This is a genomic window from Martelella sp. AMO21009 (assembly GCF_053484295.1).
The window spans coordinates 1-55,384 of record NZ_JBAKFR010000025.1 but is presented as its reverse complement, the minus strand read 5'-3'; the positions used below and the strand labels follow the sequence as shown (position 1 = coordinate 55,384).

Genomic DNA, 55,384 nt, shown 5'->3' with positions numbered 1-55,384 from the left:
CCCCCCCCCCCCCCCCCCCCCCCCCCCCCCCCCCCCCCCCCCCCCCCCCCCCCCGAAGCGGCCCGAGAATACTGGCGGCATCGGTCGAAGGCGCTTCAAGGTGGGTCGCCAGTCGAAACGGTGTGCCCTGTGTCAGCAGGAAACAATCTCCGGCGGAAATGCGCAGCGGTGCGGCCCGACCGTCCATCGACAGCCAGCAATCGCCCCTCATCACGGCATTGAACTTGATGCCCTCATAGTGACCGAACGCCAGGGACCAGGCGCCCCCTGCCTCCAGTCCGACGGCGCGCACATGTTTCGGTTTCAGGGTCGATACGATTTGAGACAGAGTATCCATGGCATTTTTTGAACGACTGCGATGAAAATCCGAATTTTGTAGCATGTATCGTTCGAGTTGCGGAGCCTAAATTCCCGACCACGAAAAACGTCAGCAAACACAAGGAATTCGATAATGATCGTCATAACCGCTCCGACCGGCAATATCGGCCGTCAGGTTCTCGAACGCATCGTGGCTGAATCAAAACCGGTTCGGGTGATCGCGCGCAATCCCGATCAGATTCCAGCAATGCTGCGCAACAAGGTTGAGGTTGTTCTCGGCTCTCATGGTGATTCAGAAACGGTCACGCGCGCTTTCGAAGGTGCCGAGACCGTCTTCTGGCTGCCGCCCGGCGACATGACAGCGGAAAGCGCGATGGCGGCCTATGTCGACTTCTCCCGCGCGGGCTGTGAGGCGATGGCGGCGCATGGCGTAAAGCGCGTGGTGGGCATATCGGCGCTGGGACGCGGATGGCCGCGGGCCGCGGGCCATGTCACCGCCACGCTGGCCCTGGACGACAGGATTGCCGAGACTGGCGTGCACTATCGTGCACTTGCCTGCGGGTCGCTCATGGAAAATCTGCTGCGGCAGATCGACGGCATCGCCGCCAACGGCGTATTTTACTGGCCATCGCCGGCCGACCTCCCCGTGACGGCCGTCGCCACACGTGATGTCGCTGCCGTTGCCTCAAACCTCCTGCTCGACGCCACCTGGACCGGTGTGGATGCAATTCCGATGATGGGGCCCGAGGATATCTCCTTCGGCGAGATGGCGGCCGCTATGAGCGAGACCTTGGCGCGTCCCATACGGTTTCAGGAGATGTCGATGCAAGAGATGCATGACATGACGCTCGCTCATGGCGCCTCAAACGGTATGGCACAGGCAATGATCGAGATGCTGACAGCGAAGAATGAAGGAATGGATCGACTGGTCGGGAGACCGGAACCGAATCCGGCGCCGACCGATTTCCGCACGTGGTGCCTCGAAGTTCTCGCCCCTGTCGTCAGAGCGAGACAATAAGGCCCGGCATGGAGGAGTGACCATGGGCAGGCATCATGGAAAGCAAGTTGTAATCACCTAAGGTGGCAAGGGCGGTGGCTTTTTTGGCGTTCGATGCGACCTATGCCACCGGGGCCGAGTTACCCTTCGAGGGCGGAGCCACGCCGTGAGCCGGGTTTGTTGTCAAAGCTTCATCTTTCATTCATCGGAATGTCGTCCGGGACAGATAATTGCAGAGTGTCATCACACTGCAATTATGATTGCAAAGGACAATTTCCATGAAGACCCTTTCCGCATATCTCCTCGCCGGCGCCGTCGCCCTGATGGCGCCTGCCGCCTTCGCTGACACCACCGTCGAATTCTGGCACAGCTTCGCCGACGATCGCGAAAACGGCAAAGCCCTTGCCGAGATCATCGACAATTTCGAAGCCGCGAACCCCGACGTCCATATCGATGCCCAGTTCATCGGCAATTACAACGACATCGTCGCCAAGCTCCAGGCGGCCATTCCGGCCCGCCGCGCGCCTGACGCGGTGATCATGGAGGTCACCCGCTACGGCCTGTTCGCCGACCGTGGCGTGCTTGAAGATCTTTCCGAACAGCTCGCCAACGATCCGCTTTCCGGCGATCTCTTCGACTTCGCCCGCGAAGTCGGCGTCTATCAGGACAAGAACTACATCATCCCGTTCAACTCCTCGACGCCGGTTCTCTACGTCAACAAGGACGTTTTCGAGAAGGCCGGCTACGCCGAGCTGCCGCCGCTCGTCACCTATGACGACATCAAGTCCGCCGCTTCGAAGATCACCGATAGTCTGGGCGGTGAAGATGTCATGGGCATGACGTCTCCGGGCCAGTTCGCCCGCTGGGGCCTGATCATGTCGAACGACAGCGACCTTATCGATTCCAGGTCCGGCGACATTCTCATCGACAGCCCGAACACGGTAGAAGCCTACGAATGGATGGCCTCGCTGGTGAAGGACGGTGTCGCCTCGCCCAATGGCGTGACCGAGGAATCGACCGACAAGCAGATCTTCCTCTCCGGCCATGCCGGCATGATGATGAACTCGACCGGCGACTACGGCGACGTCAACAAGGCGCTTGGCGACAGTGTCGTCGTGCTGCCCATGCCCTGCAACAAGGTCTGCTCGGTTCCGATCGGCGGCGCCGGCATCGGCATCCTGCCCTCCGCCGATGAGGATGTGAAGGACGCGGCCTACAAGTTCATCTCGTTCGCGGCCAACCCGGAATCGAACGCGATCTGGTTTGCCGCGACCGGCTACATGCCGATCAACAAGAAGACCGCTGACCAGCCGCGTGCGGCCGAAGCGATCGCCAACGAAGAGGGCATCACGGTCGCCATCGACCAGCTCGACTTCGCCCGCGCCCGCCGGTCGTCACCTGGATGCGCGCCAACGAATACGATGTCTGGCAGGCCATGGCGCTCGGCACCAAGGACGTGCAGCCGGCGCTCGATGACTTTGCCGCCCGCACCCGCGAAGAGGCCGACCGCCTCGCCAGGTAAGCGCTGAAATCAGGACAGAAGCAAAGGCCCGCGCGCCCGCTCCGGCGCGCGGGCCAAGCCGCCAACAGCCTGCCGGCAAACCCGGCAGCACAGGAAGCCGCCCATGCTGCGCAAGCTGACGCCCTATCTCTTCGTTCTGCCGCTGATGCTGTTCATCGCGGTGTTCACCTATATCCCGATCGTCACCAGCGTCGATCTCAGTTTCCGCCAGTGGGACTTCATGTCGGCCGACAAGCCCTTCGTCGGCTTCGACAACTACCGGGTCCTGTTCCGCTCGGATGCGTTCTGGAACTCGCTGTGGGTAACGACCGTCTTCGCCGTCATCTCCGTGCCGATCCGGCTCGGCCTGGCGCTCTGGTTTGCGAGCGCGCTCACCCGCGAGACCTTTTCCCGACGCATTCTGCGCGGCGCCCTGTTCCTGCCGTCCGTGACCTCGACGGTCTCCATCGCCGTGGTGTTTTCCTGGGTGTTCGCCACCGATTTCGGGATGATGAACGGCCTTCTCGGCATGGTCGGCATCGACAAGGTGCGGTGGATGCAGAACCCGGACCTGGCGCTCGGCGTGCTGATCTTCATCAACACCTGGAAGCAGCTCGGCTATGACGTGGTCATCTATATTGCCGGCCTGCAGGCGGTCCCGCAGGAGCTCTACGATGCCGCCGCCGTCGACGGCGGAAAGAGGCGCCACGTGTTCCGCCGGGTTACCTTCCCGCTCGTCATGCCGACCACCTATTTCCTGCTGGTGATTTCGGTGATCGAGGCGTTCCAGGTGTTCACGCTGGTCGACGTCATGACCAAGGGCGGCCCCGCCGGCGCCACCGATCTTCTCGTCAACCGTCTCTACCAGATCGGCTTCACCCTCTTCGATATCGGCCAGGGCTCGGCGCTTGCCGTGCTGCTGTTCATCCTTCTGGTGGGGCTTGCCGTGTTCAAGTCGCGCGTCCTCGGACGGAGGGTTCACTATGAAGCCTGACAATCCCATCCTCTCCGGCCTCGCACTTATCGCCGGCCTGCTGTTCCTGTCGCCGGTGCTCTATTCGATCTGGATGTCGTTCCAGACCTCGACGGCCTACTATACCGGCACGGTGCATTTCACCCTCATCAACTACGAGGTCGCTGTCGGCCAGTACAATTTCGCTCGCTATCTGTTCAACAGCATCATCGTTTCCGGCGCGGTCACCGTCATCGGCACGGCCTTCGCCACGATGGCGGCCTTCGCCTTTGCCCGCTTCACCTTCCCCGGCAACAACCTTCTGTTTGCCGCAACGGTGGCGACGCTGATGATCCCGAGCCATATCAGCCTGATCCCGAACTACCTGACGCTTGCCGATGCCGGCCTGCTGGACACCTATGCCGGACTGATCCTGCCGGCGATCTCGAACGGCTTCGCCGCCTTCTTCCTCCGGCAATATATCCGCGGCATTCCGCGCGCGCTCGATGAGGCCGCCTATATGGATGGCGCGACGCCCATGAAGGTGCTGTGGCGCGTGATCGTGCCGATCGCCAAGCCCGCCATCCTTTCGATGGGCCTCTACATCTTCATCGGCGAGTGGAACAACTACATCTGGCCGCTGGTCGCCACCAGCCGCGAGAACCTCTACACCCTGCAGGTCGGCCTCGCCCATCTCTACCGCCTCAACCCCGGCGAAGGGCTGATCGACTGGCCGCTGGTGATGGCCGCCTCCACCATCTCGCTCCTGCCGGTGATCCTCGGCTTCGTGCTCGTCGAACGCCACCTGATCCGCGGCATCACCATGGGCGCCGTGAAATAATCATGACCATGACTGGAAAGAATACAGTGACACGCATTGCATCCCATCGCGGCGGTACGCTCGAATTCGGCGACAGCACCTGGGCGGGTTTCACCGCCACCGCCGCCATGGCCGTCGACGAGGTCGAGTTCGACCTGCACCCGACCGCCGACGGCCGCATCATCGTCCATCACGACGCGACCCTCGATCGCACCACCGATACCTGCGGCGTGATTGCGGCGATGACGGCCGCCGAGGTGCGCGCCGCGATCGTCGACCACGCCGGCACCGGCTTCCGCCATCCGCTCTACGTCGAGGAGCTCTGCGCCATCTTCGCCGAAAGCCCTGTCGCCTTCCGCTGCGAGATCAAGCCCGGCCATGACGGACGCCCCTATCCCGGTTTCGTGCCAAAGGCCGTTGCCGCGCTCGATGCCGGCGGAAAGCTTGCCACCGCGACCTTCTCCTCCTTCCTGCTCGACACGCTGACAGACCTTGCCGCAGTCACAGAACGGCCGGCGCTGTGGCTGGTCTCGCCCCCTCTCCTCACCCAGCTTGGCCCGCGCGGCGTGATCGAAATCGCCCGCCTGCGCGGCATCGCCGAAATCGGCGTCAACATCGATACCGCCAGCGCCGCACTGCAGGCGATGGTGGAAGAGGCCGGCCTCGGCTTCGGCTGCTGGGCCGCACACACCCGTCCGCAGATCGAAAAAGCCTTCGATCTCGGCGTCAAGGTGTTCACCACCGACCGTCCGACCCTTGCCCTTTCCATCCGTAATGCCCGCCAGGAGACGAGACCATGAGCCGCATTACACTGAAGAACATCCGCAAATCCTATGACCCGGGCCCGACCGTGCTGCACGGCGTATCGATGGATATCGCCCCCGGCGAATTCATCGTCATCGTCGGCCCCTCCGGCTGCGGCAAGTCGACATTACTGCGCCTGATCGCGGGGCTCGAAACCTGCCGCGAGGGCGACATCATCCTTGGCGGCAAACGTTCCAACGACATCGCCCCGCAGGATCGCGACATCGCGATGATCTTCCAGAACTATGCGCTCTATCCGCACATGACGGTTCGCGAGAACATCGCCTTCGGGCTGGAACTGCGCGGCATGGCGAAGAAGGCGCGCAATGCCAGGGCCGAGGACGTTGCCCGCACGCTGCAGCTCGAGCCCTATCTCGACCGCAAGCCCGCGGCCCTTTCCGGCGGCCAGCGCCAGCGCGTCGCCATGGGCCGGGCAATCGCCCGCGAGACCTCGACCTTCCTGATGGACGAGCCGCTCTCGAACCTCGACAACGCGCTGCGCGTCGTCATGCGCCGCGAGATCAAGGAACTGCACAAGGCGCTGAAGGCCACGATCATCTACGTCACCCACGACCAGACCGAGGCGCTGTCGCTTGCCGACCGGATCGCCGTGATGAAAGACGGCCACCTGCAGCAGTTCGACACGCCCGAGGCGATCTACGACCGGCCGGCGAACCGCTTCGTCGCCTCCTTCATCGGCGCACCGGAAATGAACTTCCTCGAAGCCGCCGAGCTGAAGAGCGCCGGCATTCCGTCGGACCTGACCATCGGCCTGCGTTCGGACGCGTTGACGCTGGTCGGCGCGAAACCCGCGGGCACCGCCCTTCCCGCCAGCGTCACCCTGAGCGAAATGACGGGCTCGGACGTCGTGCTCCATTGCGAGACGCCGGCCGGCCGGGTTACGCTGACCGCCCACCGCAGCGCGCTTCCCGCCGATCTCGATGATTGCTGGATCGCCTGCGACATGAGGGCCGCGCATTTCTTCGACAGCGAGACCGGCGCGCGCCGTGAATTCGCCGTTCAGGAAGGCTGACACCGGGCAGGACATGGACAGAGCAGACGATATTCCCCAACACCTGAGCGAACTCGTGGCGCTCAATGCCGGGCGGCTGACGGCGGCTGATACACGCCTCCTCGACGTGCTGATGCAGAACCCGATGCGGGCCGCGCTTGAAAACGGCCGCGAGATTTCAAACCGTGCCGGGCTTCACCCCTCCTCCGCCGTCCGTCTGGCGCGTCGGCTCGGCTTTGACGGCTATCCCGAGTTCCGCACCTTCCTGCAGAACAGCCTGGTCGACGAGGGCGAGGATTTCGACAATGGCGCCGCCCGCGTGGCAGCCCGGCTGCTGCGCGCCGATGAGGGTGCGCTCGTCTCCTCCGTCATCGACAGCGAGATTGCCGCCCTCGAGACCGCCCGCAAGGCGGTCAATGACGGCCAAATCCGGCGGTTTTCCGAGACCGTTCGCGATTGCCGGCGGATCTTCGTGGTCGGCCTCGGCCACTTCGGCGCGCTCGCCCATCTGGTGAACCTCCGCCTCAACCGCTCCGGCTACAACGCCACCGACCTGACGGCGACGCCGAACCTGATGCGCGAAACGCTGATGACCATGGCGGAGGACGACGTGCTCTGGCTCTTCGCCTTCCGCAGCCCGCCACCGCTGATGCACGATATTCGCGCCGTGGCCGCCGACCGCGGCGCAACGACGCTCGCCATTACCGATGTCGCCGGCGGCCGGTTCAACCCGCCGCCGGATCATCACATCACGGTCTCGCGCGGCGCGCTTGGCCAGTCGCAATCGCTCGTCGTGCCGATGACCATCGCCAACACCGTGATCCTCGACCTTGCCGCGATCGACAATGGCCAGTCGATCAAGGCCATCGAACAGTTCGACCGCTTCCGCGAGGAAGGCCCGCCATTCAGCTGGGGCTGAGGATTGCTTTCGACCTCCGATCTGGCGAAGGGCTATCGCATAAAGGACGGGCGTCCTATCCGGCAACCAGCACGGCGTTGAGGTCGACGAGATAACGCTCGGAAAGCGGCAGGCTGGCGGCGCCGAGGGAACGTCCGTTCGGCCCGATCGTGCCTTCGGCAATTTCGGGTTTCTCGATGCCGGGGGCGTCGGTGCGATCGAGGATCGCCGCCGTTCTCGCGACGATTTCGGCCCGAACATTGCCCGGCAGCCAGCCATCGATCAGAACGGTCCCGACATCGACGACGCAGCAGGAGGCGATAATGGCAACGGCCAGGCTCCTGCAGGTCTCGTCCAGCCAGGGCTCCAGCAGGCTGTCTTCGACCACCCAGTCATCCGGCGCCCCCCAAAGGCATTCACTGGATTGTCCGGCCAAGGTCATCGCCCGCTCCAGCAGGCAGAGCGAAGCCGTGTCCGCCAGTTGACGATACGAGCCATCCGCCTGCGCGATCGGCAGAGAGCCTAAGGCTGCCGCATTGCCGGAACGACCGGTGTATAGCCGGTTGTCGAGCACCAGGCCGCCGCCGATGAAATAGCCGATAAAGAAATGCAGGAAATCCGGCGGACGTTCACCCTTGCCGAAGGCGAGTTCCGCGCCACAGGCGGCGGAGGCGTCATTTTGCAGATAGACCGGCAGCCCGATACTGGCCTCCAGTTCCGCGCGGATGTCGCGGGTGCGCCACGCATCCATCTGTCCGGTCGCAACGCCCGCGATGCGCGCCCAGTCCCAGATGCGGAAGGGTATGGCGATGCCCATGCCGGCCAGTCGCGCCTGCGGAACGGCGGTCCGCATCCGGGCAACCGCGGGCAGGACAAATGCCATCATCTCATCGAGACGCGGATAGGCGTAGACGAGATGGGCGCTGTCCAGAACCTCGCCGATAAAATTCAGGAGAACGATATCGGCCGAGCGGCGGCCGATCTTGAGGCCGAAGAAGAACGCGCCATCGGGAGCCAGCCCCATCGGTACGGATGGTTGACCGATCCGGCCGCGCACCGGCTCGCCGCGTTTCAAAAGGCCCTCCTGCTCCAGGGAGCGCACGATCACGGCGCTTGTCTGGATCGAAAGCCCGGTTCTGCGCGCGATCTCCGCCTTGGCCAGTGGTCCGTTGCGACGGATCGTGGACAGCACCAGCCGCTCATTATGGGCGCGCACACCTGATTGGTTCGATCCTCTTGATGTCGTGAAATCTTTATGTCCCTGGCCGTCTCCGGAAAAATGCGTCGTCACGTTTCAAGCTCCATCCTCAGATCTAGGTGCAGCATATTCCGCCGATTGTAAATTGGCCACAATAAATAAATCGGAGTGATTTAATATCTTGACAAAGGGCATCTCCATCGTGCTTCCTATGGCCATCGCGGCGCTTGCCGCAGCACACGCAGGCTTGGGAGAGCCTGCCGGTCAAAGGAGGAGAATTTCATGCCATTCAACAAACAGAGTGCGAAGGCCCTTTATTGCGCGACGGCGCTGGGCGTGGCGGTTCTGGCCGGAAACGCGCAGGCCGCAGACACCTCGGCCTGCCTGATCACCAAGACCGATACCAATCCCTTCTTCGTGAAGATGAAGGAAGGCGCCGTTGCCAAGGCTAAGGAACTCGGCATCGAACTGAAGACCTTCGCGGGCAAGATTGACGGCGACCATGAAACCCAGGTTCAGGCCGTCGAAACCTGCATCGCCGATGGCGCCAAGGGCATCCTGATCACGCCCTCCGACAGTTCGGCAATCGTTCCCGTTGTCGAAGAGGCCCGCAATGCCGGCATTCTCGTCATCGCGCTCGATACTTCGCTGGAACCGATCGATGCTGCCGACGCGACCTTCGCCACCGACAATTTCAAGGCCGGTGAACTGATCGGCGCCTGGGCTGCCGCAAGGCTCGGCGACGAGGCCGCCAATGCCCGGATCGCCATGCTCGATCTCGGCGTCAGCCAGCCCTCCGTCGATGTCATGCGCGACCAGGGCTTCCTGCAGGGGTTCGGCATCGATCTTGGCGACCCCAACCGCTGGGGAGACGAGACCGATCCGCGTATTGTCGGCAACGATGTCACGGCCGGCAATGAAGAGGGCGGACAGCGGGCCATGGAAAACCTGCTCGCCAAGGACCCGATGATCAACGTCGTCTACACGATCAACGAGCCGGCTGCCGCCGGGGCCTATCAGGCGCTGAAATCCATCGGCCGGGAAAACGACGTCATGATCGTCTCTGTCGATGGCGGCTGCCCCGGTGTCCAGAATGTCGCCGATGGCGTCATCGGCGCCACGTCGCAGCAATATCCGCTGCTGATGGCCTCGAAAGGTATCGAGGCAATCGCCCAGTTCGCTGCCGACGGAACCAAGCCGATGCTGACCGAGGGCAAGAACTTCTACGATACCGGCGTCGCCCTGGTGACCGATCATCCGGTTGACGGCGTGGAGTCGATCTCCGCCGAAGAGGGCATGAAGCTCTGCTGGGGCTGATCCCTATTCTTCTACCCCCTGGGAGAGGCCGCAAACCGGCCTCCCCGTTTTTCGAAAGCCAGGCTGGCGGCCGGAGCGTCCGGTTCGCGTGCCTGGAGACATTCGGGAGTGAGAAACATGCAGGAACCGACGGCACGGCGGGATGATTACGAGTCCGCGCTGGCGCAAAGCCCCACCAATGTCGCTGAATTCGAGCAGGAGCCGGAGTGGCTGATCGACAGGCTCCAGCATGCCCTGCATAAGACACCGGCGCTGGTGCCACTGATCGTGCTCTTGCTGTCGATCGCGGTCTTCGGCGCATTGCTGGGCTCGAAATTCTTCTCGCCTTTCGCGCTGACACTGATCCTGCAGCAGGTCCAGATCATCGGCATTGTCGCGGCGGCGCAAAGTCTCGTCATCCTGACGGCGGGGATCGATCTTTCCGTCGGCGCGATCATGGTTCTGAGTTCCGTTATCATGGGACAATTCACATTTCGCTACGGCCTTCCCCCCACTCTGGCCATTGTCTGCGGGCTTGCCTGCGGGGCTGCGGTCGGGTTCATCAACGGGTTCCTGGTCGCCCGCGTCAAGCTGCCGCCCTTCATCGTCACGCTCGGCATGTGGCAGATCGCGCTGGCGACCAACTTTCTCTATTCGGCCAACGAGACGATCCGCGCCCAGGACATCGAGGCTACGGCACCGCTGCTGCAATTCTTCGGCAACAAGATTTCGCTGGGCGGGGCGGTCTTCACCTATGGCGTAATCTTCATGATCGTGCTGGTGATGGTGCTGGCCTATGCCCTGCGCCAGACGGCCTGGGGCCGCCATGTCTATGCCGTCGGCGACGATCCCGAGGCCGCCGAGCTCGCCGGTGTGAACGTCAGGCGCACGCTGATTTCGGTCTATGTTCTGTCCGGCCTGATCTGCGCCTTCGCAGGCTGGGCCCTGATCGGGCGGATCGGCTCGGTTTCGCCGACTTCGGGGCAGCTGAGCAATATCGAATCCATCACCGCCGTGGTGATCGGCGGCATTTCACTCTTCGGCGGGCGCGGCTCGGTTCTCGGCACGCTGTTCGGTGCGCTGATCGTCGGCGTCTTCACGCTGGGCCTCAGACTCATGGGCGCGGATGCCCAATGGACCTATCTCCTGATCGGCCTGCTGATCATCGCCGCCGTGGCCCTCGACCAATGGATCAGAAAGGTATCAATATGACCGAACCGCTTCTGAAGGCACGCAACCTCGTCAAGCGCTACGGCAAGGTGACGGCGCTCGATCATTGCGATTTCGATCTCATGCCGGGGGAAATCCTGGCGGTGATCGGCGACAACGGTGCAGGCAAGTCGACGTTGATCAAGGCGATTTCCGGCGCAGTGCTGCCGGATTCCGGCGAGATCCACATGGATGGGCGACGCCTCAAATTCACCTCGCCGAACGATGCCCGCGAAGCCGGTATCGAGACGGTCTACCAGACGCTTGCCATGTCGCCGGCGCTGTCGATTGCCGACAATATGTTCATGGGGCGCGAATTGCGAAAATCCGGCTTCATGGGCAAGGTGTTTCGCCAGCTCGACCGCCCGGAGATGGAGCGGGTCGCCCGCGAAAAGCTGAACGATCTCGGCCTGATGACCATTCAAAACATCAATCAGGCGGTGGAAACGCTTTCGGGTGGACAGCGACAGGGCGTGGCGGTGGCGCGGGCTGCGGCCTTCGGCTCCAAGGTCATCATTCTTGACGAACCGACGGCCGCGCTCGGCGTCAAGGAATCCCGCCGGGTGCTGGAGCTGATCCTCGACGTCAGATCGCGCGGTATTCCGATCATCCTGATCTCGCACAACATGCCGCATGTCTTCGAGGTGGCCGACCGCATCCATGTCCATCGCCTCGGTCGGCGGCTGTGCGTCATCGATCCGAAGGAACACACCATGTCGGACGCCGTCGCCTTCATGACCGGCGCCAAGGAGCCGCCGGAAGTTGCGCCCGCTTCCTGAGCCGCGGGGCATCCGGTGTTGCCCGGCTGTGCGTGGAAGCGAAAAGAGCTTTTTCTGTTGATCGTTTTGGGTCGGATTTACTCTCGGTGATCACAATGAAGTTCTGTCGGCTGCGACAGAATGACATCGGAGCGCCCATCAAAACAGGACTTGTTCTCCCTCATCGGGAGGGACCGCTTCGCCTGACCGCGCGCCCACGTCAGATCTCCGGCAAGCTATTCGTTCTGAATCCTGCAACGGCTCAACACCTGAAAGGTGAAATGGTTGTCACGCAAGAGGCCGACAGCGATACAGAAAGCCGGCACCGGCAGAAGCCAGTGAGCGACCCGAGGCATAGGTGACGTTTTGTACCGGAGACATGGGCAAACTTTTCGCTTTGCGGGAGGTGTCGATGCCGTGGAAAGTCTTGAAGGGATTGGAACCGCAGCCCCCTTGATCGGGCTGATCCTCGTCATCGCCACGGTCGGCGCCTCGGTTGCCTGTCTTGCCAATTGCCTCGACCTCAACCGAAGCTCGTCTCAGAATATTCTCGATCAACTTTGCAAAACCTTGCGCAGGCCCGCAAAGCGATCGATCAGAACCATGGCGATAGCCGAAAGCACGATCAGGGAACTGGCCAGAGCCGCGGCGACGGCATCATATTGAAACTTGATATAAGAGTAGAGCTCGACCGGAAGCGGCGTCCAGCTCGGCGGCGCGAGGAAGACCGAGATCGGAAAATCGTTCCATGACAGGATGAAGCACAACGCGAAACTGGAGATCAGGCCGGTGCGGATCACCGGAAGCGTGATCGACACAAGCGTACGCATCCGTCCGGCCCCGACATTGCGGGCGGCCTCTTCATAGGACGGATCGAGATTGTGCAGACTGGCGCTCTGGATGCGCAAGGCGTAAGGCATGACATGGATGAGATGGCCGATCAGAAGGGGCAGAAATCCGGAGCCATAACCGATCACACGCACGAAATAGATGTAAAGCGCAAGGCTGAAGATCGTCGTCGGGATCAGCATGGGCGACATCAAAAACAGGTTGATCATCGCCCTGCCCCTGAAATTGCGGCGCACCAGCGCCATTGCTGCCGGCAGGACCAGGGCATTGGCGAGAAACGCAGCAAAAACGCCCAGAATGAGGCTGACGCCCATGCCGCGCAGAAACGTCTGCGAGGTCCACGCAGCGCGGAACCATGCGAAGGTAATGCCGGATGGCGGCAGGATGAATTCGCGCGGATTGAACGAGACGACCAGGGTTATGCCGATCGGAAAGATCAGGAATGCCATGACCAGCAGGGTGAAAAAGCGCAGCGCCACAGTGCCGAAATCAAGCCGGTTCAATGTTTAGCCTCCAGCTTGTGCAGGATCAGCTTGCCGAATAGGGCGCCCATGCCGACAAGGATGAGCGCGTTGACGAAGATCATGATAACCGAAAGCGCCGAGGCAAATGGTAGATCATTGTTCAAAAGCGCCTCGCGATAGATGACCAGGCCGATCATCTGCGTCTTGCTGTCCCCGATCATGAGCGGCACAGCGAAGGCCGAAAAATTCAGCGAAAACAGTATGACCAATCCAGAATGCAGGCCCGGCATGGTCAAGGGAAATACGATTCTCCAGAAGGCCGTCCAGCGGCTGGCACCGACATTGCGGGCGGCTTCAACGAGAAACGGGCTAATTTTCTCAATCGAGTCAAGCAGCGAAAGCACGATATAGGGCAGGCCGATATAGATCAGCAGGATAATAACGCCCTTGATATCCCACATGTAACGGACCGGCTCGTCATAGACGTGCAGTTCGATCATGAGCGAGTTCAAAAGGCCCCCACCACGGAATATCACGATCCAGCCATAGACCAGCGTCACCAGACCGATCAGCAACGGGGCCATGATCAATGACATCAGAATATTGCGCTGGAGACCCTTGGTGCGGGCAATGTAGAGTGCCACCGGATAGCCGCAAACCACTGAAATGAACGTGGTCAGCAAGGCGATCTTGACCGAAAACCACAACGTGTTCACCAGATACCATTTGTTGCCGAGAAACTTGACGTAATTGTCCAGAGTCAGGGCCGGCACCATATAGGCGCCATCGACCAGTTCGTTGAAGCTGGTGCGAACCACCCATAACATCGGGGCGATAACGAATATCAGAAGAACGAGCAGGCTCGGCAGAAGCGGTGGAAGGAGTCTGCGCGTCATTTCAGGCCTGCCCATCCAGCGGAACGATCCTTAGATATTCCGACGGGATTCGTATGCGCACAACCGTTCCGTTTTCGATGAGATTCTCGAAATTGTGAACTTCCGACCGCAGGATCTCACCACTGTCGAGACGGATGCTGTAACGGACCACAGAGCCGAAATATTCCGACAGAATGACAGTGCCGGTGAGTGTGTTGGCACGTTCGTCATCTTCGTCGGTCAGCGTCACGCGCTCAGGCCGGATCAGCACCCTGACGGGTTTGCCGCGCGCGGTCGCGGTCTTGCACTTGTTCGCCCGGATGACTTGGTTTGAAGCGAGCTGGACATCGTCCCAGTCATCGCCGCGCTCAACGATCTTGCCGTCGATGAAATTGGTGATTCCGACGAAATCGGCGACAAAGGCATTGATCGGATTTTCGTAAAGCTCATAGGGCATGGCGATCTGCTGGACACAACCGCCATGCATGATGACAACCCGGTTCGACATCGAAAGTGCCTCTTCCTGATCATGCGTCACGTAAAGCGTGGTCATCTTCATGCGCGCCTGCAACTCTTTCAGTTCACGGCGCATCGTCACCCGCAGGGCCCGATCGAGATTACTCAGCGGTTCGTCCATGAGAAGAAGTTCGGGTTCAAGCGCAAGGGCGCGGGCCAGTGCGACGCGTTGCTGCTGCCCACCGGAAAGCTCTTTGGGCAAACGGCTCTCATAACCGCTCAACCCGGTGATATTGAGCATCTCCTCGATCTTCTCGCGAATGAAGGTTCGGTTCTTCTTGCGAAGCTTCAGTCCGAAGGCCACATTTTCAGCAACCGTCATATGCGGCCAAAGGGCGTAATTCTGAAAGACAAAGCCGACGTCGCGTTTTTCCGGCGGTAGATAGGTCACGTCCTGGCCATTGATGCGGATCGCCCCTCCTGAGGGGGCAATGAAGCCGGCAATCATCCTCAGGGTCGTCGTCTTACCGCAGCCGCTTGGGCCCAGCAGAGAAACGAACTCGCCCTGACTGACATTGAAGGAGACGCCGTCGACGGCCTGCACGAAAGGGCCATAGTTCTTTTCCAGCCCATCCACCTGGATGGCATCATGAGGCATTTTCATCACTTTATCCAATTGACCTGATTTTGGTGGACGTCGGGCGAAAGTCGGTTTGCAGTTCTGCGTTACCTGACTGTACTTGCCGGAAAAGGGAGGAGGACAAATCCTCCTCCCATCCGATTATCGGGTAGTCAACTGGTTCAGTTCCTGCTGCCACTCGGCCTTGTCGGCCGTGATCTTGGCCTGATCGGGCAGGAACAAACGTTCGAAGGCTTCACCCTGAATCAGAAGATCCTTGTATTTGAAGTCCGCCGGGATCTCGGCATTCTTAACCGTCGGCGCATAAATGTTCCGCGTGGCGAAGGCGAGTTGGACTTCGGGGCTAAGGATATAATCGACGAAAGCCTCCGCCATTTCCGGATCGGTCGCGTCCTTGGTGATGTTCACCGAGGTGATCAGCGGGAAGGTTCCTTCCTCGGGACGGGTAAAGGCAACGTCGGTGACGCCCTTGTCCATCAGTTCCTTCATGCGTCCGGTCGCCAGCATGCCGATCCAGGCGTCCTGGGTCTGGAACAGCGAGACCATCTGGCTTTCGACATCAAGACCGCCAATCAGATTGCCGCTGTTAAACAGTTCGGCCATACGCTCGATTCCAGGCTTCATGTCGTCGATGCCGCCGCCATTCTGTTCGGCTTCCATCACCATCAGGCTCAGCGTCGGGATGTGATCCAGGCCGTAGATCAATACATGCCCTTTATAATCCGGATCCCACAGTGTGTTCCAGCTCTCGGGCACGGCCTTGATCTTGTCTGTGTTGTAGGCCAGAACGTAGTCGCCGAGGTTGGCGAAAACCGTATAGGGCGAATAAACGGCGTTATCGTAGAGATTGGCCATGTTCGGGATTTTCGACGCGTCGAGTTCCAGCCACAGGCCTTCCTTCTCCCCGGCAATCGAATTCAGCAGGGTGTTGGTCGCAACGTCGACCTGTCCCAGCCGCGACTTGATGAGGAAGTCGGGGCTTGAGCCGACGACCCATTCAATCGTGCAATCATGCTCCCTCTCGAACTTTTCGGCAACCGATTCATATGTTGCCTGATAGCTACCGCCCCATGTGGTGACGCGCAACTTGCAGTCATTGGCCAGAGCCATGCTCGCGGATGACGACGCGAAGACGATGGCGGTTGCGATTAATGTTGTCGTTTTCATAAGCAGGGTCTCTCCAGTCGATTAAAGGAAGGGGTTCCACCCGGACATATGCCGACCCGTTTCTGACGACGTGCCTGGCGCGAAGCTCATGGCTCAGACCTTTGCCTTGACCGCGCGGCGGGCGCGAAGGTCGCTGAGCGAATAACGGCAGTGAATGGCTTCCGGGTCGACCATCATTTCGATGACGGCCGGACGCCCCGATGCAACGCTCCGCTCGAATGCGGGAGCGAACTCTTCCGTCGTCTCAACCCGTTCGGCATGAGCGCCATAGGCCTTGGCCCAGGCGTAGAAATCCGGATTGACGAGATCGGTTCCGTGGACACGACCCTCGAGGCGGTTTTCCTCGTGAATGCGGATCGTGCCGTATAGTTTGTTATTGAACAAAACAACGATGACATTCGCGCCGTACTGGACCGCCGTGGCCATTTCCTCGCAGCTCATCTGGAAGCAGCCGTCGCCGACGAAATTGACCACGATCCGATCGGGAAAAGTAAGCTTTGCCGAAATCGCAGCGGGTAGCGAATAGCCCATCGAGCCGGAAATCGGGCCGAGTTGCGTGTGCAAGCGGTAATGCGGGAAATAACGCTGGCTCCAGGTGGCATAGGCCCCTACGCCATTGACGACGATAGCGTCTTCCGGCAGCCGCTGTCTCAGCCAGGTCATGATGCCGGGTAGATCAATATCTCCGGGGCAAGGCTGCGGGCGACTCTCGGCGATCAGCGTCTCACGCAGGCCTGCCGTCCAGCGCGCATGTTCCGACCTGGCCGTTCCGGCAGTGGCGACAAGGGCGGTGGTGAAGCTTTCGGTATCCAGCGCCAGCGCCAGATCAACCTGAAAGACCCGGTTCAGATCGCCATGGTCGGGCATCACGTGCACGACCTTCTGCTTCGGATGCGGTATATTGAAAAGGGTGAACCCCTCCATATAGCCCGCGCCGATCGTATTAACGTCGCTCAGGGCGTCGTTGATCATCAGGATAAAATCGGCCTCGCGGATATGGGCCAGCAGCGCCGGGTTGGCGCCGATGCCGATTTCTCCAGCATAGCAGTCAAGCCGGTGATCGATGATGTCGCGACGGCGGAAGGTCGTGACGATGGGCAGGCCGCGCTCCATCGCGAAACGCTGGATGGCGTCACGCCCGGTTTCGCTCCAGCCGGAACCGCCGACAACAATTAGTGGACGGCTGGCTTCATCGATCATGGCGAGGATTCGGTCGAGATCCTGCCGTGAGGGCGCTCCGGCGAGCGAAGGGCTTGCCGGGCGGTCTGAAACGGCGTCAGCCTTTTCCTCGAAAACGTCTTCGGGAATGACCAGAACCACCGGGCCCTTGCGTCCCGACATCGCTGTAGCGAAGGCGCGCTGCACAAATTCCGGAATGCGGCGAGGGTCGTCTATCTGAGCAACCCACTTCGTCATCGGCGCGAACATGGTGCGGAAATCATAGGCCATGAAGGCTTCGCGCTCGAGGATGGAACGCTTCACCTGACCGACGATCAGCACCATCGGCGAGCTGTCTTGAAACGCCGTATGCACGCCATTGACGGCATTGGTCGCTCCGGGGCTGCGGGTGACGAAAGCCACGCCGGGACAGCCGGTCAGCTTGCCATAGGCTTCCGCCATCTGCGCGGCGCCATTTTCGTGACGGCAGCTGACCGTGCGTATGTCTTCATGGCGGGACGACAGCGCATCCAGCGCAATCAGAAAGCTTTCGCCGGGAACGTGATAGACGATCTCCGTACCGTTCAGCTTCAGTTCGTCGGCGAGAATTTCCGCACCGGTTCTCATTTGCGCGCTCCTTTGGCTTCAACCGATCACGAAGGGGTTTTCAATCTCTTCAGCGGTGGACAGCCAGACGGCCTTGGTCTGGAGATATTCGTAAATTCCGGCGACGCCATTCTCGCGGCCGATACCGCTCTTCTTGTAGCCACCGAAAGGCGTCGTGTAAGAAATGTCACGATAGGTGTTGACCCAGACGCTGCCGGCCTCAAGCTGCTCCGACATTTTCAGGGCAAGCCGCATATTCGACGTCCAGACGCCGGCGGCGAGACCGAATTCGCTGTCATTGGCAATGGCCAACGCCTCTTCCGGTTCATCAAAGGGGATGGCGGCAAGAACCGGACCGAAAACCTCTTCGCGGGCGATGCGCATGTCATTATTGACGCCGGAGAAGATTGTCGGCTCGACGAAAAAACCGGTCTGGCACTCGTCGATATCCGGACGCTTGCCGCCCATCATCAGTTCCGCTCCTTCCTCGCGGGCGATGTCGATATAGCTCAGCACCCGGTCATACTGCATGCGGTTGGCGATCGGGCCGATCTGCGTCTCCAGCTTGCGGGGGTCGCCGATACGGGCTTGCCCAGTGAAAGCGGAAAGCTTTTCAAGGAATTCGTCGTGAACGGAGCGGTGAACCAGCAGGCGCGAGCCGGCGATGCAGGTCTGACCGGTCGCACCGAAAATGCCGCCGACGACGCCGCGCACGGCATTGTCGAGATCGGCATCGCCGAAAACGATATTGGGGGATTTTCCGCCCAGTTCGAGGCTCGCGCGTTTCACGTCCTTCGCCGCCAGCGAATAAAGGTATGCGCCGGTTTTCGTTGAGCCGGTAAAGCCCAGATGGCGCGTCAGCTTGTGGGTGACGAGCGGTTCGCCAACTTCGGGACCAAAGCCGGTCACCACATTGATCACCCCGGTGGGGAAACCCGCCTTTTCAACGAGTTCCATAAGTTTGAGCGCGGTGGCCGAAGTATGCTCGGCGGGCTTCATGACGATGGTGTTTCCGGCGGCCAGCGCCGGAGCGGCCTTCAGCGAGAACAGCAAAAGCGGCGCGTTCCACGGCACTATACCGACGCATACGCCCAGCGGCTCGGGGCGCGAGAAGCTCAGCGCAGGCTTGTCGCAGGGGTGAACGGAACCTTCGACCTTGTCAGCCAGACCGGCGTAATAGTGATACCAGTGCGGGATATAACGGATCTGGTGGCGCATTTCCTCCAGCAGGCGGCCATTGTCGTGAACCTCGACCTCGGCCAGTTCGTCGGCATGCTCCTCGATCAATGCAGCAAACTTCTGAATGATGCGGGCTCGCCTGGTCGGATGCATGCGCCCCCATGGACCTTCTTTGAAAGCCTTGTGGGCCGCGCGTACGGCGCGGTCGGCATCGTCGGCGTTGCCGCGCGGCACCAGAGCCCAGGGCTCCGCGGTAAAGGGATCGATCGTCTCGAAATACTCCCCTGAAGCGGGGGCGACCCATTCGCCGTTTATATACATCGACAGCTTGGGCAAAGCTTCTGCGGACATGCCTGTTCCTTTTCAAATGCCATTCTGCGCATTTCCACATCACGATATGAAAATTGCGATATCTATTTCTAGATAAACATATATTTTTTCGAGTCGTCAATAATAGAAATTATAGTTTGATATAATACCTAAAAATTAGGCATTTCGCCCAAAATATCACCCCTTCATGCCTAAGATGGCGCCATGGAAGCGATATTCGCATCATTGACGGTCGGTTTTGAAATAAGGCTATGGACAAATAGTGATATACATTTTAGGTGGTCTAATATCATTTTGCAGGAAGCCCATGACCGACAATCCACAACCCCTCTACGCGCAAATCAAAAGCGCCATCGACCGTCGCGTAGAAGCCGCTGAATGGCCGGCTGACTTTCGCATTCCGACCGAAGCAGAACTTGCCGAGGAGTTTGGCGCTTCGCATCTGACCGTCCGGCGCGCATTGCGCGAACTTCAGGCCGAAGGGGTCCTCATCCGCGTTCAGGGGCGCGGCACCTTCGTCGTTGGCCCGCGCATGCAGTGCGCGGTTTTCAATATCCCGGATATGTCCGAGGAAATTGCGCAGCTCGGCGGCGCCCACAGCGCCCGCGTGATCCAGCTTTGCGTCCTGCCGAAGGACAGCCCACTGCGCGGCATGTTGCAGGTCGGCCCGGAAGACGCTGTCTTTCATTCGCGTCTGCTGCATCTGGAGGATGGAACGCCGATTCAGCTGGAGGACCGTTTCGTCAACGCCTCCGAGGCGCCCGGTTACATCGAACAGGACTTCACCAAGAACACGACTCATAATTATCTTTTGCGCGAGACCACGGTCACCAATGTCGACAACACCATCCGGGCGATCCGGGCGGATGAGGAATCGAGGCACCTGCTGCAGATCGACGCGAACCAGCCCTGCCTTCTGCTTGACCGGTCGACCTGGCGTGACGGCATTCCTGTTACCCGCAGCCGCTTTCTCTATCCCGGCGACCGCTATCGTCTGCGCAGCTCCCATGAAGCACACACCAGTCGGATCGCGCCGCCCCTCTCCCTAACCAAGAAACGCTAGATTTCAGCCATGAGAGACTTTGTTCAGAAACTGCAGAAACGCGGCGACCTTCTGATCGTCGACAAGGAAATCGACCCGGCCCATGAACTGGCGGCGGTCACCCATCACGTCCAGAAGCGATGGGGAAAGCCGGTCCTGTTCAACAATGTAAAGGGAACGAAATTTCCCGTCATCACCAATGTCTATGGCACGCGCGAGCGACTTGCCGAGGTCATCGGCATCGATGCGGACGATTTCTGCCGGCAATGGAGCAAACTATCGTCTTTGGGCACCTCCAGCATGGCCGAGCCGCTTGTGCCTGCCGATGAAAATAATATTGAATATGAGGAGGTGAAGCTGTCGGACCTGCCGCTGATCACCTATTCCGATCGTGACGGCGGGCCTTATTTCACCTCGGCCATGTTCATCGCCAAGGATCCGGAAACTGGAGTCGGCAATCTTTCCTATCACCGCTCGATGTACATCAGCGACAATGAACTGCGTTGCCGTCTGGCTCCCCGCCATCACCTGACGATCTATCATGAAAAGGCGGAAAAGATGGGCAAGCCGCTGGAGGCGGCGATGCTCATCGGCACGCCTTCCCATGCCTTTCTGACAGCGGCGGCACCGCTGCCCTACGACGTCGATGAACTGGAGGTGGCGGCCCGCCTGCGCAGCCGGCCAATCCCGATGCGCAAATGCAATCACATTGACCTTGAGGTCCCGGCGGAAACGGAAATCGTCATCGAGGGCCGGTTCCTGCCCAATGACAGGCGACCCGAAGGACCGTTCGGCGAGTTTATGGGCTATTACGTACCCGTCGGCCCGAACGCGGTTTTCGAGGTGCTAGGCGTCACCGCGCGCAAAAACGCGATGTTCCACTCCATCCTGTGCGGTTCGCCCGAAGAGGTGCTGACGCTGGAACTGTCGGTTTCGGCCAGCATCTACCAGCGCCTGAGCGCCGCCCTACCGGGCATCGTCAACGTCGCCTGTCAGCCCTTCGTCAATCACGCAATCATCCAGATCGAACCGCAATTCGAAGGTCACGCCCGACAGGTCATGCTAGCGACCATCGGCGCGGAACCCATCTGGGCAAAACAGATCACCGTCGTCGATACCGATGTCGATATTTTTGACATGAATGACGTTCAATGGGCAATCCTGACCCGATCACGACCGGACAAAGACGTGATCATCATTCCAGAAACCCCGTCCTTCTATCGTGACGAGGCCAAGGATCACTGGGGACGGATGCTTGTCGACGCCACCAAGCCCTGGGGCCGCGAGCAGGAGTTTCTGCGCAAGCGGCTAAGAATGGTCAAAGACGTGAAGCTATCAGACTGGTTCGAGGGCGCGTAATGGCCGAGCGGCGCCTGATTATCGGGATTTCCGGCGCGTCAGGTGCGATTTATGGCATCCGCGCGCTGGAACTGGCGCGCGGATCCGGGGTCGAAACCCACCTCGTGGTCAGTCAGGCGGCGCTTCTGACGCTGAACCAGGAGCTGGGGCTGACCAAGGGGGACCTCTTCTCCCGAGCCGATGAGGTTCACCCGGTCCAGAATGTCGGCGCGACCATCGCCAGCGGCTCGTTTCGCACCATGGGCATGCTGATCGCGCCGTGTTCGGTAAAGACGATGTCCGAAATTGCCAGCGGAGTAACAGCCAATCTGATGAGCCGGGCCGCCGATGTTGTTCTGAAGGAACGGCGGCGACTGGTACTGATGCTGCGTGAAACGCCGCTGCATCTGGGGCATCTGCGCAGTATGACGACGCTGACAGAAATGGGGTCGGTGATCATGCCGCCGGTTCCCGCCCTTTACGCCCGTCCACAGACGATTGACGAGATGGTCAGCCACAGCTGCGCGCGTGCGCTGGATCTTTTTGAAATCGAAACCAATGCCATCAAACGGTGGGACGGGATCAAGGCCGACCTTGCCCGGCAGGAGGAAGCGCGATGATCGCGCCAGTTCGCCATTGCACCATACATGGCCGGACGATTGGCATCATCGTGCTGGATACCGGCTTTCAACGTCTGCCCGGCGATATTGCCCATGCCGAGACCTGGCCGTTTCCCGTCCAGTATCGCATCGTTCGCGGGGTGCGCCCGGCCGATGTCATCGAGGGCGATCCGGCCGAGACACTTACTGCTTTCCGGGAGGCGATCGACGATCTGGTCGCGCTCGGCGCGGGCGGGATTGTCACGAGTTGCGGGTTTCTCGCCGCCGTGCAGCCGGAACTGGCGGCCTATTCTTCCGTTCCCTTCCTGTCTTCGGCCTTGCTGCAAGTGCCGATGGTCGCCCGTGTCCTGCCTGCGGGTCAGAAGGTCGGGCTGGTCGTCTCGGATGCCACTGCGCTGCAGGAGCGCCACTGTCGCAATATGGGGTTTGCCCCCGGCCTGCCCATCGCGGAGCTTCTCGCCGATGGCCCGATCCGCGCGAATATGCGCGACAATGCCGTGTCCGTCGATCCGCTGGCCCAGGAACAGGATGCGATCGAAACCGTCGGCAGGCTAGTCGAGGCGCATCCCGAAGTCGGAGCCGTCGTGCTCGAATGCGCCAATCTGCCACCCTATTCTGCAGCGATCGCTCGGCAATTCGGCCGTCCTGTCTATGATGTGGTGACCCTGGTGCACTGGCTTCACAGTTCCCTTGTTCCGCCGGACTATGCGCGGTGAGCCGACGTTACGACATGGCGGTCATCGGCGGCGGTCTGATCGGCTCGGCCCTTGCATGGGGCGCGGCGCGCGCGGGAGCCGATGTCATTTTGCTGGATGAGGGCGATATCGCATTGCGCGCCGCCCGCGGCAATTTTGGTCTCATCTGGCTGCAAGGCAAGGGAGTGGGCCATCCCGACTATATGCACTGGTCCATCCGGGCCGGGCGGCTGTGGCCAGAGATGGCAGATAAGCTACGCGAGGAAACCGGCATCGATATCGGCTGGCGCGGCGGGGGCGGTCTGAATTTCTGCTTGTCGGAGGATGATGTCGTCGCCCGTCGCGACATGATCGCCCGGACAAAAGAACAGGGCGGCGAGATTGCATTTGACTGGCTGGATCGCAACGAACTGAAGGCTCGCTATCCCGGGATCGGTCCGGACGTGTTGGGCGCTACGGTTTCCGATCTGGACGGTGAAGTCAACCCGATGCTGACCATGCGCGCAATGCAGCTGGCCTTGCTGAAAAACGGCGGTGCATTGCGCACTGGCTTCTCAGTCCGCGACATCCGCCCGTCGGCACAGGGATTCGACATTGAAAGCGGCGACGACGCCCGCGTCCAGGCCGGGCGCGTCGTCATTGCGGCAGGGCTTGGCGCGCCGGCGCTTGCTGCCAATATCGGCATTCGACTTCCGCTATCTCCCGAGCGTGGGCAGATTTTAGTGACAGACCGCGTCGCCCCCTTTCTCGACCGCCCCTCGGGAGCGATCCGTCAGACATGCGAAGGCACCGTCCTGTTCGGCAGCTCGCATGAGGATGCGGGCTTTTCCACCGGAACAGATGTGGACACGATTGCCCGGCTTTGTCATCTGGGAGTTCGGCTGTTTCCCGCTCTCGCAGCCGCACGGGCGGTGCGAGCCTGGGGGGCGCTCAGGATCATGACGCCGGATGGTCTGCCGGTTTATGAAGAATCGAAGAGCTGTCCCGGCGCTTTTGCCGTAACCTGTCACAGCGGCGTGACGCTGGCCAGTGTGCACGCTCTCGATCTCGGGCCGGCGCTGGCTGCGGGATCGCTCGGACCGGCCCCCGACACGATGAGGAGTGCGCGTTTTGACGTTTCGCTCAATTGAAGTCGCACCCTGGCACGGACATTTTTTCTTCGAGGGGCAGACCATTCCCTTCCATGCCGGCGACAGCATTGCAGGCGCCTTGCTGGCGGCGGGCGTTTCGACTTTCCGGACCACTCCTGCAAAGGGATCGGAACGCGCGCCCTATTGTCTGATGGGTGTATGTTTCGACTGTCTCATGCGCATTGACGGCGTCGACAATCAGCGTGCCTGCATGACGATGGCATCGCAGGGTCTGGAGATCGAACGTCAGGACGGCTTTCGCCGGGATGCTGTTTTAACAAAGGCGGGAAGAAAACCATGACAGCCAGCTGGGATGCCGTCGTCGTCGGAACCGGTCCGGCCGGCATTGCCGGGGCAACCCGGCTCGCCGAAGCCGGCCTCAAGGTTCTGGCGGTGGATGAAGCTCCCGCGCCAGGCGGTCAGATCTGGCGCGGCATTGAAACCATCCCCGACAGCCGGGCAACAGTGCTCGGCAAGACCTATATGGCGGGCAAGGCGCCGGTTGCACGTCTGCGCGCCAGCCCGGCCACGCTCCGCCTTTCGGCGCAGCTGTGGCGGGCCGAAACGGATGGTACAGTATGGCTGCGCGATAGCAACGGGATTTCGAAACACAATGCGGCCTGCCTTCTGGTCGCGACCGGAGCGATAGAAAGGCCCATCCCCCGGCCGGGTTGGACATTGCCGGGCGTTACCACCATCGGAGCATTGCAGATTCTGCTTAAGCGGGAAGGCATTTTGCCCGATGGGCCACTGCTTCTGGCCGGAACCGGACCACTTTTCTATCTTTACGCCCACCAGTGCCTGATGGCCGGAAAACGCAATATCGTTCTTGTCGACACGGCCTCACCGGTCAACTGGCTACCGTCGCTGCGTTTTTTTCCACAGGCACTGCTCGGCGAGGGACCCTCCTATCTTTTCACGGGCGTCAGCCTGTTTGCGGCATTTCTGCGTCATCACGTCAAGATGATCGTCGGCGCACGCGACCTTCAGATCAAGCGCAGCACGGATGGAAGGATCATCCTACACTATCGTAGAGGAAAGCGTCGCCATCAGCTCGAGGCGGCGCATATCGGTCTTCATGAGGGGGTCATCCCCGAAACCCATCTGACTCGCTCGCTCGGTTGTGACCATGAATGGTCAAAAGCCGGACAGGCCTTCATTCCCACCCGTAATGGCGGGCTACAAAGCTCGGCGGAGCGCATCTTCATAGCCGGTGATGCAGGCGGTATCGGAGGCGCCAGCGTGGCCTCAATTGAAGGCGACATTGCGGCCCTCTCAATCCTCGGACATCTTGGGCGAGGCGGCGATAATGAACGGCAGATGCGTCGGCTGCAATCGGCGCGGGCGGCACATCTCGCTCCGCGACCGTTTCTGGATAGACTTTACTGGCCCGGCACAGAAGCTCTGGCGCCACCTGATGACGCCATCGTCTGCCGCTGCGAGGAAATCACCTCCGGCGAGATTCGCGCGGCACTGCAAGCCGGCGCCCACGGACCGAACCAGATCAAGGCATTCCTGCGGCCGGGCATGGGTCCCTGCCAGGGGCGGCTCTGCGGACCGCTGCTGACCGCGCTGACCATGGCAGAGCACGGCATCTCACCTGAAGACGCAGGCGCTTTGAGTGTTCGCTCACCGTTAAGGCCAGTAAGCGTGGGTGAACTCGCTTCACTTCATGACCAGAACACCAACCATTCGACCGACCGCGTAAGCTGACGAGCGCCTCGACACATGAAAACAGCTTTCTCAGATACGATCGACGTCTTCCTGCTTGGCCATCACGTCATGTCAGTTGCTCTCTGTGATTCAAATGGTCCATGGGCTGCAAGCGTTTTCTATGTGACTGATCTGGACAGGCGCCGCCTCATGTTCTTCACATCAGAAACGACCCGCCACGGCGCCGCTTTGCTCGCGAATGGAAAAATGGCGGCAACGGTCGCAGGGCAGGAACGCGACGTCGGCAAGCTTTGCGGTCTGCAGATCGAGGGAGATGCCGCCATGCTGAAAAAAGCAGAAGCACAAAAAGGCATTGCACTATTTCGGACAGCATTTCCCGAAATCACTGATAATAAAGCCACCCTCTGGGCCTTCCGACCCAACCTGATAAAACTCACCGACAACACCAAGGGCTTCGGGCATAAGGAGGTCTGGCAGGCCGGGCGAGATAACTAAATGTCTTTTCGCCGGGCAAGCTGCGTTGATCCAGAGACATGGCAAGCGAGAGGGAATGGTCCTATCTCCGGCATCGACTCGGCGTTGGCAAGACCGAAACGGCGCTTGAAATCGCCCGCCAGCTTTTCGGCGGCGAACAGTCCCTGACCACGATCAAGATGTAGGAATATCAGCAGCGCCACACCACCTCACGCCTTATCGGCTCGCCGCCGGGCTATGTCGGCTATGGCGAAGGCGGCCTTTTGACAGAAGCCATCCGCAATAAACCCTGTTGGGGTCAGGAATAGGCGGCCGAGCTGTATCTTGCCGCGCGTGTCGCGATTGATCCCGATCCGCCGGATGAAAAAGCGTTCCTGCAAAACCTAGCGCAATCTTTACGGCTGCCGATCGCTCTCATCAGTCATCTCGTCGCCCAGGTCGCGCGCAGAACCTGGAGACCAGATAGCGCCGTCGAGCAATAATATCCGTCGACGGGCAGCGCCTTCGGATCGAAATCGGCGGACATATCGGCTCCTCTGCGCGCTGCCTGAGAACGACTTTGGGCGGAGCACATTGCATCGCCCGAAGTCCGGCAATAGCCTGATTTACCGTCAAGCTTCGACCAGCCGCTCCCTGAACCAGCGCGCGAGTTCCTCTTCCCCGATCACGCCGCCAGCCACGCCTTTCATCAATTGAATGGCATCGACGGGCTGGAAACGAAGCCGGTATCCGTTGTCAGCAAGGAAAAGACGCGCCGCGATCCAGGCCGTGCGCTTGTTGCCATCCATGAAACCATGGTTCTTGGCGAGACCAAACGCATAGGCTGCGGCAAAATCTGACGCGTCCGGGGAGCCATGTGCAGCCAGATTCTGCGGACGGGCCAAGGCGCTTTCTATCCCGTCAGCATTACGGATGCCTTCGGAGCCGCCATGTTCCGACAATTGCCTGTCGTGAACCGCATATATGACAGCCGGTTCCACCCATCGCCAGTTCTTCATTGCGGCCCCCGTCATTTGGCGAGCGCGCGCAATACCTCGCGGTCGTCGTGCATGATTTCATCGGCGAGTTCCATCTGGCGGACGAATTCCGGATTATAGGGCGTAAGGCGATAGCCTCCGTCCGCTGTTTCCGTCAGATAGAGGGTATCGCCCTTCTTGACCTTCAGATGGGCCATTATTTCCTTGGTGAGGATGACGCCGGACGATGCGCCAACCGTTGTAATCTTGACACTCTGCATAGCGGCTGCCTCTTTATATAATACCCATTATATAGACAATGACGCTTGTTCGATCAATGGCAGGGAAGTCCGCGGCGAGATGCGACGCCGCGTGCGACGCGGGATCACGACATCTCGCAACGCCGCTCCCTGTGAGCGGAACCAGAGTTTAACGGCGATCGTCGATACACGGCGCTTCATCGAACCGCATTTCACGCGCGAGTGTTGCCATCAGCTCTGCGGCGGGCATGGCACGCGCGAGCGGCGCACCCTGCCCCGCCCATTGCGCACCAAAGCCGGCCTCGCCGCAGGCTTTGGCGGCGGCGTGAAGGGCCTTTCCGGCGTCGTAGGCAATGGGATAGTCGGGCGGCGTGGCTCCGCGAAGCGGTGTTTCCGCCAGTTCCGTGAACCGGTTGGCAAGTGCGCGCGCCGGCCGGCCGGAAATCGCGGTTGTCAGCCGCGTGTGGAGTGCACCCGGTCCCTTCAATGCAGCGCGATAGGCATCATCGGCGGCCGACTCGGGACAGGCAATAAAGGCTGTCCCGAGCTGTGCGGCGCTCGCGCCGAGATCGCAGGCGGCGGCAATGCCCGCGCCATCCATGATCCCGCCTGCCGCGATAACAGGGATGCCGGTCTTCCTGACCAGAAGCCGCGTCAGCGCAAATGTGCCAAGACCATCGTCGGTGGCCAGCGGATCGAACACGCCGCGATGCCCGCCGGCTTCGATCCCCTGCGCGATGACGGCATCAAGCCCGGCGGCCTCGACGGCTTTGGCCTCGTCAAGGCTCGTCGCCGTTGCAAGAAGCCGGATGCCGGCGTTGTTCAGGGCAGTGATCGTTTCAGCCGGCGGCAGGCCGAAATGAAAGCTGACGACAGCCGGCTTTTTCTCGACCAGAAGAGACAGCATCTCCGGGTCATCGGAAAAGCTCTTGTAGATGACGCGCAGATCGGCAGGCGGCGCGGCGCCGAATTCGGCGAAGACGGGCTCGAGTGCCGCCAGCCATGCTGCCTCCCGTTCCGGGTCCTGCACGGCAGGGCCATGCACGAAGACGTTGACGTTGAAGGGCCGGTCCGTTTGGGCGAGGGTTTCGTCGATCATGGCGCTGGCACCGGCGACGTCACTCGCGCCGATGCCGATCGAGCCAAGCCCGCCAGCGTTTGAGACCGCCGCCGCCAGCGCCGGCGTCGAGACGCCAGCCATCGGCGCCTGAATGATTGGCAGCGTCATTCCGAGTCCTTCAAGCATTTCGCCATCTCCTTTCACCGTTCCGCATACATATCGATCAGGTCAGCACAAATTCCCTGAAAGAGAATTCACCTTGACGTTCATTACCATTTAAAGAATATATATTTCCATTTGTTCTGCAATGGAGAATTTCGATGGACCTCGCCACACTCGCCGTCTTCAGGGCCGTCGCCAGAGAGGAGAGCATCACCCGGGCCGCCGAACTCCTGGGTCGCGTGCCATCGAACGTCACCACCCGGATCCAGCAGCTGGAGGCGGAGATTGGCGTGGCGCTGTTTGCCCGCGAGACGCGACGCATGGTGCTGACCAGCGAGGGCGAAACCTATCTCGACTATGCCGAACGCATCCTCAATCTCGCCGACGAGGCGCGCCAGCAGATCAATCCCGAAGGCCCCGGCGGCACACTGCGCATCGGCTCGATGGAAAGCACGGTCGCAAGCCGCCTGCCCACATTGCTTGCCGCCTTCAACCGCGACTGGCCGGAGGTGACGATCGAGCTCCCGACGGCGCCGACACGCCAGCTTGTCGATGCGGTTCAGGCCCACCGTATCGACTGCGCCCTAATCGCCATTGCGGCGGACGATAGCTGGAGCGCGCTCGACGCGCTGGAAACAGTCCCCGTCTTTCGCGAGGAGCTCGTCCTCCTCGTGCCAAAGGGGCACCGCCCGGTTCGCGCGCCAGCGGACGTGGGACCGATGGCGCTGGCAGCCTTCGCGCCGGGCTGCACCTACCGCATGCTGGCGGAGGAATGGCTGATGGGCGGAAGCCGTGCCCGCTCGTGCCTGAAGATCCAGGAGGTCGGCTCCTACCACGCCATGTTCGCCTACACCGCGGCGGGGGCCTGCGTCAGCGTCATGCCGAAAAGCGTCGCCGACACGCTGTCCCATCTCGGCTCCGTGGAGGAGCATGAGCTGATGACCGTCGACACCCATTTGGCCTGCCGGCCGGGGTTCGCCACGCCCGCATTCCTCGAATGGCGCAAACGTCTCCTGGCGGCCTCGAACATCGAACCTTAAGCGAACGCATGAGAGACCCATCGTCCCTGATGCGTTCCAGAAACCGGTCGACCTGCTTTTCATTATTCTCAAGCATTCTCAAGCGGCGCGCCGATCGCCTTTGCGCAAGCCTCTTCTTGGCCGCTTTCGGGTCAAGCTACATATGCCCCGGAACTACTGCGCCAGAGTGTGATCAGATCGGGGGCCGCTTTCTTGCAGCGTTTTGAGGAGCACTTCATACGCGCCGTCAATGTCCTCCCGCAGGGCGGAGACCGCGCCCCCGGCATCGCCCGCGCAGATTCGCTCATACAGAGCGCGGTGCTGCCGGTTCGACGCCTTGTAGTGACCATGGCGTTGCAGCAGGTGGAACTGCGGATTGATCCGGAGCCAGAGTGTGCCGATGATCTCAAGCATGAGCGCGGAGCCCGCCTGCGTGTAAATCGCGAAGTGGAATTCGTAGTTGCGGTGGATGAAGTCGCGCACCTGCCCCTTGGCTTCCGCATCTTCCATGCTTTCCAGCAGGGCCTCTAGTTTCGCCTCGAACGCCGGCGTCCGGTTCGCGACAGCCCAGGTGACGGCCGAGGCCTCGATCTCGGAGCGGACTTTACGCAGGTCCTCAAGCTGTCGCACGCCGAGCAAAGGCACGCCGATCGACCGACCGGACACGACGGTCAGCGCTCCGAGCGCCATTAGCCGGGAAATCGCCTCGCGCACCGGCATCGGGCTGACATTCAGCGCCTTTGCGATGCTCGCCACGGTGACCGATTCTCCCGGAGCGATCTCGCCCTGGAGGATCAGGTCGCACAGGCGCTGGTGCACCAGCGCCTGAAGCGTCTCCTTTTTCAACGGCGTCACGTTTTCGAGCATGGTGAATCCTCTTGTTCCACACACAAAGCTACGAAATTTCGCCTAAAAGAGAAAGAGGTTTTGACTTTTGATCAAAGATATTTAATCTTCAGACCTGTCGGGCGACCTGGAGAGTCGCCTACCAAGGGAGGAAGCCATGATTGGACGTTTATTAGCCGGCGCAGCCTGCGCCATCGGTCTTGCGGGGGCAGTGCAGGCGCAGGACGCCGAGCCCTATAAGATATTTCTGTCGATGAGCTACATCGGCAATGACTGGCAGGCCGAAGCCTCGAACATGATCAAGGCGCTGGCCGCATCCGAGGATTACAAGGACCGCGTCGACCTTGAGGTGCAGGTTGCCGGCCCCAATGCCCAGCGCCAGATTCAGCAGATCAATGCCATGGTGCAAGCCGGCGCCGATGCGATCGTGGTCTACCCGATCTCACCCACGGCATTGAACAGCGTGGTGCGCAGCGCCTGCTCGCGCGGTGTGACGATCATCGCCTACGATGCCGAGATCACCGAGCCGTGCGCCTATAACGTCACCATCGATCAGGCCGAAGCGGGTCGAAAGACGGCCGAATGGCTGGTCGACGAGATGGGTGGCGAGGGCGACGTGGTGATGGTCACCGGCGTTCCCGGAACATCGGTCGACACCGCCCGCACCTCGGCAGCCAAGGAAGTGTTCGCTGAACACGAGGGCATCAATATCGTCGGCGAGGCCGTGGGCATGTGGAGCCAGGCGGTGGCGCGGACCGAGCTCAACAAGCTGATGGCGACCCGCGACTGGTCCGATATCGACGGGCTGTGGATGCAGGTCGGCTGCTACACCGCCAACGCCATGCAGCTCGAGGCGGGCCAGGCGCGCGAAGACCTTCTGCCTTGCGCGGGCGAGGGTTCGAACGGCGGGCGCATCCAGATGCTGCCGGCCGACGCCGCGGTTGACGGCGCCGCAACGCCCTATGCGCCGATGGGCGCGGCGCGGATTTCCTATGCCTCGCCGCCCTATTCCGGCGCGCTGGCGCTGAAGCTGGCGGTCGACAAGCTCGACGGGGCGGATATCCCGCAGCACACCACCCTGCCGCTGCCGCTGGTCACCAACGATACGGTCGAGTTGTGCGAAACCGGTAGCTGGGAAGAACAGAAGGCAGGCTGCAACGCCTTTCAGCCAAGTCTGGTTTCAAACCCGGGCTGGTTCGCCTCGATCTTCTCGGAAGAGCTGCCGCAACTCGGGTTGAATGCCGCGCTTGTGGGCCAGCCCGAGCGCTGAACCCGCGCCCCGATCCGGCGGCAGTTTGCCGCCGGACCCCTTCACAGCATTCTCGAGGACGCCATGTCATCCGCACCCGCTGTCGCGGTCTCCGGCCTGACCAAGGCCTACGGGCCGACCGTTGCCAATGACCAAGTCGAATTTTCCGTTGCCAAGGGCCACGTTCATGCGTTGCTGGGCGAAAACGGCGCGGGCAAGTCGACCACGATGAAGCTGCTGTCGGGCCTCGTGCGGCCTGACGCCGGCAGCATCCGCATCGACGGGCGGGAGGTCGCGTTGCGCTCGCCGCGCGACGCCCATGCGGCGGGCGTGCAGACCGCCTTCCAGGAACTGACCCTGGTGCCCGACCTGACGGTGCTCGATAACATGCTTCTGCCGCGCGCGCCCTGGACGCCGCTCGGCACGCTGAACCGCGGCCGAACTCGCCGCGCCGTATCGGATCATTTTGAAGCACTCGGTCTTTCTATTGACCTTGATGCGCATGCCAGCGAACTGACCCTCGCTGTGCGCCAGAAAATCGAGATCGCCCGGACACTCTATCGCAAGCCGCAGATCCTGTTGCTGGACGAACCGACCTCGGCCCTGTCGGGCAGCGACGTCGACTGGCTGGGGCGCATCATCGCCGATGCGGCGGCGCGAGGGATCACGGTGCTGTTCATCTCGCACCGCCTGCCCGAGGTTCGGGCTTTTTGCGACACGCTCACCATCCTGCGCAATGGCCACTCGGTGCATTCGGCGAAGGTCGCCGATGTCACAGATGCCGAAGTGGTCGAGTTGATCATTGGACGTTCGGTCGAAAACGCCTTCCCGCCGCCGCGGGCCCCGCGCGACAGGCAGGGCGAAACGCCGGTCCTGGCGACGCGCGGCCTGTCGGCCGGGCCAAAGCTCAAGGAGGCAGATATCGCGCTTCACCAAGGCGAGATCCTCGGCATCGCCGGGCTGCAGGGCATGGGCCAGGAAGCGCTGTTCTCTGCTCTTTTTGGACAGGAACACCTAAATGCGGGTCATGTGGAACTGGATGGCGCTCCCCTGCACCTGCGCTCGCCCGCCGACGCGATGCACCCGTCCGTCGCCATCGGGCTCGTGCCCGAGGAACGCAAGACACAGGGCCTATTTCTCAAGCTTTCCGGACGGCAGAACGCCAGCCTGCCGGTGCTGGACCGCTTCCGTCGCGGCCCGCTGCTGGATGATGCAGCCGAGGCGCGCGCCGCCGCCGGCGCCTTTGCCGCCGTCGAGGTCGACGGACGCGCGCATTACCTGTCCGCCGGCGCGTTTTCGGGCGGCAACCAGCAAAAGATCGTGCTGGCGAAATGGCTGGTGGCACAAAGCCGCATCCTGCTGCTCTTCGACCCCACGCGCGGCATCGATGTCGGCACCAAGGAACAGCTTTACGCGCTTCTGCGCGCCTATTCCGAGGCAGGCGGCTCCGTTCTGCTGCATTCGACCGAGATCCCCGAACTGGTGCACCTCTGCGACCGGGTCGGCGTGCTTTACGAGGGCCGCGTGAGTCTTTGGCTCGAAGGCGACGGCCTGACCGAGAAGGCCATTATGGAAGCAACGCTCGGGGGCAGCGATCCGCTGCATGCCGATATGCACCGCCCCCGTAAGGAGATCCCGGCATGACCGATCATCCCGTTGACTCTGTCCGGCATACCACTCGGTGGCCGGGCCTGCGCAGCCTGAAACGCAGCCAGGCGGTCATCGTCGCGGCCCTGGTGTTTGCCGGGCTCATGATGCTGAACAGCTTTCTCAGTCCCTACCCGCTGAGCTATTTCGACATTTCCTTTCTGGCAAGCGGCGGGGCCACCACCGCCATTGCCGCCGCCGGGCAAACGCTGGTGATCCTTTCCGGCGGCTTCGACCTTTCTGCAGGCGCCGTGGTGTCGCTGGTCAACGCGGTGCTTGCGACCTCGATGGATCCAACCAACGCCGCGGCATCCGTGCCGCTTTGGACGGCCATCGGCATTGCGATCGGCATGGGCGTCGGCGCGGTGAACGGTTTTTTCGTCGCGTTCATGCGGCTCCAGCCGATCGTGGTGACGCTGGCGGTCATGTTCATCGTTCAGGGCGTGACCCTTCTGGTGATGGCAATGCCCGGCGGCTTCATTGCACCTTCCCTGGCAACCGTCTATCTCGGTGACACGCTGCCGGGCCTGTTGCCCGCGCCGTTGACGCTGCTTGGCATTCTGATCCTGCTATGGCTCTGGCTCAAGCGCACAGCCTTCGGCGTGACGCTTTATGCGGTGGGCAGTGATCCCGAGGCCGCCCGCGCGACAGGCCTTCATACCCGCGCAGTGATTTTCTTTACATACATGCTTGCAGGCGGGCTCTACGGTCTGGCCGGCGTGTTTGTCAGCGCCCAGACCGGCAGCGGTGATCCGCTGGTCGGCAACGCGCTGCTACTGCCGACCTTTGCCGCCGTCGTCATTGGCGGAACCCGGCTCGGCGGCGGCAAGGGCGGCATTCCCGGCACGATTCTCGGGGCCTATATCCTGATGATCGTGGTGAACCTGCTGCTGTCGCTCAACGTCTCGGCCTATTACGCCACCATCGCCGAAAGCGCCGTATTATTGATCGCGGTTCTGGCGGGTTCGATGAGCAAGGACAGCCCGCTATCGCAGCGCTTGCGTGAGCTGAAGGACGCGCTCGCCGCACGCCGTAGGGGCTGGCTGGTGTCGCAACGGCCAAAGGCGGATCGCAGGCTCGCCTTCACGCAGCCTGCAGACGCCGCACTCAAGCTGAGCTTCTTGCAACGCCACGGCGCGACGCTGCGGCATGCTCTCCCCGCCTGGATCTGCCTCGTCCTGGTACTAATCGCGACGCATCTGGTTCTCGGAGGCGTGTTCACCGGATGGCGCTACTGGGACTCGCTGCTGGTGCTTTCAAGTTTCCTCGCCATTCTGGCACTGGGACAGGGCGCTGTGATCCTGACCGGCGGCCTCGATCTGTCGCTGCCCTGGTGCATCGCGCTGTCGGGCGTGTTGATGACCGGGCTTGTCGGCGGTCAGGACGCAGGTCTTCTGGTCGCGCTGCCGGTGGTCTTTGCCGTGGCGGCGCTGATCGGGCTGGCGAACGGACTCGGCGTGGTGGCGCTCGGGCTTTCGCCGATTGTGGTGACGCTGGCGATGAACGGCATTCTGCAGGGCGCGGCGCTGATCTGGTCCGGCGGCACGCCGGCGGGCTTCGCCCCGCCCGCGCTGCGCTGGCTGATGACCGGGAAGATCCTTGGCGTGACCCCGGTTATCCTGTTCATGATCGCCTTTGCCGCGCTGGCGATCCTGCTTCTGGGACGTACTGTCTTCGGTCGCCACGTTTATGCCGTCGGCAATAGTGCGCTCGCCGCGCGTCTGTCGGGCGTGCGAAGCGGGCGGGTGATCGTCTCGGTCTACATATTGTCGGCGCTTTGCGCTGCGCTGGTCGGCATATTGCTTGCAGGCTTTTCCGGACAGGCGAGCCTGGGCATGGGCGACGACTATCTGCTGCCCTCCATCGCCGTCGTGGTGGTCGGCGGCGCGCTGATCACCGGCGGACGCGGGCACTACGCAGGCATGCTGGGCGGCGCGCTGCTGCTCACAGCGATGCAGACGCTGCTTGCGGGCACTGCGCTACCCTTTGCCTTCCGATCCGTGTTCTTCGGCCTCGTCATCCTGATGGCCGTTATCGCCCTGCGCGAATGAAGGAGATTGCCATGAACGACACCCCCCGCATGATTTTGCCCGGCCTTGCCGGAAAACGCATCGCGATCAGCGCAGGCGCAGGCGGAATCGGCCTCTGTATCGCCCGCGAGCTCGCCCGCCAGGGTGCCCGACTGGCGATCTGTGACGTGGATCCAGCGGCGCTGGAGGCTGCCGCCGCGGCGTTGGGCGCAGAGGTCGCAATGCTGGCCGACGTCTCGGATGAGGACCAGGTCGCGGCATTCTTCAAGGCCATAGAGACCGACATGGGCGGGCTCGATGCGCTGGTGAACAATGCCGGGATCGCCGGCCCGACCGGCGGCGTTGACGCGATATCGACGGACGACTGGCGGCGCTGCATCGACATCTGCCTGACCGGACAGTTCCTCTGCACCCATTATGCCGTGCCGATGCTGCGCGCGGCGGGCGGTGGGGCCATTGTCAATATGTCCTCCTCCGCAGGCAGGTTCGGCTACGCCTTCCGCACCCCCTATGCCTCGGCCAAATGGGGCGTCGTGGGCTTCACCCAGAGCATTGCCAAGGAGCTGGGGCCGGACAATATCCGGGCCAATGCAATCCTGCCCGGCATCGTCGCAGGGCCGCGCATCGAAAAGGTGATCGCCGCCCGTGCCGAGCAGACCGGCATCAGCCACGAGGCGATGACCGAGCGCTACCTGTCCAACGTCTCGCTACGGCGAATGACCCCGCCGGAGGATGTCGCCGACATGGCCGCCTTCCTGATCGCCGATACCGGGCGCAACCTGTCGGGGCAGAGCTTTCCCGTCGACGGCAATGTGGAGACGCTGTCATGACCACCCCCGTCGCCTGCGTCGGCACCGGCCTGATCGGCCGCGCCTGGTCCATCGTCTTCGCCCGCGCGGGCCACGAGGTGCGGCTCTGGGACGAGAATGCCGAAGCGCCGCACGCCGCGCGCGCCTTTGCTGCGGAGATGCTGCCCGAGCTGGAACGGCTCGGCCTCATCGATTGTGCCCCCGAGGAGGCGCTCGCCCGCATCCGCCCCGTCGTCACGCTTGAAGAGGCGCTGGAGGGGGCGGAACACGTGCAGGAAAGCACGTTTGAGGAGATCGGCGTGAAGCGCGCCATCTTCGCGCGGCTCGACGCGATCGCCGGGCCGGAAACCGTGCTCGCCTCGTCGTCCTCCGCTTTGCTGCCGTCGGCGATCTCCGAGGGGCTTGCGGGGCGTCACCGCGTCATGGTCAACCACCCGATCAACCCCGCCTATCTGGTGCCGGCGGCGGAGCTGGTGCCCGCGCCATGGACCGATCCGACGCTGGTCGAGCGCACGGCGACCATGCTGCGCGACGCCGGGATGCGCCCCATCGTCATGCAAAAGGAGATCGATGGCTTCGTCATGAACCGGATGCAGGGGGCTCTGTTACATGAGGCCTTCCGGCTGGTTGCCGACGGCTACGCCAGCGCGGAGGACATTGACATCGGCATCCGCGAGGGACTTGCCCTGCGCTGGTCGTTCATCGGCCCGTTCGAGACCATCGACCTCAACGCGCCCGAGGGCGTGCGGCAATATGTCGAACGCTATGCCGGCATTTATGACGGCCTTTCCGGACAGCGTCCCGCCGACTGGCGCGGCGCGGTGCTGGACCGCATCGAGGCAGAACGGCGCGCCGCGCTCCCCACAGAAAACATCGCCGACCGGCAAGCCTGGCGTGATCGGCGGCTCATGGCCCTTGCCGCCCACAAACGGCGCGCCGCAGACGAAATCGGAGACTGAAACATGCCTGACAAAGTGATCATTACCTGCGCCGTGACCGGCGCCATCCACACCCCGACGATGTCGGAATACCTGCCGATCACCCCCGACGAGATTGCCGAGGCAGCCATCGGCGCTGCCGAGGCCGGGGCGGCGATCCTGCACCTGCATGCGCGCGACCCGAAGACCGGCAAGCCCGATCAGTCGCCGGAAGCCTTCGCGCCCTTCCTCGGACGCATCAAGCAGTCGACCAACGCGGTGGTGAACATCACCACCGGCGGCTCGCCCTATATGACCGTGGACGAGCGCACCAAACCGGCGGCCAAATGGTCGCCCGAGGTCGCCTCGCTCAACATGGGATCGATGAATTTCGGCTTTTTCCCGCTGTTGGCGAAATACAAGGAGTTCAAACATGAATGGGAACGTGAACATCTGGAAGGCTCGCGCGATCTTGTGTTCCGCAACTCGTTCAAGGATATCGAATATGTGCTGGAGACCTGCTACGGCAACGGCACCCGCTTCGAGTTCGAATGCTATGATATCTCGCATCTCTACAACCTCGCCCATTTCGCCGATCGCGGGCTGGTCAAGCCGCCCTTCTTCGTGCAGTCGGTCTTCGGGCTTCTGGGCGGCATCGGCACCCACCCGGAGGACGTGATGCACATGAAACGGACCGCCGACCGGCTGTTCGGCAGTGAGTTCCGCTGGTCGGTGCTGGGTGCTGGCAAGGACCAGTTCCGCATCGCCGCCCAGGCGGTGAGCATGGGCGGGAACATCCGCGTCGGGCTCGAGGACAGCATCTGGATTGCGCGCGGCAAGCTGGCGGAGAGCAATGCCCAGCAGGTCGCCAAGGCGCGCGCCCTTGTCGAGGGGCTGGGGCTCCAGATCGCCACGCCGGACGAGGCCCGCGCGATGCTGGCGCTAAAGGGCGGCGACGCGGTGAATTTCTGACAGGGAGGAAGACGGTTATGAAGATCGACATTTTGCTGGACGTGAAGACCACGCTGGGCGAAGGTCCGGTCTGGGACGTGGAAAGCCAGCGGCTCTATTTCATCGATTCGATGGATGGACGGGTGTTTCGTTGCACCGCCGAAGGAACCGAGTTGCGCGCGTGGGACGTGCCGGGCAAGATCGGATCCTTGGCGCTGCGCAAGGACGGTTCCGGCGCCATCGTGTCGCTGGACAAGGGCTTCCATCTGCTGGATTTCGAAAGCGGCGACTGCCAGTTGCTGCACGACCCCGAACCGGGAATGGATACAACTCGTCTCAATGACGGCAAATGCGACCGCAGGGGACGGTTTTTCGCCGGCTCCATGGATATGATGGAGGAAGGCCCGAAAGGCGCGCTCTACCGGGTCGACCCGGACCTCAGCGTCACCAAGATCGATGACGGCATCATCTGCTCGAACGGCCCCTGCTTCTCTCCCGACAACGGGACCTTCTATTTCACCGACACCTGGACCGGCGAGGTCTGGGCGTATGACTACGACATCGAGACCGGCGCGGTTTCGAACCGTCGGACCTTTACCAGGGTCGACACCGCGAACGGCGGCGCGGCGGATGGGGCAACCGTCGACGCCGAGGGCTATTACTGGCTGGCGCTGGTCTATGACGGGCGGCTCTGCCGCTATGCGCCGGACGGCACGCTCGACCGCGAGATCGCAATGCCGGTGAAGAAGGTAACCAGCGTACAGTTCGGCGGGCCGAACCTCGATGTGCTCTATGTCACCTCGATGGCCAAGCCGCCGCTGCCGCGCTTTCCCGGCGACGGCGTTCTGCGCGGAAGCCTGTTCGCGATCACGGGGCTGGGGATAAAGGGCCTACCCGAACCGCGCTTCGGCGGTTGACGGGCGCCAACAACGCGTAATGCAGCACATGGCGATCTCTAGTTGGAGGCCGGAACAAGAGCAGTTCAAAAGATCGCTGCTTGATCATTACCGACACGCATTCCTCCCAAAAATCCGCATAACGTGAATCGTTTTACGAAAGACGCGGTCCAGAATCAGCCGTTCACGAGACTGTAACGTGCTTCAAAACTCTCGCGCGTCGCCAAACGGGAGCTCTTCTCTGTCTAACGAACAGACGCCTGCAGATGCGGCGCGACTTCCTCGGCGACGGCATCACCCTTCGGATCCGGCACGGATGCCATGGGCACCAGGCTATTGCCGAGCGAAACGATTGCATGCCGGCAAGCGAGGAAGCGCGTTGCAAGGTCAGATAAGATGGGACTTTTGCCCCACTAACCTTGTGATCGGGCGAACATTTTTATAAGCAGCGGGATATTGACCGCTCCCGAACGGTGTCCCGATGTTCTCAAAGGTCTGGCATAGCTATCTCGCCCCTCTTCTCGGCCGGCCTGCACATGTGCAGATCGCCGCGCTGTGCTATCGACAGGGAAATGCCGGACCGGAGGTCCTGCTCATCACCTCGCGCACGACCAGGCGCTGGATCATCCCGAAGGGATGGCCGGTGGCAGGCACGGATGGAACGGGCACGGCCCTGGAAGAGGCGTGGGAAGAGGCCGGGGTTCATCGCGGCGCCGAAGCAAGGCGCATCGGACGCTATCGCTACAAAAAGATCGTCGATGGAGGATTGCCGGTAACCACGGATGTGTATGTCTACGCGATCAAGGTGCTCGAGCTTGCCGACACATTTCCGGAAATGGGGGAGCGCGAGCGCAAATGGATGCACCACGACGATGCGGCACGGGTCGTGGAGGAGCCTCAGCTGAAGGCGATCCTGAAGGATCTCCCGGCTCTTCTCGAACAGGCGCGGTGACGTTGAGAGCCGAGCCACGAGCAGGCGGTTTTCAGGACTTCAAGGAAGATCATATTGACCGATGACGCCACCCGGCAGTGGAAAACGCTCGACAAGGACCTGAACCGTCTGTCGCGTCTGGAAGAAGCCTCCATGTACGCCTCGCGCCCCCTGGTGGGGGTCGGCGTCAGCCTTGTCTTCGTTTCCTTTGCAGCCGTGGCCGCTGCGATTTTCGCCGGCGGCGAACCGCAAAGCCTTGCCCTGGTCGTCGCCGCGGCATTCGGGGCCTATATGGCGCTCAATATCGGCGCGAATGACGTGGCGAACAATATGGGGCCGGCGGTGGGGGCGAAAGCCCTGTCTCTGCTGGGCGCGATTGCCATCGCCGCCGTTTTCGAAAGCGCCGGCGCGCTGCTGGCAGGCGGCGATGTGGTTGCCACGATTTCCAAGGGGATCATCGACCCCTCTGCGCTCTCCAACACGGCAGTGTTCGTGCGGGCGATGATGGCGGCGCTGCTGGCTGCATCGATCTGGGTCAATATTGCCACATGGATCGGCGCTCCGGTCTCGACCACGCACTCCGTGGTCGGTGGGGTGATGGGCGCTGGCATCGTTGCTGCAGGCCTTGGAACCGTCAACTGGACAACGATGGGCCAGATTGCCGCAAGTTGGGTGATCTCGCCGCTGCTCGGCGGCATTTTCGCCGCGGCGGTGCTCGCCTTCATCAAATGGCGGGTCATCTATGTCGACGACAAGATCGCCGCGGCCCGGACCTGGGTCCCGGTGCTGATCGGCGTGATGAGCGCGGCCTTCGCCACCTATCTTGCACTCAAGGGCCTGAAACATGTGCTGGCCATCGATCTCTCCACCGCGCTGCTGATCGGTGTAGTCGTGGGGGTAGCCTTCGGTCTGTTGTCCGTACCGCTTATCCGGCGCCAATCCGAAGGACTCGAAAACCGGAACCGGTCCCTGAAATCACTGTTCAACGCTCCGCTCGTGGTCTCAGCGGCACTGCTTTCCTTCGCCCATGGCGCCAATGACGTTGCAAACGCTGTCGGACCGCTTGCGGCGATCGCCTATGTGCATCAGTCCTCCAGCGTGGCGGGCGAGGTATCGATACCGCTCTGGGTCATGCTGATCGGCGCGCTCGGCATTTCCTTCGGCCTTGTGCTCTTCGGGCCCAAGCTGATCGGCATGGTCGGCAGCCAGATCACCAAGCTCAACCCGATGCGCGCCTATTGCGTGGCGCTGTCGGCTGCGGTTACCGTCATTGCCGCATCCTGGCTGGGACTGCCGGTGAGTTCCACGCATATCGCGGTCGGCGGGGTCTTCGGTGTCGGTTTCTTCCGGGAGTGGTACACGGAACGACGCGCCCGTCGTTTGATGCGGGAACGCCCACCCGATCGCAGGCTGCCCGGGCAGGAACGCGCCCGCCGCAAACTCGTTCGTCGCTCCCACTTCATGACGATCATCGCAGCCTGGGTGATCACAGTGCCCGCAGCAGCGCTTCTGTCCGCCGCATGTTTCCTGCTACTGCGCGCAATCGGGTTTTAGTGAGGCCACGCGGCCGGATTGCGGCTGCTGAAGGATGACTTCAACATGGCGTTCGAGCAGAAGCCGGACTCGAATGACAGGTGTGAGGTCAACGTCAAGCGCATCTGGTAGCGCCGCGCCGCCAGTCCTGGTGGTGAACAATCATGATCTCAGTGTGGCCCGTTTTTCTGTCTCGTCCTTGCTTCCCTTGCATCACTACGATCAGTCACATTCCTCACCCATCTTCTCAACCGAGTTTGCCATAAAGGCAGGGAAAACAGCTAGGTCGAAAGGGTTCCCACGGGAAACCCGTGGCCTCGCGCAGCGAAGGCCAGCCCCCAGGCGATTGCGATCAGCACAAGCAGGCTCGGGGCAAGGCTCGCTGCCCCGAAACGCTCGAGCAGGAGCCCTCCTGCCAACCCTCCGCCGGCAATAGCCGCATTCCACATGGTCACGAGCATGGATTGCGCCAGATCCGCCGCAGGGCCGGCCGCATTGGCGTTGGCGGTCTGGAACAGTGTTGCGCATCCGCCGAATGCAAGCCCCCAGGTCGCGCTCGCCGCATAGATCGCCAAGGGCGCATCGCGCCAGAGCCAGAACAGGCTCGCCGCAAGCGCGAATAACACGATACTGAAGAGCGTCAGCGCGCGGAGATGCGTGTCAATCCATACGCCCACCGCCCAAATGCTGACCAGCGACGCCATCCCGAAGACGAGCAGAACAACATCGGTCCGTTCAACCATCCCGACACCGGCAAGGAACGGCGCGATATAGGTGTAAAGGATGTTGTGGGCGAGAACGAAAGTCAGAACGACGCCGAGCACCGGACGGATTCCGGGAAGCTTCAGGATATCAAGCAGGGTTCGGCGCTGTCCTGCCGGTTCACCGGCGAAATCGGGGACTTTGGCCAGCACCCAGACAATCAGGATCACCGTCAGAACACTGATCAGGCCGAAACATGCGCGCCAGCCCAAGATCGAGCCGAGGAAGGTACCTGCGGGCACGCCGAGCGACAAGGCAAGCGGTGTTCCCGCCATGGCAATCGCTATTGCACGCCCCTTCAAATGCGTCGGCCCCATGCGCGCGGCGTATCCCGCGGCCAATGCCCAGAGCAGCCCCGCCGCCACGCCTGCCACGAAGCGCGCAAGCAGGGTAAGCGCATAGCTGGAGGAGAGGGCCGTGACGGAGTTCGCAAGCAGAAAGCCCAGAATGGCCGTCAGGAGAAGCGGACGGCGGCGCAGACCCTGCGTCACGGTTGTCAACGGGATCGCGGCCACCAGGGAGCCGACCGCATAAAAGGTAACGAGTTGGCCTGCCGCGGCCTCCGAGACGCCGAGCCCCTGCCCGATGGAGGGCAGAAGGCCCGCCGGCATGGCTTCGGTCAGGATCGTGATGAAGGCTGCCATGGACAGCGCCAGCAGGCCCGCCCAGGGCAGCGCGGGCCTCGCATCGCACGCGCCTGTTGAAGTTTCGGCCTCATGCATGGTTTTTCTCCGACCTGTGGGACGGGTGCGTGCGGGCAGGCGGGTGGTTTTCTGACAGAAATCGGTGGCGGACTGTGCAGATCATCGTGTTTCCTTTTTCGATTGAAAGCTCCCGGAAAACCTGACGGCATTTCAATTCCGGAAAAACAGGCTTCAATTTGGATGACTTCGGACTAATATGTCCGGCATCATGATGAATCCGACAGACAGCCTTGGCGCCCTGAACGTATTCGTCCAGGCGGCGGAAACCCGCAGTTTCACCGTCGCGGGGCGGCAGCTCGGCGTGTCGTCCTCGGCGATTGGCAAGGCCGTGGCGCGGCTTGAGGACCGTCTGGGGGTCAGGTTGTTCCACCGCTCGACGCGCGCGATCGCGCTGACGCCGGAGGGACACATGTTCCTTGAAAGGTGCCGTCGTGTACTGAGCGAAATGGAAGCCGCGGAGCTCGAACTTTCCGAGACACGCGCCCATCCTGCCGGGCGACTGCGGGTCAGCCTGCCTATGGTCGGCATGCTGATGATGCCAACGCTCTCGGCCTTCATGGAGGCCTGGCCGGCGATCGAACTCGACCTCGATTTCAGCGATCGCCTGGTCGACGTTATCGAGGAAGGGTTCGATGCCGTAATCCGCTCGGGCGAGCCGGCGGACTCCCGGCTGATGACGCGCCGCCTTGGCAGTTGCGGCTTTCGGCTCATCGGTTCCCCGGCCTATTTCAGGCAGCACGGCACGCCTATGCGCGTGGCGGAATTGAGCCGGCATCGCTGCCTGCATCATCGTTTTCCCAGCACCGGCAAGCTCGAGGAATGGCGCCTCATCGACGCGGATGGCGATGCCCGCCTTGATCTGCCTTGCGCTGCTGTCTCCAGCGCCATCGAGCCCCTGCTGTACATGGCCGAAAACGGACGGGGGCTTGCCTGCCTGCCGGAATTTGCCGTACGCGCCCATTGCGCTGACGGAAGGCTTCTTTCCGTGCTGGAGGATGCCGTCAAAAATACGGTGGAATTCCGCATCCTATGGCCTTCAAACCGCTACCTGTCGCCGAAACTTCGGGTCTTCATCGATTTCCTGACGAATAACCTGTTCGTCAACAAGACGGCCTGATTCGCCGCACAGAATTTCCGGGCCGGGGCGCGGTCACTGACGATGAAATGTTCGCCGGTTACATGATCTGGCGAATGGGGTCAGATTTCGTGTGCCGCGATGAGGGCGCCGGAGATGCTCGCGATGCTTTCCTTGCTCTGCATGGATCGATCGCGGATGCGCTTGTAGGCTTCCGTTTCGGAAATCGATCGGCTTTGCGCAAGGATCCGAACCGCCTTTTCGATTTTCCGGCGGGCCTTGAGGGTCTCGTCCAGTGACGACAATCTGGAAGCAACCCTGATTGGCAATCGGCCCCTCGCCCGCCCGCCGGCGATACGACGACCTGCTGGTTGCCGGAGCCGTAATTCGTCGAGACCACGCCGATGCTATCCTTCAGTCCGGCTGCGGCGAATTTTTCGAGAAAACCGGTCTGGCTTGCGCCGACAGGCAGCGCCACCACGAAGTCGGACTTCGCTGCCTGGATCTTTTGAATGGTCGGCGCATAGTCGGTCACAATCAGCGCGAGAATGTCCTCGCCAGCCACTTCCGCGCCAAGCCGTTTCGCATATTCGCGAACCCAATGCGCGGAAATAGTCCCGAAATTGTAGTCCGGCGCCATGATGAAGATCTTCTTGCCGTATGTCTCGACGGCCCAGTTGATCAGCACGGAAAGCTGCTGCGAGGCGGAACGAAGGTCTGCTTGTCGCAGGCGCCGCCCTCATAGAGGGAGGGATAGAAATAGGGGATGTCGGCCTTGCGAATTATCGGACGGATCGCCTCGCGCGATGAGCTGGTCAGACCGGCGAGAAGCGCGTAGGGCCGGTCCTCCTCCGCGTCCTTGCCGCAGTCGAGGTCCAACGCGGGCGGTACTGTTGGAACGCTAGACCTCGGCTGCGACGCTGGTTTCGGAACCGTCCACGTCGTAACCTTGCAGTTCAGATCGCAGCACCTCGACGATCCGCTCCGTTGCAAGCGACGGCGGGCGCAGGGCCGGCAGCAGGACCCAGACGCTCATGGTGGTCAGCGGAACGATGGGACGGCGGACGAGCTTGTCTTCGCCATAGCCAAGACCCACGAAGGGCGGAACGATTGATACGCCAGCGCCGCCGGCGACGAAATCGCAGATTGTTTCCGACATCGGCACCTCCACCACGGCGCGTTTCTGGACGCCGCGGAGCTGAAACGCGCGGTCGATGGTCATGATCGAACAATCATCGCGCATCAACCCAATGAAGGGCTCGTTCCTGAGATCCTCGACGCGGATCAGGCGCTGGCCCGCCAGCCGGTGATTTGCCGGCAGGACGCAGACCATGGCGAACCGCATCACCAGTTCCGAACGGACATTCGGGTGTTCGAACGGCTGGACCGACAGGCCTATGTCGATCTGCTGCCCTTCCACGAGTTCGGCGACGCGGGGGCTCGGCTGGCTCGAGATCGCGATATGCATCTTGGTCTGTCGGGCCATCATCGGGCCCAGCGCCAGGGCTAGGAAGCGCGCCGAAAAAGCCGACGGCGCGGCGATCGTCACTTCGCCCCATTCCCGGTCACGCACCGCATGGGCGAGTTTCTGGATCCGGTCGGTTCCGGAAAAAAGCCGTGACACTTCCGAGGCTAGCAGTTGCGCATCCGATGTCGGAAGCATGCGCCCGCCGCTGCGCGTGAACAGCCGGAACCCACAACTGTCGCCGAAGGCTTTCAGCAGCTTGCTCACCGCGGGCTGCGAAATTCCCAGCCGCTCGCCCGCAAGCGTGACCGAGCCGGTTTCCATCACGGCATGAAATGCCTCGAGCTGACGGATGTTCATGTGGAATTCCCTGAATACTATGAGTTCTGGTTATATTGGTCGGATAATTACTGATTTGACAATCATACCGACTTTGCCCTCTCCTACCAATATCAAAAAAACGGCCGGGCAAATGACAAGCACGCGCCGAACGAGAAGGGAACGACATGAGCAAGCTGAAATATCTTTGCGGCGCAGCGATGCTGGCGCTGGCGCCTGCCGCCCATGCGGGCGTTCTGACCGTGTGCATCGAAGGCGCGCCGGAAACCTTCAATCCGGAACTGACCAGCAACGGCACGACCGCCTATGTGCTCGGCCAGATTTACGACGGCCTGGTTTCGGTCGAGCGCGGCGGATCGCAAATCGAACCGGCATTGGCCGAAAGCTGGGATATCTCCGACGACGGCAAGACCTATACCTTCCATCTGCGCCACGACGTTGCCTGGCAGTCGAACGACAGCTTCACGCCCACACGCCCGATGAACGCCGATGACGTGATCTTCACCTTCGACCGGATGATGAACCCGGACAACCCGTATCATCAGGTTTCCGGCGGCACCTATGTGACCTTCAACGCGAAGCTTGCCGACAACATTGATTCCATCGAGAAGATCGACGACCACACCGTCGCCTTCAAGTTGAAGGAGCCGCTAGCCGCCTTCCTCGGCACGATGGCGCATGGCTCGATCGTCATCACCTCGGCCGAATATGCCGATGCCATGATGGACGCCGGCACGCCCGAGCGGTTCGACCTTGATCCGATCGGAACCGGCCCCTTCGAACTGCAGGCCTACCAGACGGATGCGGTGGTGCGGCTGCTGCCCTTCGCCGATACCTGGGGCGCGGCTCTCGGCGACGACGAGCGCACGCCGATGGTCGATGCCGTCGTCATGGCGATTTCGGCGGATGCCACCGTGCGCCTGCAGCGGGCGGAAGCGGGCGAGTGCCTGATCAGCCTCTACCCGAACCTCGCCGACCGCGCGCAGATCGAGAAGGCCGAGAATATCGATGCCGTACAGACGCCGGTTGCTTCGACCGGCATGCTGCACTTCAACTTCCGCGATGACAGGCTGAACAAACGGGAGGTCCGTCAGGCGCTCGCCGAGGCGATCGACATGGATAACCTCGTCGAGGTCGTCTACAGCGGCATGGGCCATGTGACCGGCGCCGTCGTACCGCCGGCGATGTGGGGCTCCGCCACGGATATCGGCCCTTGGCCCTATGATCCGGAACATGCGAGGAAGCTTCTGGCGGACGCCGGATATCCGGATGGCTTCGAAGTTGATCTCTGGGCCGTGCCGGTATCGCGCCCCTACATGCCGAACGGCCGCCGCGCAGCCGAGATGATCCAGGCGGACTGGGCGGAGATCGGCGTCGAGGCCAATATCATGACCTATGAATGGGCCGAATACATTCAGCGCGCCCGCAATGGCGAAGCCGAGGTGGGCATGTTTGGCGGGATTTACGATTTCCCGGACCCGAGCCAGATCCCCAACAACTACCTGACCTGCAATGCCGAAGGCACGCCGGCGCCCTCGAATATCGGCGCATGGTGCGATGATGATTTCAACGCGGTCATGAAGAAAGCCGGCGCGATCTCCGATCAGGACGAACGCATTGCGCTCTATCACGAAGCCCAGCAGATCGTTCATGACGAAGTGCCGGTCATCGTTCTCGGCGGCGCCGACACGATCACGGCGGTCAACAAGAAGGTCCATGGTTATGTGCCGGCGATTTTCGGTTCATCCCGCCTTTCCGGAGTAACCGTGGAATGAAAGTAACCGTTATTGGCGCCGGTATTCTCGGCGCCAGCACCGCCTACCATCTGGCCCTTGCCGGCCATGATGTCACCATCGTCGACCAGGAGCATCAGGGCAAGGCGACGCTTGCGGGGGCGGGCATCGTCTGCCCCTGGGCCACCAAGGCCGATGAGCCCGAATGGTACAGGATGTATGCCGCCGGCGCCCGCTACTACGATGAGCTCGTTTCCGGGCTTGCGGACAGGGGCGAGACGGATGTCGGCTACCGCAAGGTCGGTGCGCTGGTGACGGCGGAGGATCCCGCCGAATACGCCGCCGCCGGCGAGCGCCTCGCGCAGCGCACGGCCGATGCGCCGGAATCCGGCGGTTTCGAAGAAATCACGCCGGCGCAGGCCCAGACGCACTTTCCGCCGATCAACAAGGCCTACAAGGCGTTCTACGTTCCGGGAGGCGCGCGGGTGAATGCCCGCCAGCTTGCCCCGGCCATGGTGCGGGCTGCCGTCAAGCTCGGCGCGACCTTCATCAGCGATCTGGCGACGCTGAAGCTTGAGGGCGGCCGCGCGGTCGTTCTCGACGGACGCGGCCAGCCGATACCGTCGGACCAGGTAATCGTAACGGCGGGCGCCTGGGCTTCGCAGATCCTCGCGCCGCTCGGCCTTGTCGATCCGGTAAAGCCGCAACGCGGGCAGATCCTGCATTTCGGCATGAAGGGGGTCGACACGTCGCAATGGTCGGTGCTGCTGCCGATGGCGAGCCATTACCTGCTCGCTTTCGACGACAGCCGGGTCGTGGTCGGCGCTACGCGCGAGGACGGCAAGGGATTCGACTATCGCGTGACCTGCGAGGGTCAGCACGAGGTGCTGACTGCTGCGCTTCGCTACGCGCCGGGCCTTGTGGATGCGACGCTCATCGAAACACGGATCGGCTTTCGTCCGGCGCCGCCGGAGTTCCGGCCGATCCTCGGACCGGTTCCGGGCATCGATGGGCTTGTCCTCGGCAACGGCCTGGGCGCCGCCGGACTGACGATCGGTCCCTTTGCCGGCCGACAGCTGGCGCGCATCGCCACGGGGCAGGCGGCGGAAGTGCCGCTTGAGCCCTACCATCCCGCCGCCTGACCGAGGCGGCGGCAACTTCCAAGGAAAAACAATGATCAAACGCCTGAACTCCCGTCCCCACCTGCATGGCGGGGTCGTCCACAATGGTGTGCTCTACGCATCCGGCCATGCCGCCACCGATCTGAGCCTCGACATGAAGGGCCAGACCGCAGAAATCTGCGCCAAGCTCGATGATCTGCTCGCCCAGGCCGGAAGCGACAAGTCCCGGCTGCTGCATGCCCGGGTCTACCTGTCCGACATGTCCGGCAAGGCCGCGATGACCGAAGCCTGGACGGAATGGCTCAACGCCGCCGATCTGCCCTCGCGCGCCGCGATCGGCGTCGCCGATCTTGGCGATCCGCGACGTCTCGTCGAGATCGTGATCACGGCGGCGGTCGACTGACCTCACCGCTGGGGTTTCCGGGTGGCGGGGTTCCGCCATCCGGTTCTTTGAAAGGATCGTCTCGTGCTCCGCTATCTCGTTGGAAAGCTTCTGGTGCTGATACCGACCTTGTTCGGCATCACCATCGTCGCCTTCGGTTTTGTCCGGGTGCTGCCCGGCGATCCGATCATGCTGATGGCCGGCGAGCGCGGCATGACGCCGGAGCGCCATGCCGAACTGATGAGACAGTTCGGCTTCGACCGACCAATCTGGCAGCAATATCTCTCCTATCTCAACGACCTCCTGCACGGCGATCTCGGCACGTCGCTTGTAACCCACAGGCCGGTGTCCGGCGATTTCCTGACCTTCTTTCCCGCGACGATGGAACTGGGGCTTTGCGCCATGTTCCTCGCGATCATCATCGGTCTGCCGCTCGGCGTTTTCGCCGCCGTCAAACGCGGCAGCTGGTTCGAACAGGTTTCCATGACCTCCGCTTTGATCGGCTATTCCATGCCGATCTTCTGGTGGGGTCTTCTGATGATCATCCTGTTTTCCGGCACGCTGGGGTGGACCCCGGTTTCCGGCCGTATCGGGCTTCAATACTATTTTCCCCAGCCGACCGGGTTCATGTTGATCGACAGCCTGCTTTCCGGTCAGGCCGGCGCTTTCCGTTCAGCGGTTTCGCACCTGATCCTGCCGACGATCGTGCTCGCCACGATCCCGATGGCGGTGATCGCGCGGCAGTCGCGTTCGGCCATGCTCGAGGTGTTGAGCGAAGACTATGTGCGCACCGCCCGCGCCAAGGGCCTGGGACCGGCGCTGATCGTCGGCCGCCATGCCCTGCGCAACGCGCTGATCCCGGTGGTCACGGTCATCGGACTTCAGGTGGGTTCGCTGATGGCGGGCGCCATCCTGACCGAGACGATCTTCTCCTGGCCCGGCATCGGCAAATGGATGGTCGATTCCATTTCCAAGCGGGATTACCCGGTGGTCCAGGGCGGTCTGCTCGTCATTGCCGTCGTGGTCATGGTCGTGAACCTGATCGTCGATCTTCTCTATGCCGTCATCAATCCGAGGATCCGTCATGGCTGAACCGCTTGCTCCGATCAGGTCGGATACCGCCGACGTAGGCGCCGGCCGCGCCGCATTCCGGGCCTTCTGGCGCGATTTCCGCCGCAATCGCGGGGCTCTGATCGGCCTCGCCGTTATTCTTTTCCTCGTCGTCGTGGCGGTTCTGGCCCCGCTGCTTGCGCCCTATGACCCGACACATCAGTTTCGCGATCACCGGCTCCTGCCGCCGTTCTGGCAGGCGGGCGGGCGGCTGGCGTTTCCGCTCGGGACGGATGCTGTCGGACGCGACATGCTCTCCCGCCTGATCTTCGGCGCGCGCTATTCGCTGCTGATCGGCGCCATGGTGGTGACCATTGCGCTTGTCGGCGGCATCGTGATCGGGCTCGTGTCCGGCTATTTAGGCGGCTGGATCGATAGCACCATCATGCGGGTGATGGATATCATTCTCGCCTTTCCCTCGCTGTTGTTGGCGCTTGTTCTGGTCGCAATCCTGGGGCCAGGGCTCACCAATGCGATGATCGCCATCGCGCTCGTCCTGCAGCCGCATTTCGCGCGCCTTGCACGCGCCAGCGTGATGAACGAGAAGGCGCGGGAATATGTGACGGCGGACCGGATCGCGGGGGCCTCCGCCCTCAGGCTGATGTTCGGCACCATTCTGCCGAATTGTCTGGCGCCGCTGATTGTTCAGGCGACGCTGTCGTTCTCAACCGCCATTCTCGATGCCGCGGCCCTCGGTTTCCTCGGTCTCGGCGCCCAGCCGCCGACGCCGGAATGGGGCACCATGCTTGCCGAGGCGCGCGAATTCATCCTGCGCGCCTGGTGGGTGGTCACCTTTCCCGGGATCGCCATCCTTGTCACGGTCGTGGCGATCAACCTGTGCGGCGATGGCCTGCGCGACGCGCTCGACCCAAGATTAAAGAGGAGCTGAACATGGGCCACCTCCTGGAAATCCGCAACCTGACGGTCAGTTTCGAGACGGATGACGGACCGATGATGGCGGTCAATGGCATTGACGTGCATGTCGATGCCGGCGAGGTTCTGGCGATCGTCGGCGAAAGCGGATCGGGAAAATCCGTCGCCATGCTGGCGGTGATGGGCCTTCTGCCCGACACCGCGACCGTTGCTGCCGACGCGATGCTGTTTAACGGGATTGATCTTGCCGGCCTGTCGCCGCGCGAACGCAGGCGGATCATCGGCCGCGATATCGCAATGATCTTCCAGGAGCCTGTCGCCTCGCTCAACCCCGCCTATACCGTCGGGCTCCAGATCGGCGAGGTGCTGAAGAAGCATCAGGGCCTCGGCCGGGCCGAGCGTCGCGAGAAGACGCTGGAATTGCTGCGCGCCGTCGGCATGCCGGAACCTGAACAGAAAATCAGTGCCTTTCCCCACCAGATGTCGGGCGGCCAGTGTCAGCGGGTGATGATCGCCATGGCAATCGCCTGCCAGCCGAAGCTGCTGATCGCGGACGAACCAACGACGGCGCTCGACGTCACCATCCAGAAACAGATCCTCGACCTGCTGATCGATCTCCAGGAGCGTAGCGGCATGGCCCTGATCATCATCACCCACGACATGGGCGTGGTCGCCGAGACGGCCGAACGCGTCATCGTCCAGTATCAGGGGCGAAAGCGGGAAGAGACGGATGTGCTGTCGCTGTTCGTCTCCCCGCAGGACTCCTACACCAAGGCGCTGCTTTCGGCGCTGCCGGAGCGCAGCAGCGGCGGGCCGCTGACGGGAGTGGACTTCTGATGACCGGTAAGGAAACGCCTGTAATTCTCGAAGCTTTCGGCCTCGTGCGTGAATATCCCGGTCGCGCCCGGCTCCTGCGCAGGGCGGAGCCCGTCAGGGCGCTCAAGGGAGTTGACCTGAAGCTGAGAAAAGGCAGCACGCTTTCCGTCGTGGGGGAGACCGGCTGCGGCAAGTCTACGCTCGGACGCATCCTGACGCTGATCGACCCGATGACCGAAGGCGAACTGATCGTCGACGGCGAGCAGGTGGATATCCGCCGCCATCACCTTTCGCCCGAACTCAGGCGCAAGGTCCGGATCGTCTTCCAGAACCCTTACGGATCGCTGAACCCGCGCAAGAAGATCGGTGACGCGCTTGGCCAAGAACTGCTGCTGAACACCGCGCTCGACGGCGCAGCGCGGCGTGAGCGGGTTGGCGACATGCTCGAGCGGGTCGGGCTCGCGCGTGACCATGCCGGACGTTACCCGCACATGTTTTCAGGCGGTCAACGTCAGCGTATCGCGATCGCCCGGGCGCTGATGGTCAATCCCAAAATCGTGATCCTTGACGAGCCGGTGAGCGCGCTCGACCTTTCGGTGCAGGCGAAAGTGCTGAACCTGCTTGCGGACCTGCAGCGCGAATTCGACCTTTCCTATGTCTTCATCAGTCACGATCTCGGCGTGGTCCGGCGTATATCGGACGAGGTGATGGTAATGAATGCCGGCGCGGTCGTGGAGCGCGGCGCGTGCGAGGCGATCTTCGCAAACCCGACCCACCCCTACACCCGACAACTGTTGGCCTCGACGCCTTCCACGGATCCCGACGCGATCCGCGCGCGCCTTGCCCGCCACGCCGAACGACGGTCGCGGGGCTTCCAACCGACAGGAGATGACCGTGACCGATAGAGACGAAGAGGTCCGCCGCGACGATCGCTATGCGACGCGGGAAAAATACGCCTCCCTCAGAGGCATTCATGCAGCCGCGCGGCACAACCTCTCGGATGCGGTCTGGAACTACATGCATTGCGGAACGGGCGACGAAGTGACGGCGCGGAGCAATGTCTCGGCCTTCGATGCCTATCTGTTCGACGCGCCGCTCTTTGCCGGCGTCGCCAACCCGGATACCCGCACAAACCTGTTCGGCCACGATCTCTCCTTTCCCGCCTTCACCGCGCCGTTCGGCGGCGGGGAGACGCTGTTTCATTCCGACGGCATGCTCGCCGTTGGCCGTGCGGCCCATGCCGCCGGCATTCGCCAGATGGTCCCGGTCGCGGCCGGGCATTCGCTGGAAGAGGTGCGCGCGGCATCGCCTGCGGCCGTCATCTTTCAGATGACGTTCTGCGGTGAGGAAAACCATGTCATCGACATGATGCACCGCGCGAAGGATGCCGGCTATGAACGCATCTGCGTGACCTACTCGCCGATCCGCCAGTGGCGGGAGCGGATGATGGAAGACCGGTTCTCGATGCCGGGGGCGGGCCAGCCCTCGAATTTCGGGCCCGGCAAGTCGGACCAGGCGATGCTGCGCGAACTCCTGGACTTCACAAAGCCGCGCTGGGACTGGGCAAAGGCGGCGCGCGTGATTGCCGAGGCGCCGCTGCCCTGCATCGTCAAGGGCGTTTCCAGCAAGGCCGATGCGCGCGCCGCGCTTTCGGCCGGTGCCGAGGGGCTCTACGTTTCGAATTACGGCGGCCGGACGATCGACCGCGAGCCGGCCTCGATCAACACGCTTGCCGAAGTTCGCGCCGAGGCCGGGCCCGATGTGCCGATCGTCTTCGACAGCGGCATCCGGCGCGGCAGCGACATTGCCACGGCACTCGCCCTTGGCGCCGATGCGGTCGCCCTTGGCCGAAGCTGCGCGCTGGGCCTTGCCGCAGACGGCGAGGCCGGCGTGAAACGGGTGCTCGATCTTCTGAAGGATGAGTTCTGGACGACGCTCGGTCATCTCGGCTGTTCGTCGGTGAGCGACCTTTCACCCGAAATCTTCCGGTCGCGACCATGAAGATCGCGGTCATCGGCGCCGGCGCAATCGGCGCGAACATCGCCTATCGGCTGAAGAAGCGCGGGGCCGATGTCATCCTGATCGACAAAGGCGTGCCAGGAGCGGGCACGAGCGGCGCCTCCTTCTCGTGGCTGTCCTCCTTCCCGCAACTGAGCTGGCCGGAGATGCCCGGCCGCCGGCAGTTGCGCCTCTCGGTGAATGCCCGTTTCGACCGGCTTGCAGAGGAACTGGGCGGTGACTGGCTGGACTGGTCGGGGACGCTGACGGTCGCAAGCGCCGTTCCCGATTTCGACACGGCGGTGGCGCTCAGCAGGGAAGCCGGAGCGCAGGTCGAGGTCCTTTCCTTGAGCGAAGTCAGCGATATAGAGCCGCAGCTCCACCTGCCGGAAGACGAGCGTGTCGCCTTCGAGCTACGTTCGGGCTGGGTCGACGCGCCGGCCATGATCGAGCAACTGATCCGCGTTTTCACTCTCAGCGGCGGTGAACTGCGGGTCGGCAGCGGCGTCGCGGCGATCGAGCATCGCGCCGAAGGCGTCAATGGCCTTATTCTTGAGGACGGATCGCGGATCGGCGCGGATATTGTCGTCAACGCTGCCGGTAGCCATGCGACCCACATCGCTGCCATGGCCGGGCTTGCCATGCCGCTCGAACTCGTGCCCGGCGTCATGGTTTATGCGGGGATCGGGCGCTCCGCCCTGCCACAGCGAGTGATCAATGGCGCAAACTGGCTCCTGCGGCCGGATCACGCCCATGGCACGGCCATCCACTGGCGCGGCGAGGGGCTGACGGCAACTCATGGCAAGAATGGAATTTCAGGAACTGATATGCTCGCCGATGTCGCCAGCACCGTTCCTTCACTCGAAGGACTTGAGCCGTCAGCCATGCGGGTCGGCATTCGCGCGATCCCGCCGGGCGGACCGGTCATCGGCTTCTTGCCGTGGCTTGCCGGGTTCTATTTCGCGGTTTCCCACGGCGGCATCGGCTGGGGACCGGTCTGGGCCGACCTCGCCGCGCGGGAGATGCTGGATGGCGCGGCGGCGTCGGAACTCGACGGGCTGCGGCCTTCGCGATTCTACTTTTGACACCGAACCGCCCGGACAGCCTTTTCCGTGGGGGAAGAGGCTTGCACTGTGCCCCGCTGCAGCAGGAATTGGCCTGGACAGTACTCTGGGCACAGCGGTCGATTTGCCTTTGAAACCGGGACTCGCGTCTTGAGCGTTTTAGAGGTGGCTCGGTTTGTCTGAACAGTTTCGGGCGTTTCGCTAAGTGGATTTCCG

At 62.1% G+C, this 55,384-nt stretch carries 55 protein-coding genes and 2 pseudogenes; 40 read left to right on the top strand and 17 right to left on the bottom strand.

From position 1 onward, the window contains the following. Positions 1-337 (bottom strand): cupin domain-containing protein (locus tag V6766_RS20200; RefSeq protein WP_448469542.1); only part of this gene is annotated, 337 nt, incomplete at its 3' end. 114 nt (positions 338-451) lie between these two features. Between V6766_RS20200 and V6766_RS20195 the strand changes: the two genes are divergently transcribed. The 7 genes from V6766_RS20195 to V6766_RS20165 all read left to right on the top strand — a co-directional run bounded on the left by V6766_RS20195 (position 452) and on the right by V6766_RS20165 (position 7,323). Beyond that, entirely contained in the window at positions 452-1,336 is an 885-nt protein-coding gene (locus tag V6766_RS20195; RefSeq protein ID WP_448469540.1) for an NAD(P)H-binding protein, read from the top strand. Positions 1,337-1,593: 257 nt separating this feature from the next. Then, entirely contained in the window at positions 1,594-2,844 is a 1,251-nt protein-coding gene (locus V6766_RS20190; protein ID WP_448469538.1) for an ABC transporter substrate-binding protein, read from the top strand. 96 nt (positions 2,845-2,940) lie between these two features. Beyond that, on the top strand, positions 2,941-3,810 hold the full coding sequence (locus tag V6766_RS20185) for a carbohydrate ABC transporter permease (RefSeq protein ID WP_448469536.1): 870 nt from the start codon (positions 2,941-2,943) through the stop codon (positions 3,808-3,810). Further along, entirely contained in the window at positions 3,800-4,609 is an 810-nt protein-coding gene (locus tag V6766_RS20180; protein ID WP_448469534.1) for a carbohydrate ABC transporter permease, read from the top strand. The genes V6766_RS20185 and V6766_RS20180 overlap by 11 nt, the downstream gene beginning before the upstream one ends. Positions 4,610-4,635: 26 nt before the next feature. Next, positions 4,636-5,388, top strand: coding sequence for a glycerophosphodiester phosphodiesterase family protein (locus V6766_RS20175; RefSeq protein WP_448469532.1), 753 nt, complete (start codon positions 4,636-4,638; stop codon positions 5,386-5,388). After that, positions 5,385-6,425: an ABC transporter ATP-binding protein gene (locus V6766_RS20170; RefSeq protein ID WP_448469529.1), complete on the top strand. Its 1,041-nt coding sequence runs from the start codon at positions 5,385-5,387 to the stop codon at positions 6,423-6,425. The genes V6766_RS20175 and V6766_RS20170 overlap by 4 nt, the downstream gene beginning before the upstream one ends. A gap of 13 nt (positions 6,426-6,438) precedes the next feature. Continuing rightward, on the top strand, positions 6,439-7,323 hold the full coding sequence (locus V6766_RS20165; protein ID WP_448469527.1) for a MurR/RpiR family transcriptional regulator: 885 nt from the start codon (positions 6,439-6,441) through the stop codon (positions 7,321-7,323). A 55-nt stretch (positions 7,324-7,378) separates the two neighbouring features. On the opposite strand, the gene V6766_RS20160 is transcribed toward V6766_RS20165, so the two are convergent. After that, a complete protein-coding gene (locus V6766_RS20160) occupies positions 7,379-8,494 on the bottom strand; it encodes an ROK family transcriptional regulator (protein WP_448469525.1) in 1,116 nt (371 codons plus the stop codon). Positions 8,495-8,782: 288 nt separating this feature from the next. Between V6766_RS20160 and V6766_RS20155 the strand changes: the two genes are divergently transcribed. From V6766_RS20155 to V6766_RS20145, 3 genes are all read left to right on the top strand, one after another. Then, positions 8,783-9,817 carry a substrate-binding domain-containing protein gene (locus tag V6766_RS20155; RefSeq protein WP_448469523.1) on the top strand — a complete coding sequence of 345 codons (1,035 nt, stop codon included), beginning with the start codon at positions 8,783-8,785 and terminating at the stop codon, positions 9,815-9,817. A gap of 117 nt (positions 9,818-9,934) precedes the next feature. Then, complete coding sequence (locus V6766_RS20150) at positions 9,935-11,008, top strand: ABC transporter permease (RefSeq protein ID WP_448469521.1); 1,074 nt, start codon at positions 9,935-9,937, stop codon at positions 11,006-11,008. Then, a complete protein-coding gene (locus V6766_RS20145; RefSeq protein ID WP_448469519.1) occupies positions 10,984-11,784 on the top strand; it encodes an ATP-binding cassette domain-containing protein in 801 nt (266 codons plus the stop codon). Before V6766_RS20150 ends, V6766_RS20145 begins: the two co-directional genes overlap by 25 nt. A gap of 267 nt (positions 11,785-12,051) precedes the next feature. Here the strand turns inward: V6766_RS20145 and V6766_RS20140 are convergent, their stop codons facing one another. From V6766_RS20140 to V6766_RS20110, 7 genes are all read right to left on the bottom strand, one after another. Continuing rightward, positions 12,052-12,321, bottom strand: a complete 270-nt coding sequence (locus tag V6766_RS20140) for a hypothetical protein (protein ID WP_448469517.1) — start codon at positions 12,319-12,321, stop codon at positions 12,052-12,054. Then, entirely contained in the window at positions 12,318-13,115 is a 798-nt protein-coding gene (locus V6766_RS20135) for an ABC transporter permease (protein ID WP_448469515.1), read from the bottom strand. The genes V6766_RS20140 and V6766_RS20135 overlap by 4 nt, the downstream gene beginning before the upstream one ends. Next, the gene (locus V6766_RS20130; protein ID WP_448469513.1) at positions 13,112-13,972 is read right to left on the bottom strand and encodes an ABC transporter permease; all 861 of its coding nucleotides are present in this window, start codon (positions 13,970-13,972) and stop codon (positions 13,112-13,114) included. The genes V6766_RS20135 and V6766_RS20130 overlap by 4 nt, the downstream gene beginning before the upstream one ends. A 1-nt stretch (position 13,973) precedes the next feature. Continuing rightward, positions 13,974-15,071: an ABC transporter ATP-binding protein gene (locus V6766_RS20125; protein ID WP_448469511.1), complete on the bottom strand. Its 1,098-nt coding sequence runs from the start codon at positions 15,069-15,071 to the stop codon at positions 13,974-13,976. Positions 15,072-15,188: 117 nt separating this feature from the next. Then, positions 15,189-16,214 (bottom strand): ABC transporter substrate-binding protein, encoded by a 1,026-nt coding sequence (locus tag V6766_RS20120; protein WP_448469509.1) that lies wholly within the window; start codon positions 16,212-16,214, stop codon positions 15,189-15,191. A 93-nt stretch (positions 16,215-16,307) separates the two neighbouring features. Further along, positions 16,308-17,999, bottom strand: a complete 1,692-nt coding sequence (locus V6766_RS20115; protein ID WP_448469507.1) for a thiamine pyrophosphate-binding protein — start codon at positions 17,997-17,999, stop codon at positions 16,308-16,310. Between the two features lie 18 nt (positions 18,000-18,017). Beyond that, complete coding sequence (locus V6766_RS20110) at positions 18,018-19,508, bottom strand: aldehyde dehydrogenase (protein WP_448469505.1); 1,491 nt, start codon at positions 19,506-19,508, stop codon at positions 18,018-18,020. Positions 19,509-19,794: 286 nt separating this feature from the next. Between V6766_RS20110 and hutC the strand changes: the two genes are divergently transcribed. The 10 genes and pseudogenes from hutC to V6766_RS20060 all read left to right on the top strand — a co-directional run. Beyond that, the gene (gene hutC / locus V6766_RS20105; RefSeq protein WP_448469503.1) at positions 19,795-20,550 is read left to right on the top strand and encodes a histidine utilization repressor; all 756 of its coding nucleotides are present in this window, start codon (positions 19,795-19,797) and stop codon (positions 20,548-20,550) included. Positions 20,551-20,559: 9 nt separating this feature from the next. Beyond that, entirely contained in the window at positions 20,560-21,888 is a 1,329-nt protein-coding gene (locus V6766_RS20100) for a UbiD family decarboxylase (RefSeq protein WP_448469501.1), read from the top strand. Further along, positions 21,888-22,487: a UbiX family flavin prenyltransferase gene (locus tag V6766_RS20095; protein ID WP_448469499.1), complete on the top strand. Its 600-nt coding sequence runs from the start codon at positions 21,888-21,890 to the stop codon at positions 22,485-22,487. Before V6766_RS20100 ends, V6766_RS20095 begins: the two co-directional genes overlap by 1 nt. Then, entirely contained in the window at positions 22,484-23,203 is a 720-nt protein-coding gene (locus V6766_RS20090; RefSeq protein ID WP_448469497.1) for an aspartate/glutamate racemase family protein, read from the top strand. Before V6766_RS20095 ends, V6766_RS20090 begins: the two co-directional genes overlap by 4 nt. A gap of 14 nt (positions 23,204-23,217) precedes the next feature. Next, positions 23,218-24,312 carry an NAD(P)/FAD-dependent oxidoreductase gene (locus V6766_RS20085; protein WP_448469495.1) on the top strand — a complete coding sequence of 365 codons (1,095 nt, stop codon included), beginning with the start codon at positions 23,218-23,220 and terminating at the stop codon, positions 24,310-24,312. Then, the gene (locus V6766_RS20080) at positions 24,293-24,613 is read left to right on the top strand and encodes a (2Fe-2S)-binding protein (RefSeq protein ID WP_448469493.1); all 321 of its coding nucleotides are present in this window, start codon (positions 24,293-24,295) and stop codon (positions 24,611-24,613) included. Before V6766_RS20085 ends, V6766_RS20080 begins: the two co-directional genes overlap by 20 nt. Further along, positions 24,610-26,025 (top strand): (2Fe-2S)-binding protein, encoded by a 1,416-nt coding sequence (locus V6766_RS20075; RefSeq protein WP_448469491.1) that lies wholly within the window; start codon positions 24,610-24,612, stop codon positions 26,023-26,025. The genes V6766_RS20080 and V6766_RS20075 overlap by 4 nt, the downstream gene beginning before the upstream one ends. Before the next feature lie 15 nt (positions 26,026-26,040). After that, entirely contained in the window at positions 26,041-26,481 is a 441-nt protein-coding gene (locus V6766_RS20070; RefSeq protein WP_448469489.1) for a pyridoxamine 5'-phosphate oxidase family protein, read from the top strand. Positions 26,482-26,561: 80 nt separating this feature from the next. Then, positions 26,562-26,750, top strand: a pseudogene (locus V6766_RS20065) (AAA family ATPase); the annotation flags it as partial. Positions 26,751-26,777: 27 nt separating this feature from the next. Next, a pseudogene (locus V6766_RS20060) lies at positions 26,778-26,840 on the top strand (hypothetical protein); the annotation flags it as partial. A gap of 231 nt (positions 26,841-27,071) precedes the next feature. Here V6766_RS20060 and V6766_RS20055 read toward each other — a convergent pair. The 3 genes from V6766_RS20055 to V6766_RS20045 form a co-directional block, all read right to left on the bottom strand. Beyond that, a complete protein-coding gene (locus tag V6766_RS20055) occupies positions 27,072-27,458 on the bottom strand; it encodes a type II toxin-antitoxin system death-on-curing family toxin (protein ID WP_448469487.1) in 387 nt (128 codons plus the stop codon). 11 nt (positions 27,459-27,469) lie between these two features. Further along, positions 27,470-27,697, bottom strand: coding sequence for a transcriptional regulator (locus V6766_RS20050; protein ID WP_106308240.1), 228 nt, complete (start codon positions 27,695-27,697; stop codon positions 27,470-27,472). A gap of 148 nt (positions 27,698-27,845) precedes the next feature. Continuing rightward, on the bottom strand, positions 27,846-28,922 hold the full coding sequence (locus tag V6766_RS20045) for an NAD(P)H-dependent flavin oxidoreductase (protein ID WP_448469485.1): 1,077 nt from the start codon (positions 28,920-28,922) through the stop codon (positions 27,846-27,848). A 134-nt stretch (positions 28,923-29,056) separates the two neighbouring features. Between V6766_RS20045 and V6766_RS20040 the strand changes: the two genes are divergently transcribed. Beyond that, a complete protein-coding gene (locus V6766_RS20040) occupies positions 29,057-29,938 on the top strand; it encodes a LysR family transcriptional regulator (RefSeq protein WP_448469483.1) in 882 nt (293 codons plus the stop codon). Positions 29,939-30,091: 153 nt separating this feature from the next. On the opposite strand, the gene V6766_RS20035 is transcribed toward V6766_RS20040, so the two are convergent. Beyond that, positions 30,092-30,784 carry a GntR family transcriptional regulator gene (locus V6766_RS20035; RefSeq protein WP_448469481.1) on the bottom strand — a complete coding sequence of 231 codons (693 nt, stop codon included), beginning with the start codon at positions 30,782-30,784 and terminating at the stop codon, positions 30,092-30,094. A gap of 136 nt (positions 30,785-30,920) precedes the next feature. Between V6766_RS20035 and V6766_RS20030 the strand changes: the two genes are divergently transcribed. From V6766_RS20030 to V6766_RS19990, 9 genes are all read left to right on the top strand, one after another. Beyond that, positions 30,921-32,033, top strand: coding sequence for a sugar ABC transporter substrate-binding protein (locus tag V6766_RS20030; protein ID WP_448469479.1), 1,113 nt, complete (start codon positions 30,921-30,923; stop codon positions 32,031-32,033). Positions 32,034-32,096: 63 nt separating this feature from the next. Continuing rightward, on the top strand, positions 32,097-33,656 hold the full coding sequence (locus tag V6766_RS20025; RefSeq protein ID WP_448469477.1) for a sugar ABC transporter ATP-binding protein: 1,560 nt from the start codon (positions 32,097-32,099) through the stop codon (positions 33,654-33,656). Then, positions 33,653-35,710: an ABC transporter permease gene (locus tag V6766_RS20020; protein ID WP_448469475.1), complete on the top strand. Its 2,058-nt coding sequence runs from the start codon at positions 33,653-33,655 to the stop codon at positions 35,708-35,710. The genes V6766_RS20025 and V6766_RS20020 overlap by 4 nt, the downstream gene beginning before the upstream one ends. A gap of 11 nt (positions 35,711-35,721) precedes the next feature. After that, positions 35,722-36,519, top strand: coding sequence for an SDR family oxidoreductase (locus V6766_RS20015; protein WP_448469473.1), 798 nt, complete (start codon positions 35,722-35,724; stop codon positions 36,517-36,519). Then, positions 36,516-37,457, top strand: a complete 942-nt coding sequence (locus V6766_RS20010) for a 3-hydroxyacyl-CoA dehydrogenase (protein WP_448469471.1) — start codon at positions 36,516-36,518, stop codon at positions 37,455-37,457. The genes V6766_RS20015 and V6766_RS20010 overlap by 4 nt, the downstream gene beginning before the upstream one ends. A gap of 3 nt (positions 37,458-37,460) precedes the next feature. After that, a complete protein-coding gene (locus tag V6766_RS20005; protein ID WP_448469469.1) occupies positions 37,461-38,387 on the top strand; it encodes a 3-keto-5-aminohexanoate cleavage protein in 927 nt (308 codons plus the stop codon). Between the two features lie 17 nt (positions 38,388-38,404). Further along, positions 38,405-39,283 carry an SMP-30/gluconolactonase/LRE family protein gene (locus V6766_RS20000; RefSeq protein ID WP_448469467.1) on the top strand — a complete coding sequence of 293 codons (879 nt, stop codon included), beginning with the start codon at positions 38,405-38,407 and terminating at the stop codon, positions 39,281-39,283. Between the two features lie 460 nt (positions 39,284-39,743). Further along, the gene (locus V6766_RS19995) at positions 39,744-40,214 is read left to right on the top strand and encodes an NUDIX hydrolase (RefSeq protein WP_448469465.1); all 471 of its coding nucleotides are present in this window, start codon (positions 39,744-39,746) and stop codon (positions 40,212-40,214) included. A gap of 54 nt (positions 40,215-40,268) precedes the next feature. Next, positions 40,269-41,747 (top strand): inorganic phosphate transporter, encoded by a 1,479-nt coding sequence (locus V6766_RS19990; RefSeq protein ID WP_448469463.1) that lies wholly within the window; start codon positions 40,269-40,271, stop codon positions 41,745-41,747. 260 nt (positions 41,748-42,007) lie between these two features. Here the strand turns inward: V6766_RS19990 and V6766_RS19985 are convergent, their stop codons facing one another. Beyond that, positions 42,008-43,210, bottom strand: a complete 1,203-nt coding sequence (locus V6766_RS19985) for an MFS transporter (protein ID WP_448469461.1) — start codon at positions 43,208-43,210, stop codon at positions 42,008-42,010. A 190-nt stretch (positions 43,211-43,400) separates the two neighbouring features. Here V6766_RS19985 and V6766_RS19980 point away from each other — a divergent pair, with 190 nt between their 5' ends. After that, positions 43,401-44,309, top strand: a complete 909-nt coding sequence (locus V6766_RS19980) for a LysR family transcriptional regulator (RefSeq protein ID WP_448469459.1) — start codon at positions 43,401-43,403, stop codon at positions 44,307-44,309. A gap of 58 nt (positions 44,310-44,367) precedes the next feature. On the opposite strand, the gene V6766_RS19975 is transcribed toward V6766_RS19980, so the two are convergent. From V6766_RS19975 to V6766_RS19965, 3 genes are read right to left on the bottom strand one after another with little or no spacing between them, the layout of a single operon-like run. Further along, positions 44,368-44,955, bottom strand: coding sequence for an ABC transporter substrate-binding protein (locus tag V6766_RS19975; RefSeq protein ID WP_448469457.1), 588 nt, complete (start codon positions 44,953-44,955; stop codon positions 44,368-44,370). After that, positions 44,949-45,146, bottom strand: coding sequence for a hypothetical protein (locus V6766_RS19970; protein WP_448469455.1), 198 nt, complete (start codon positions 45,144-45,146; stop codon positions 44,949-44,951). The genes V6766_RS19975 and V6766_RS19970 overlap by 7 nt, the downstream gene beginning before the upstream one ends. Before the next feature lie 22 nt (positions 45,147-45,168). Further along, entirely contained in the window at positions 45,169-46,092 is a 924-nt protein-coding gene (locus V6766_RS19965) for a LysR substrate-binding domain-containing protein (protein WP_448469453.1), read from the bottom strand. 146 nt (positions 46,093-46,238) lie between these two features. Here V6766_RS19965 and V6766_RS19960 point away from each other — a divergent pair, with 146 nt between their 5' ends. The 9 genes from V6766_RS19960 (at position 46,239) to V6766_RS19920 (ending at position 55,189) form a co-directional block, all read left to right on the top strand. Next, positions 46,239-47,846, top strand: a complete 1,608-nt coding sequence (locus V6766_RS19960) for an ABC transporter substrate-binding protein (protein WP_448469451.1) — start codon at positions 46,239-46,241, stop codon at positions 47,844-47,846. After that, complete coding sequence (locus tag V6766_RS19955) at positions 47,843-48,946, top strand: NAD(P)/FAD-dependent oxidoreductase (RefSeq protein ID WP_448469449.1); 1,104 nt, start codon at positions 47,843-47,845, stop codon at positions 48,944-48,946. Before V6766_RS19960 ends, V6766_RS19955 begins: the two co-directional genes overlap by 4 nt. Positions 48,947-48,977: 31 nt before the next feature. Beyond that, positions 48,978-49,328, top strand: a complete 351-nt coding sequence (locus V6766_RS19950) for a RidA family protein (protein WP_448469447.1) — start codon at positions 48,978-48,980, stop codon at positions 49,326-49,328. Between the two features lie 63 nt (positions 49,329-49,391). Continuing rightward, the gene (locus V6766_RS19945) at positions 49,392-50,399 is read left to right on the top strand and encodes an ABC transporter permease subunit (protein ID WP_448469445.1); all 1,008 of its coding nucleotides are present in this window, start codon (positions 49,392-49,394) and stop codon (positions 50,397-50,399) included. Further along, positions 50,392-51,306, top strand: coding sequence for an ABC transporter permease subunit (locus V6766_RS19940; protein ID WP_448469443.1), 915 nt, complete (start codon positions 50,392-50,394; stop codon positions 51,304-51,306). Before V6766_RS19945 ends, V6766_RS19940 begins: the two co-directional genes overlap by 8 nt. A 2-nt stretch (positions 51,307-51,308) precedes the next feature. Then, the gene (locus V6766_RS19935) at positions 51,309-52,127 is read left to right on the top strand and encodes an ATP-binding cassette domain-containing protein (RefSeq protein WP_448469441.1); all 819 of its coding nucleotides are present in this window, start codon (positions 51,309-51,311) and stop codon (positions 52,125-52,127) included. Beyond that, complete coding sequence (locus V6766_RS19930) at positions 52,127-53,011, top strand: ATP-binding cassette domain-containing protein (RefSeq protein WP_448469439.1); 885 nt, start codon at positions 52,127-52,129, stop codon at positions 53,009-53,011. The genes V6766_RS19935 and V6766_RS19930 overlap by 1 nt, the downstream gene beginning before the upstream one ends. Continuing rightward, entirely contained in the window at positions 53,001-54,107 is a 1,107-nt protein-coding gene (locus tag V6766_RS19925; RefSeq protein ID WP_448469437.1) for an alpha-hydroxy acid oxidase, read from the top strand. Before V6766_RS19930 ends, V6766_RS19925 begins: the two co-directional genes overlap by 11 nt. Further along, positions 54,104-55,189 (top strand): NAD(P)/FAD-dependent oxidoreductase, encoded by a 1,086-nt coding sequence (locus V6766_RS19920; protein WP_448469435.1) that lies wholly within the window; start codon positions 54,104-54,106, stop codon positions 55,187-55,189. Before V6766_RS19925 ends, V6766_RS19920 begins: the two co-directional genes overlap by 4 nt. Positions 55,190-55,384 lie beyond the last annotated feature (195 nt).

Bases quoted from the DNA above. Each gene is read 5' to 3' on its own strand.
- V6766_RS20170 (WP_448469529.1), top strand. From the start codon at position 5,385: ATGAGCCGCATTACACTGAAGAACATCCGCAAATCCTATGACCCGGGC.
- V6766_RS19950 (WP_448469447.1), top strand. From the start codon at position 48,978: ATGATCAAACGCCTGAACTCCCGTCCCCACCTGCATGGCGGGGTCGTC.
- V6766_RS20045 (WP_448469485.1), bottom strand. From the start codon at position 28,922: ATGCTTGAAGGACTCGGAATGACGCTGCCAATCATTCAGGCGCCGATG.
- V6766_RS20110 (WP_448469505.1), bottom strand. From the start codon at position 19,508: ATGTCCGCAGAAGCTTTGCCCAAGCTGTCGATGTATATAAACGGCGAA.
- V6766_RS19980 (WP_448469459.1), top strand. From the start codon at position 43,401: ATGATGAATCCGACAGACAGCCTTGGCGCCCTGAACGTATTCGTCCAG.
- V6766_RS19965 (WP_448469453.1), bottom strand. From the start codon at position 46,092: ATGAACATCCGTCAGCTCGAGGCATTTCATGCCGTGATGGAAACCGGC.
- V6766_RS20015 (WP_448469473.1), top strand. From the start codon at position 35,722: ATGAACGACACCCCCCGCATGATTTTGCCCGGCCTTGCCGGAAAACGC.
- V6766_RS20075 (WP_448469491.1), top strand. From the start codon at position 24,610: ATGACAGCCAGCTGGGATGCCGTCGTCGTCGGAACCGGTCCGGCCGGC.
- V6766_RS20165 (WP_448469527.1), top strand. From the start codon at position 6,439: ATGGACAGAGCAGACGATATTCCCCAACACCTGAGCGAACTCGTGGCG.
- V6766_RS20030 (WP_448469479.1), top strand. From the start codon at position 30,921: ATGATTGGACGTTTATTAGCCGGCGCAGCCTGCGCCATCGGTCTTGCG.
- V6766_RS20150 (WP_448469521.1), top strand. From the start codon at position 9,935: ATGCAGGAACCGACGGCACGGCGGGATGATTACGAGTCCGCGCTGGCG.
- V6766_RS20085 (WP_448469495.1), top strand. From the start codon at position 23,218: ATGGCGGTCATCGGCGGCGGTCTGATCGGCTCGGCCCTTGCATGGGGC.
- V6766_RS19920 (WP_448469435.1), top strand. From the start codon at position 54,104: ATGAAGATCGCGGTCATCGGCGCCGGCGCAATCGGCGCGAACATCGCC.
- V6766_RS19930 (WP_448469439.1), top strand. From the start codon at position 52,127: ATGACCGGTAAGGAAACGCCTGTAATTCTCGAAGCTTTCGGCCTCGTG.
- V6766_RS20185 (WP_448469536.1), top strand. From the start codon at position 2,941: ATGCTGCGCAAGCTGACGCCCTATCTCTTCGTTCTGCCGCTGATGCTG.
- V6766_RS20180 (WP_448469534.1), top strand. From the start codon at position 3,800: ATGAAGCCTGACAATCCCATCCTCTCCGGCCTCGCACTTATCGCCGGC.
- V6766_RS19985 (WP_448469461.1), bottom strand. From the start codon at position 43,210: ATGCATGAGGCCGAAACTTCAACAGGCGCGTGCGATGCGAGGCCCGCG.
- V6766_RS20025 (WP_448469477.1), top strand. From the start codon at position 32,097: ATGTCATCCGCACCCGCTGTCGCGGTCTCCGGCCTGACCAAGGCCTAC.
- V6766_RS19940 (WP_448469443.1), top strand. From the start codon at position 50,392: ATGGCTGAACCGCTTGCTCCGATCAGGTCGGATACCGCCGACGTAGGC.
- V6766_RS20070 (WP_448469489.1), top strand. From the start codon at position 26,041: ATGAAAACAGCTTTCTCAGATACGATCGACGTCTTCCTGCTTGGCCAT.
- V6766_RS20125 (WP_448469511.1), bottom strand. From the start codon at position 15,071: ATGAAAATGCCTCATGATGCCATCCAGGTGGATGGGCTGGAAAAGAAC.
- V6766_RS20155 (WP_448469523.1), top strand. From the start codon at position 8,783: ATGCCATTCAACAAACAGAGTGCGAAGGCCCTTTATTGCGCGACGGCG.
- V6766_RS20020 (WP_448469475.1), top strand. From the start codon at position 33,653: ATGACCGATCATCCCGTTGACTCTGTCCGGCATACCACTCGGTGGCCG.
- V6766_RS20005 (WP_448469469.1), top strand. From the start codon at position 37,461: ATGCCTGACAAAGTGATCATTACCTGCGCCGTGACCGGCGCCATCCAC.
- V6766_RS20100 (WP_448469501.1), top strand. From the start codon at position 20,560: ATGAGAGACTTTGTTCAGAAACTGCAGAAACGCGGCGACCTTCTGATC.
- V6766_RS20130 (WP_448469513.1), bottom strand. From the start codon at position 13,972: ATGACGCGCAGACTCCTTCCACCGCTTCTGCCGAGCCTGCTCGTTCTT.
- V6766_RS19935 (WP_448469441.1), top strand. From the start codon at position 51,309: ATGGGCCACCTCCTGGAAATCCGCAACCTGACGGTCAGTTTCGAGACG.
- V6766_RS20120 (WP_448469509.1), bottom strand. From the start codon at position 16,214: ATGAAAACGACAACATTAATCGCAACCGCCATCGTCTTCGCGTCGTCA.
- V6766_RS20055 (WP_448469487.1), bottom strand. From the start codon at position 27,458: ATGAAGAACTGGCGATGGGTGGAACCGGCTGTCATATATGCGGTTCAC.
- V6766_RS20035 (WP_448469481.1), bottom strand. From the start codon at position 30,784: ATGCTCGAAAACGTGACGCCGTTGAAAAAGGAGACGCTTCAGGCGCTG.
- V6766_RS20195 (WP_448469540.1), top strand. From the start codon at position 452: ATGATCGTCATAACCGCTCCGACCGGCAATATCGGCCGTCAGGTTCTC.
- V6766_RS20050 (WP_106308240.1), bottom strand. From the start codon at position 27,697: ATGCAGAGTGTCAAGATTACAACGGTTGGCGCATCGTCCGGCGTCATC.
- hutC (WP_448469503.1), top strand. From the start codon at position 19,795: ATGACCGACAATCCACAACCCCTCTACGCGCAAATCAAAAGCGCCATC.
- V6766_RS20115 (WP_448469507.1), bottom strand. From the start codon at position 17,999: ATGAGAACCGGTGCGGAAATTCTCGCCGACGAACTGAAGCTGAACGGT.
- V6766_RS20145 (WP_448469519.1), top strand. From the start codon at position 10,984: ATGGATCAGAAAGGTATCAATATGACCGAACCGCTTCTGAAGGCACGC.
- V6766_RS20095 (WP_448469499.1), top strand. From the start codon at position 21,888: ATGGCCGAGCGGCGCCTGATTATCGGGATTTCCGGCGCGTCAGGTGCG.
- V6766_RS20090 (WP_448469497.1), top strand. From the start codon at position 22,484: ATGATCGCGCCAGTTCGCCATTGCACCATACATGGCCGGACGATTGGC.
- V6766_RS20000 (WP_448469467.1), top strand. From the start codon at position 38,405: ATGAAGATCGACATTTTGCTGGACGTGAAGACCACGCTGGGCGAAGGT.
- V6766_RS20010 (WP_448469471.1), top strand. From the start codon at position 36,516: ATGACCACCCCCGTCGCCTGCGTCGGCACCGGCCTGATCGGCCGCGCC.
- V6766_RS19955 (WP_448469449.1), top strand. From the start codon at position 47,843: ATGAAAGTAACCGTTATTGGCGCCGGTATTCTCGGCGCCAGCACCGCC.
- V6766_RS19960 (WP_448469451.1), top strand. From the start codon at position 46,239: ATGAGCAAGCTGAAATATCTTTGCGGCGCAGCGATGCTGGCGCTGGCG.
- V6766_RS20040 (WP_448469483.1), top strand. From the start codon at position 29,057: ATGGACCTCGCCACACTCGCCGTCTTCAGGGCCGTCGCCAGAGAGGAG.
- V6766_RS20190 (WP_448469538.1), top strand. From the start codon at position 1,594: ATGAAGACCCTTTCCGCATATCTCCTCGCCGGCGCCGTCGCCCTGATG.
- V6766_RS19995 (WP_448469465.1), top strand. From the start codon at position 39,744: ATGTTCTCAAAGGTCTGGCATAGCTATCTCGCCCCTCTTCTCGGCCGG.